61 protein-coding genes and 3 pseudogenes (1 of these 64 only partly in view) are annotated in these 57671 nt (G+C 47.5%); 4 read left to right on the top strand and 60 right to left on the bottom strand.

Features of this window, described 5'->3' with window-relative positions:
* Positions 1-139 precede the first annotated feature (139 nt).
* The gene (locus tag NNL38_RS08600) at positions 140-1666 is read left to right on the top strand and encodes a multiheme c-type cytochrome (RefSeq protein ID WP_255387649.1); all 1527 of its coding nucleotides are present in this window, start codon (positions 140-142) and stop codon (positions 1664-1666) included.
* Between the two features lie 79 nt (positions 1667-1745).
* Here the strand turns inward: NNL38_RS08600 and NNL38_RS08605 are convergent, their stop codons facing one another.
* The 12 genes from NNL38_RS08605 to NNL38_RS08660 all read right to left on the bottom strand — a co-directional run bounded on the left by NNL38_RS08605 (position 1746) and on the right by NNL38_RS08660 (position 10649).
* Positions 1746-2498 carry an MBL fold metallo-hydrolase gene (locus NNL38_RS08605; RefSeq protein ID WP_255387650.1) on the bottom strand — a complete coding sequence of 251 codons (753 nt, stop codon included), beginning with the start codon at positions 2496-2498 and terminating at the stop codon, positions 1746-1748.
* 141 nt (positions 2499-2639) lie between these two features.
* On the bottom strand, positions 2640-3560 hold the full coding sequence (locus tag NNL38_RS08610; protein WP_255387651.1) for a zinc dependent phospholipase C family protein: 921 nt from the start codon (positions 3558-3560) through the stop codon (positions 2640-2642).
* 156 nt (positions 3561-3716) lie between these two features.
* Positions 3717-4364 carry a glutathione S-transferase family protein gene (locus NNL38_RS08615; protein ID WP_255387652.1) on the bottom strand — a complete coding sequence of 216 codons (648 nt, stop codon included), beginning with the start codon at positions 4362-4364 and terminating at the stop codon, positions 3717-3719.
* Between the two features lie 31 nt (positions 4365-4395).
* Positions 4396-4869, bottom strand: coding sequence for an NUDIX hydrolase (locus tag NNL38_RS08620; protein ID WP_255387653.1), 474 nt, complete (start codon positions 4867-4869; stop codon positions 4396-4398).
* Between the two features lie 59 nt (positions 4870-4928).
* The gene (locus NNL38_RS08625; RefSeq protein WP_255387654.1) at positions 4929-5447 is read right to left on the bottom strand and encodes a GNAT family N-acetyltransferase; all 519 of its coding nucleotides are present in this window, start codon (positions 5445-5447) and stop codon (positions 4929-4931) included.
* Positions 5448-5527: 80 nt separating this feature from the next.
* Positions 5528-6427 carry an EamA family transporter gene (locus NNL38_RS08630; RefSeq protein WP_255387655.1) on the bottom strand — a complete coding sequence of 300 codons (900 nt, stop codon included), beginning with the start codon at positions 6425-6427 and terminating at the stop codon, positions 5528-5530.
* 154 nt (positions 6428-6581) lie between these two features.
* Positions 6582-7019 carry a hypothetical protein gene (locus NNL38_RS08635; protein WP_439651350.1) on the bottom strand — a complete coding sequence of 146 codons (438 nt, stop codon included), beginning with the start codon at positions 7017-7019 and terminating at the stop codon, positions 6582-6584.
* A 117-nt stretch (positions 7020-7136) separates the two neighbouring features.
* A complete protein-coding gene (locus NNL38_RS08640; RefSeq protein ID WP_255390603.1) occupies positions 7137-7697 on the bottom strand; it encodes a GNAT family N-acetyltransferase in 561 nt (186 codons plus the stop codon).
* 47 nt (positions 7698-7744) lie between these two features.
* A complete protein-coding gene (locus NNL38_RS08645; protein WP_255387657.1) occupies positions 7745-8353 on the bottom strand; it encodes a pyridoxamine 5'-phosphate oxidase family protein in 609 nt (202 codons plus the stop codon).
* A gap of 229 nt (positions 8354-8582) precedes the next feature.
* Entirely contained in the window at positions 8583-9353 is a 771-nt protein-coding gene (locus tag NNL38_RS08650; RefSeq protein WP_255387658.1) for an alpha/beta hydrolase family protein, read from the bottom strand.
* A 233-nt stretch (positions 9354-9586) separates the two neighbouring features.
* Entirely contained in the window at positions 9587-10198 is a 612-nt protein-coding gene (locus tag NNL38_RS08655; RefSeq protein WP_255387659.1) for an SGNH/GDSL hydrolase family protein, read from the bottom strand.
* A 43-nt stretch (positions 10199-10241) separates the two neighbouring features.
* Positions 10242-10649, bottom strand: coding sequence for a GFA family protein (locus NNL38_RS08660; RefSeq protein WP_255387660.1), 408 nt, complete (start codon positions 10647-10649; stop codon positions 10242-10244).
* A 114-nt stretch (positions 10650-10763) separates the two neighbouring features.
* Between NNL38_RS08660 and NNL38_RS08665 the strand changes: the two genes are divergently transcribed.
* Positions 10764-11237 (top strand): peroxiredoxin, encoded by a 474-nt coding sequence (locus NNL38_RS08665; protein WP_255387661.1) that lies wholly within the window; start codon positions 10764-10766, stop codon positions 11235-11237.
* 51 nt (positions 11238-11288) lie between these two features.
* On the opposite strand, the gene NNL38_RS08670 is transcribed toward NNL38_RS08665, so the two are convergent.
* From NNL38_RS08670 to yghU, 13 genes are all read right to left on the bottom strand, one after another.
* Positions 11289-11831, bottom strand: coding sequence for a GNAT family N-acetyltransferase (locus NNL38_RS08670; protein WP_255387662.1), 543 nt, complete (start codon positions 11829-11831; stop codon positions 11289-11291).
* 46 nt (positions 11832-11877) lie between these two features.
* Entirely contained in the window at positions 11878-12831 is a 954-nt protein-coding gene (locus tag NNL38_RS08675; RefSeq protein ID WP_255387663.1) for a D-2-hydroxyacid dehydrogenase family protein, read from the bottom strand.
* A 54-nt stretch (positions 12832-12885) separates the two neighbouring features.
* The gene (locus NNL38_RS08680; RefSeq protein WP_255387664.1) at positions 12886-13164 is read right to left on the bottom strand and encodes a hypothetical protein; all 279 of its coding nucleotides are present in this window, start codon (positions 13162-13164) and stop codon (positions 12886-12888) included.
* A 40-nt stretch (positions 13165-13204) separates the two neighbouring features.
* Positions 13205-13609, bottom strand: coding sequence for an MAPEG family protein (locus tag NNL38_RS08685; protein WP_255387665.1), 405 nt, complete (start codon positions 13607-13609; stop codon positions 13205-13207).
* A gap of 343 nt (positions 13610-13952) precedes the next feature.
* Positions 13953-14534 (bottom strand): nucleoside deaminase, encoded by a 582-nt coding sequence (locus tag NNL38_RS08690; RefSeq protein ID WP_255387666.1) that lies wholly within the window; start codon positions 14532-14534, stop codon positions 13953-13955.
* A gap of 87 nt (positions 14535-14621) precedes the next feature.
* Positions 14622-15002 carry a DUF1801 domain-containing protein gene (locus NNL38_RS08695; RefSeq protein ID WP_255387667.1) on the bottom strand — a complete coding sequence of 127 codons (381 nt, stop codon included), beginning with the start codon at positions 15000-15002 and terminating at the stop codon, positions 14622-14624.
* A gap of 415 nt (positions 15003-15417) precedes the next feature.
* Positions 15418-15861 carry a nuclear transport factor 2 family protein gene (locus tag NNL38_RS08700; RefSeq protein WP_255387668.1) on the bottom strand — a complete coding sequence of 148 codons (444 nt, stop codon included), beginning with the start codon at positions 15859-15861 and terminating at the stop codon, positions 15418-15420.
* A gap of 54 nt (positions 15862-15915) precedes the next feature.
* A complete protein-coding gene (locus tag NNL38_RS08705) occupies positions 15916-16497 on the bottom strand; it encodes a GNAT family N-acetyltransferase (RefSeq protein WP_255387669.1) in 582 nt (193 codons plus the stop codon).
* A 38-nt stretch (positions 16498-16535) separates the two neighbouring features.
* Positions 16536-16943, bottom strand: coding sequence for a GFA family protein (locus tag NNL38_RS08710; protein ID WP_255387670.1), 408 nt, complete (start codon positions 16941-16943; stop codon positions 16536-16538).
* On the bottom strand, positions 16943-17779 hold the full coding sequence (locus tag NNL38_RS08715) for a class I SAM-dependent methyltransferase (RefSeq protein ID WP_255387671.1): 837 nt from the start codon (positions 17777-17779) through the stop codon (positions 16943-16945). The genes NNL38_RS08710 and NNL38_RS08715 overlap by 1 nt, the downstream gene beginning before the upstream one ends.
* Before the next feature lie 32 nt (positions 17780-17811).
* Positions 17812-18846, bottom strand: coding sequence for an alpha/beta hydrolase family protein (locus NNL38_RS08720; protein ID WP_255387672.1), 1035 nt, complete (start codon positions 18844-18846; stop codon positions 17812-17814).
* A gap of 65 nt (positions 18847-18911) precedes the next feature.
* Positions 18912-19382, bottom strand: a complete 471-nt coding sequence (locus tag NNL38_RS08725; RefSeq protein WP_255387673.1) for a cupin domain-containing protein — start codon at positions 19380-19382, stop codon at positions 18912-18914.
* 536 nt (positions 19383-19918) lie between these two features.
* On the bottom strand, positions 19919-20776 hold the full coding sequence (yghU, locus tag NNL38_RS08730) for a glutathione-dependent disulfide-bond oxidoreductase (protein WP_255387674.1): 858 nt from the start codon (positions 20774-20776) through the stop codon (positions 19919-19921).
* Positions 20777-21148: 372 nt separating this feature from the next.
* Here yghU and NNL38_RS08735 point away from each other — a divergent pair, with 372 nt between their 5' ends.
* Entirely contained in the window at positions 21149-22732 is a 1584-nt protein-coding gene (locus tag NNL38_RS08735; RefSeq protein WP_255387675.1) for a sensor domain-containing diguanylate cyclase, read from the top strand.
* Between the two features lie 412 nt (positions 22733-23144).
* Positions 23145-23618: a cell division inhibitor SulA gene (locus tag NNL38_RS08740; RefSeq protein WP_255387676.1), complete on the top strand. Its 474-nt coding sequence runs from the start codon at positions 23145-23147 to the stop codon at positions 23616-23618.
* Between the two features lie 61 nt (positions 23619-23679).
* Here NNL38_RS08740 and NNL38_RS08745 read toward each other — a convergent pair whose 3' ends face one another.
* The 35 genes and pseudogenes from NNL38_RS08745 to tssA all read right to left on the bottom strand — a co-directional run.
* Positions 23680-24009 (bottom strand): hypothetical protein, encoded by a 330-nt coding sequence (locus NNL38_RS08745; protein ID WP_255387677.1) that lies wholly within the window; start codon positions 24007-24009, stop codon positions 23680-23682.
* Positions 24010-24129: 120 nt separating this feature from the next.
* Positions 24130-24585: pseudogene (locus tag NNL38_RS08750) on the bottom strand (PoNe immunity protein domain-containing protein).
* Between the two features lie 97 nt (positions 24586-24682).
* Positions 24683-25120, bottom strand: a pseudogene (locus NNL38_RS08755) (SMI1/KNR4 family protein).
* A 136-nt stretch (positions 25121-25256) separates the two neighbouring features.
* Positions 25257-25493 (bottom strand): HNH/ENDO VII family nuclease, encoded by a 237-nt coding sequence (locus NNL38_RS08760; protein WP_255387678.1) that lies wholly within the window; start codon positions 25491-25493, stop codon positions 25257-25259.
* Between the two features lie 405 nt (positions 25494-25898).
* Positions 25899-26585 (bottom strand): hypothetical protein, encoded by a 687-nt coding sequence (locus NNL38_RS08765; RefSeq protein ID WP_255387679.1) that lies wholly within the window; start codon positions 26583-26585, stop codon positions 25899-25901.
* Positions 26586-26597: 12 nt separating this feature from the next.
* On the bottom strand, positions 26598-28481 hold the full coding sequence (locus NNL38_RS08770; protein WP_255387680.1) for an RHS repeat domain-containing protein: 1884 nt from the start codon (positions 28479-28481) through the stop codon (positions 26598-26600).
* Positions 28482-28637: 156 nt separating this feature from the next.
* A complete protein-coding gene (locus NNL38_RS08775) occupies positions 28638-29438 on the bottom strand; it encodes a PoNe immunity protein domain-containing protein (protein ID WP_255387681.1) in 801 nt (266 codons plus the stop codon).
* Positions 29438-30184, bottom strand: a complete 747-nt coding sequence (locus NNL38_RS24740; protein WP_304414180.1) for a PoNe immunity protein domain-containing protein — start codon at positions 30182-30184, stop codon at positions 29438-29440. The genes NNL38_RS08775 and NNL38_RS24740 overlap by 1 nt, the downstream gene beginning before the upstream one ends.
* 2 nt (positions 30185-30186) lie before the next feature.
* Entirely contained in the window at positions 30187-30765 is a 579-nt protein-coding gene (locus tag NNL38_RS08790; RefSeq protein WP_255387682.1) for a hypothetical protein, read from the bottom strand.
* Between the two features lie 500 nt (positions 30766-31265).
* Positions 31266-31646: a hypothetical protein gene (locus NNL38_RS08795; protein WP_255387683.1), complete on the bottom strand. Its 381-nt coding sequence runs from the start codon at positions 31644-31646 to the stop codon at positions 31266-31268.
* A 382-nt stretch (positions 31647-32028) separates the two neighbouring features.
* Positions 32029-32379 carry a hypothetical protein gene (locus NNL38_RS08800; RefSeq protein ID WP_255387684.1) on the bottom strand — a complete coding sequence of 117 codons (351 nt, stop codon included), beginning with the start codon at positions 32377-32379 and terminating at the stop codon, positions 32029-32031.
* A 26-nt stretch (positions 32380-32405) separates the two neighbouring features.
* Positions 32406-32750 carry a hypothetical protein gene (locus NNL38_RS08805; RefSeq protein ID WP_255387685.1) on the bottom strand — a complete coding sequence of 115 codons (345 nt, stop codon included), beginning with the start codon at positions 32748-32750 and terminating at the stop codon, positions 32406-32408.
* Positions 32751-32801: 51 nt separating this feature from the next.
* Entirely contained in the window at positions 32802-33158 is a 357-nt protein-coding gene (tnpB, locus tag NNL38_RS08810; RefSeq protein ID WP_255387686.1) for an IS66 family insertion sequence element accessory protein TnpB, read from the bottom strand.
* Positions 33155-33448 carry an IS66 family insertion sequence element accessory protein TnpA gene (gene tnpA, locus NNL38_RS08815; RefSeq protein WP_255387687.1) on the bottom strand — a complete coding sequence of 98 codons (294 nt, stop codon included), beginning with the start codon at positions 33446-33448 and terminating at the stop codon, positions 33155-33157. Before tnpA ends, tnpB begins: the two co-directional genes overlap by 4 nt.
* An 81-nt stretch (positions 33449-33529) precedes the next feature.
* Positions 33530-33912, bottom strand: a pseudogene (locus NNL38_RS08820) (transposase); the annotation flags it as partial.
* A gap of 231 nt (positions 33913-34143) precedes the next feature.
* Positions 34144-34752, bottom strand: coding sequence for a DUF4303 domain-containing protein (locus NNL38_RS08825; protein ID WP_255387688.1), 609 nt, complete (start codon positions 34750-34752; stop codon positions 34144-34146).
* A gap of 29 nt (positions 34753-34781) precedes the next feature.
* A complete protein-coding gene (locus tag NNL38_RS08830; protein WP_255387689.1) occupies positions 34782-35825 on the bottom strand; it encodes a hypothetical protein in 1044 nt (347 codons plus the stop codon).
* A 24-nt stretch (positions 35826-35849) separates the two neighbouring features.
* Positions 35850-36080, bottom strand: a complete 231-nt coding sequence (locus NNL38_RS08835; RefSeq protein ID WP_255387690.1) for an RHS repeat-associated core domain-containing protein — start codon at positions 36078-36080, stop codon at positions 35850-35852.
* Positions 36081-36140: 60 nt separating this feature from the next.
* Positions 36141-36638, bottom strand: coding sequence for a hypothetical protein (locus NNL38_RS08840; RefSeq protein WP_255387691.1), 498 nt, complete (start codon positions 36636-36638; stop codon positions 36141-36143).
* Between the two features lie 156 nt (positions 36639-36794).
* Positions 36795-37595: a PoNe immunity protein domain-containing protein gene (locus NNL38_RS08845; protein WP_255387692.1), complete on the bottom strand. Its 801-nt coding sequence runs from the start codon at positions 37593-37595 to the stop codon at positions 36795-36797.
* The gene (locus NNL38_RS08850) at positions 37595-38347 is read right to left on the bottom strand and encodes a PoNe immunity protein domain-containing protein (protein ID WP_255387693.1); all 753 of its coding nucleotides are present in this window, start codon (positions 38345-38347) and stop codon (positions 37595-37597) included. The genes NNL38_RS08845 and NNL38_RS08850 overlap by 1 nt, the downstream gene beginning before the upstream one ends.
* Entirely contained in the window at positions 38347-42726 is a 4380-nt protein-coding gene (locus NNL38_RS08855) for an RHS repeat-associated core domain-containing protein (protein WP_255387694.1), read from the bottom strand. Before NNL38_RS08855 ends, NNL38_RS08850 begins: the two co-directional genes overlap by 1 nt.
* A 13-nt stretch (positions 42727-42739) precedes the next feature.
* Positions 42740-43675 carry a hypothetical protein gene (locus NNL38_RS08860; protein WP_255387695.1) on the bottom strand — a complete coding sequence of 312 codons (936 nt, stop codon included), beginning with the start codon at positions 43673-43675 and terminating at the stop codon, positions 42740-42742.
* A gap of 10 nt (positions 43676-43685) precedes the next feature.
* On the bottom strand, positions 43686-43973 hold the full coding sequence (locus NNL38_RS08865) for a PAAR domain-containing protein (protein WP_255387696.1): 288 nt from the start codon (positions 43971-43973) through the stop codon (positions 43686-43688).
* A 32-nt stretch (positions 43974-44005) separates the two neighbouring features.
* Positions 44006-45892 (bottom strand): type VI secretion system tip protein TssI/VgrG, encoded by a 1887-nt coding sequence (gene tssI / locus NNL38_RS08870; protein ID WP_255387697.1) that lies wholly within the window; start codon positions 45890-45892, stop codon positions 44006-44008.
* A gap of 62 nt (positions 45893-45954) precedes the next feature.
* Positions 45955-46434 carry an Hcp family type VI secretion system effector gene (locus tag NNL38_RS08875; RefSeq protein ID WP_255387698.1) on the bottom strand — a complete coding sequence of 160 codons (480 nt, stop codon included), beginning with the start codon at positions 46432-46434 and terminating at the stop codon, positions 45955-45957.
* 208 nt (positions 46435-46642) lie between these two features.
* Positions 46643-49240, bottom strand: coding sequence for a type VI secretion system ATPase TssH (gene tssH / locus NNL38_RS08880; protein WP_255387699.1), 2598 nt, complete (start codon positions 49238-49240; stop codon positions 46643-46645).
* Positions 49241-49275: 35 nt separating this feature from the next.
* Positions 49276-50256 (bottom strand): type VI secretion system baseplate subunit TssG, encoded by a 981-nt coding sequence (tssG, locus tag NNL38_RS08885; protein ID WP_255387700.1) that lies wholly within the window; start codon positions 50254-50256, stop codon positions 49276-49278.
* Complete coding sequence (gene tssF / locus NNL38_RS08890; protein ID WP_255387701.1) at positions 50253-52082, bottom strand: type VI secretion system baseplate subunit TssF; 1830 nt, start codon at positions 52080-52082, stop codon at positions 50253-50255. The genes tssG and tssF overlap by 4 nt, the downstream gene beginning before the upstream one ends.
* Before the next feature lie 2 nt (positions 52083-52084).
* A complete protein-coding gene (gene tssE, locus NNL38_RS08895) occupies positions 52085-52558 on the bottom strand; it encodes a type VI secretion system baseplate subunit TssE (protein ID WP_255387702.1) in 474 nt (157 codons plus the stop codon).
* An 18-nt stretch (positions 52559-52576) separates the two neighbouring features.
* Complete coding sequence (locus NNL38_RS08900; RefSeq protein WP_255387703.1) at positions 52577-53368, bottom strand: type VI secretion system accessory protein TagJ; 792 nt, start codon at positions 53366-53368, stop codon at positions 52577-52579.
* Between the two features lie 3 nt (positions 53369-53371).
* Positions 53372-54763 carry a type VI secretion system contractile sheath large subunit gene (tssC, locus tag NNL38_RS08905; protein ID WP_255387704.1) on the bottom strand — a complete coding sequence of 464 codons (1392 nt, stop codon included), beginning with the start codon at positions 54761-54763 and terminating at the stop codon, positions 53372-53374.
* A 202-nt stretch (positions 54764-54965) separates the two neighbouring features.
* On the bottom strand, positions 54966-56456 hold the full coding sequence (gene tssC / locus NNL38_RS08910) for a type VI secretion system contractile sheath large subunit (RefSeq protein ID WP_255387705.1): 1491 nt from the start codon (positions 56454-56456) through the stop codon (positions 54966-54968).
* A complete protein-coding gene (tssB, locus tag NNL38_RS08915; RefSeq protein ID WP_255387706.1) occupies positions 56453-56965 on the bottom strand; it encodes a type VI secretion system contractile sheath small subunit in 513 nt (170 codons plus the stop codon). Before tssB ends, tssC (NNL38_RS08910) begins: the two co-directional genes overlap by 4 nt.
* Before the next feature lie 115 nt (positions 56966-57080).
* Positions 57081-57671: the 3' portion of a type VI secretion system protein TssA gene (gene tssA, locus NNL38_RS08920; RefSeq protein ID WP_255387707.1), read on the bottom strand. The gene runs 435 nt beyond the window's last position; the window shows 591 of its 1026 coding nt (coding positions 436-1026); its start codon lies beyond the right edge, outside the window; its stop codon occupies positions 57081-57083.

The raw sequence follows: 57671 nt of genomic DNA on the forward strand, positions 1-57671 counted from the left end.
ATGTTTAACACTGTAGCACCCAGGATACTTTTCAACTTCGCGACATCTTTAGTCACTGATCCTGCCTACACTAAGCCTGTTTTACGAGACGCCCATTCAATATGACACATGAATAACAACAAGTTCATAGGAATCGTTTATGAACAATTACGAAACAACTTCAAGTTGGCACTTGTTACAACCGTATCATGTCTTCACCCCAAATCACCTCCGACGCAGCCACAAGCGAATCGGGTTCACCACAGTGATATTCGCCTTCATCATCACTTTGTTACCAGCTATCGCCAAGGCCGAGCCCGGTATGCAAAAGTGGCTCAAACCCCACAAACCCGAATCTGCCGAAGCTATCCACCAACAATTGCCCTACTACCCTTCCCGCGCCAGCACCGACCGGCCACTGAAGCCGGAAATGTTTGAAAATCCGGAAATCTGTCAAGGCTGCCACGGCGAGATTTACCAGCAGTGGCAACGCTCGGTAATGGCACATTCCTGGAAAGATCCCATTTATCGGGCCCTGTTCAAACGGGCCAGCAAAGCCACAGACGGACAAGTCGATAACTTCTGTATTGCCTGCCACAGCCCCATCGGTATGACTAGTATGAATGCCTCTGCCGCAACGTTAGAGGATCCCGACGATAACCTACCCGGCGTCAATTGCGAGGTCTGCCATAATATTCGCGGGATTAGCGGCAGTGATAACGGTGCGTATATTCTGGCGCCGAACCGGGACAAGCATATCAAGCTCGGACCGCGTCATGACGCTGACTCACCCTATCATCAAACAGAGTATTCCGATCTGCACACCAAATCCGAATTCTGCTCTGTCTGCCATAACGTCTCTCATCCGTTCAACAGCACGCCGATTGAACGCACCTACGACGAATGGCAAGAAAGTGCCTATAACGAACAGGGAATCCAATGCCAGGACTGCCATATGACGCCTGGTCCCGGCCAGAAAACTAACCCAGGAAAATCAGCCATTATGGGCAAAGAGCGCGAGCACATCTATTCGCATGAATTTTCAGGGGGGAACTCGACCCTGCATCAATATTTTGACGATCCCATTGGTGCCGAGCTGGCCCGTGAAATGCTGCGCTCCGCGGCAACCATGGAATTTATCGACCTGCCGGCGTCATTGGTTGCCGGGGAGCTCGCCACAATTCGGGTCAAAGTGTCAAACGTTGGCGCCGGGCACAAACTCCCGACCGGGTTCCCGGAAGGACGGGAAGTATGGGTTGATTTCGCGGTGAACAGCGGTGAACAAGCACCAATTTATCGCTCCGGAGCTGTAGTTGACGGGCATACTGAGCCGGGAACCCGAAACTTTAAAGTTACCCTGGGGGATAAAAACGGCGACGTGGTCGATCTCAACGTATGGGAAGTCGATCGGATCTTGTCGGATACCCGGATCCTGCCCCATGGATATGCTATTGTCGAATATACCTTCCTGGTTCCGGCAAGCATTCAAGGGCCCGTCACCCTCGACGCCAAGCTAAACTATTGGCCCTTCCCTCAGAAATTAGTCGATGAATTACTGGGCGAAGGTAAGCTCACGGTTGATATCGTGACGATGACAACAACCAGCACCGAGCTCAGGGTCAGCACCACGAAATCCGACACCTCACTGGCAAAGCGCTCAGCGGGAACTACAACCAGAAAACACTGAGGCCAATGTCAGAAATTGCATAGTCGCAGTAAGAAAACTAACGAGTTCGGCCAACGCAGCCAGGACGGCTGCTTGCCGATCAGGCTGCTCGTCGCAATGCCTTGCGCAACTTGGACTTCACCGAACGCCAATGGGTCATGGGGACGCTTGGTGCCCGCGCCAGCAAATACTGGTAGTCCTCCGCATCCGGATAGACTTCACCGCCGTGCGCCAGGATCAGCGATGTCGGCTCCATCGCCATGATTTTTTTCAGCGAGTGGCGATAGCGGTTGGGATAGAACACGGGAAATGGCGGAATGTAGCGTCCTTTGACTTTCACCATCAGATCAGCGACATACACCGCATGGCTGGGCACATGGTACAACGACAGATCCCGATCGGTATGTCCCTGGGTAAAGAGCGTCTGCCATTCCGGAAATCCCGGTAAAGCATCCCCATCATTAAGCTTGATATCCGGCGTTAAGGTGCGGGCATACCAAAGGTTACGCCGCGGTTTTTTCATCCGCTTGGCCACCCATTTTGCCAGCATTATATCCGTCAAATGCATGAGCTTGCCATCCACCCCGCTGTACCACTGACCCGGCACATTGGCAGCCGCGACATCACATCCGCTCAAGCGTCGCAACTTCGCCGCCGCGCCGGCATGATCGGGATGCATATGGGTCACGACCACCAGCTTCAGATCGCTAAACGGGCGGTGGAGCTGCCCGACAATGAAATGCTTGAGCATACTGATATCCGCCCGGCTACAGCCATCGAGCAGTAACAGCCCATGCTCATATTCCACCAGGTAAATCGACTGAATATAGCCTTCCAGCTTATGGAGTTTCATCGCTTCGGGCACCTGAGGTTGTAAACAAGTTGTTAACCATTATGTTTCAACTCATCCGACCATTCAAGAAAGTTGTCCCGAACCGCGATGAATTCAGCTGAAAATCACAAATTTCATGGCTATCACCCCCAGATTTCAGGTTCAAGTCTCCTTCCAGGCGGTCAGTTGTCCCTTTTCACACCGCCCCGTGTCCAGGTTCCAGTTTAAGAATGCGCCTGCCGCCTCTGCTTCAAAAACTGCCTTGGCCGTCACTTCCCAATAACGGATGATCTGCGCCACCGCCCGATCGAACACTTGATCATAATGCTGCACACCCAAGGGCGTATCCAGTTCCCGAATATAAGAGTCATCCACCTGTTCGGGATAAACCAGACCCAGTTGCGCACCAACATGACGGGCAAAGGGCAACAATTTATGGCCTTCTTCAATACCTTTCAACACCGCCAGATAACCGGTATACCAGTCATGGATCAACGGTGGTTCAATTTCCGGCTCGCGGCCAAATGTCGCCATCAGACATTGTTCCCACAAGTTTGAGATCACCGGGTCCAGATGACGATTATCCTCTGCGTGGGTACAGGTGCCGATATAGTTCGCCAGCCGCTCAATCCGGTGTTCTTCACTCAGGCCAAAGCGCCGACAAATATGCACATCCTGATGCATTTCGCAGATCCGGTGCTCGGTCTGGTTCGTCTCATAGGGTCCGACACGTCGTTCAATAACCGGATGAATGGTGATATCGGTCGCCACATGTGCAACATAACCACACAACCAGGCAAATGCTTTCTCTTGGGATGGCCCAGACAGGTTTGCCACTTCGGCGATACAGCGGCGAATGAAAACCCCGACCTGCTCATAGTGCATCCGATCAGCCCAGCGGTTTTGGGCCAGGTCGCCAATTTTAAGATAGGGAAAATCCGGGCTGACACTCCCCAGTTCAATAAATTTCTGCTGGTTGGTCAAGATGTTCCGGGCCTGCTTGGGCACCGACTGGAAAACTGATTGATGAGCCTTTTCGGCAGCCAGGTATGCTGCCGAAATATGGGCATAAGCTCCGGGCATAACAGCTCCTTATCAACACACCACGTATCAACCTCGCGGTGTCAAAAAGAAAAAAGCGCCTGCATAAGTGTAGTGCAAACGCTTTTGCCGCCATGCCGAGCTTACTCGCGCACCGTACGGTTCACGTGATTCTATGGCTGATCCCGTGCCGAAGACCTACTCCACAGATTCGAAAGGGCTGAGATCCATCCCTTCAATTTCGCACACCGCCCGAATTGTCGGCAGTGCAGTCATTCGCTTCAGGTAGCCCACCAGATGCGGGAATTCCAGCGGCGACTTCTTGGCCGGCAAACACCACCCAGCCAACATAAACAGGAAATAATCACAGGCGGAGATTTGCTCGCCGAGCAAATACGGCTTGTCTACCAACTGATCATTAATCACCGCCAGAGCATCAGCGATACGATCATCCTGCGCAGCGACCACATTCGGGATCGTGCTTTCATCATTGGTGTGGCGATGCGGGTAATAGCGCACCATCAGCTCGGCCTGCAAGGTATTATTCAGATAAGCCAGCCACTGGAAAAACAACGGCCGCGCGCTGCTGCCCAGCGGCGGCATCAGTTCATGCTCCGGGTGCTGCTCACACAGATGAATACAAATCGCCGGGCTTTCAAAAATAGGTTGCCCCTGCTCCACCAGGGTCGGGATCCTGCCTGCCGGATTCAGCTTGAGATAGTCCGCCGATTTCTGTGAATTGGACTTTTTATCCACCAGCACCAATTCGTATTCCAGCCCCATGTGATAGAGCAAAAAGTGCGGTGCCAAGCTGGCGTTATTGGGATAATAATAAAGCTGATACATGGTTCACTTCCTTTTGACTCTCGGTTATCAGTTAGTCCAATTCATTCACCCGAATAAACTCGACACCTTCGGGTAAAGAACTCAGTTTTTCTCTCAAAAATTCCGGATAAAGGGGCTCGGCGGCAAGTTCATCTATCGGGAACCACTTGAAGATTAAATCCACATCTGCCTCAACACCTGAAAAAGCTGCTTCGCCGAATGGCAGGTTGCTGTCAACCAGCGCCATCAGGTAATAGGTCGACAGCTCATGAAAGCGCTTACCGTCAAAGCCAAAGAAGTTTTCCGCATGCCACAATGGCCGCACGACAGTCGCCGTTTGCCCCAGCTCTTCCTGAATTTCCCGAACCACGGTTGTTGCCGAATCTTCAAACCACTCGACCCGGCCACCGGGCAACGCCCAAAAATCATCGCCGCGTTGCTGATGGAGCAGTACATACCCTTGGTGGATAATCACGGCGACACTGCGAAAGTTAAACACGCCTTCGGCGGACTTAAAATGAATCATCTTCTGCCTTTCTGCTGGATTAAATTTATTCTTTGAGCGACTTCTCTGTCCTGGCTTGATCAAACCTCAAACCGGAAAAAATGCATCATCAGATCAACGTCCAGATCCATTGAATGCTCATAATGTTGTCCCACTACTTGCCTGACCGCAGATTGCCAGAACGCCAATGCCGGTTCATTTTCAACCAAGACCCGGATTTGCCATTTTCCGGGGAATTGATTGAGTAGGTTCGCCAGCGCTTGCTTGCCAACCCCCTGCCCCTTGAATTTCCGGGCGACAAAGAACTGATCAATATCATAACGGGCTGGGTCTTGCGGATAGCGGCGGATCAGGGCAAAGCCCGCCAGTTCTTGCTCAACGGCTTCAACGCCTGCCGCATCATTTTCGACAACCATGAAAAACGGCTGATGTTCCGGCTGCGTCCAGTACCCGTCCAGCAATGTCGGACGATAGGCGTAGCTCCCCTGCGCATTGAGTGGCAAAGCCAGGCAGGCCGCCATTTCGTATAAGTAAAACTGAAACAAGCGCTCCAGTGTGGGACGCTCATTTTCGGCTATCGGAACAAGTGACACTTTCATACAAGATTTTCCGTTATGCTCTGAGGTGAGCCACTGATGCGGTCGAGTATGACTCCCCCAGGCTCGATTGGTGCGATGGTTTATTGACTGGTTTGCTCAGTTGGCTTTTTCTGCCTGATCAGCGCAAAGATCCGGGCTCCCAGCACTGAGATCAGCAACCCGACCAAGATCAGGCTGGCACCGACCGATTCGATCAAACTGAACGCTTCATCCAGCAGCAAGCTAGACCCCAGCATTCCGACCAAGGGGATCAACAGCGCAAACGGCGTCACCGCCGCAGCTTGATGGTTCTTCAGCAACCAGCCCCAAATCGCAAACGCCAGGAGTGTGGAGATATACCCCACATAAGCGACCGATAGCCATGTTTTCTCGGTCGTTTCTAACAGCAAGGCCAGCGGCGCTTGTGTCTCAAACAGATAGGAAAGCACAAAGAGCGGCAGTGGCGGCACGATACTGACCCAGACCATGAAATGCAGCAGATTGACCGATGACATTTGCTTCATGATCAAATTGGAGACCGCCCAGAACAGGGCCGCCAGAATAATCATGGAAACGCCCTGCAACGTGGCATTGCCGTTCGAAGTGATAAAAAACAGACTAAAACCAACCACAGCGATCACGATACCCAGAATTTGGGATCGGGAGATACTTTCCTTAAGCCACAGCACGCTGAGCAGAATGGTAAAAATCACCTGGGCCTGGAGCAGCAGCGAGGAAATCCCGGCCGACGCATCTTCCTGCATCGCGATGAACAGCAAGCCGAATTTCATCACCCCGAGAAACAGGCCGACGCCCAGCACATTCCAGACCGATGTTTTCGGAAATGGCACGATCAATATCGCAGGGACGGCAACGATTAAAAAACGCAGTCCGGAAAACAGTAATGGGGGGAGTTCATCCAGCCCGAACTTAATCACAGAAAAGTTCAGCCCCCAAATCACCACAACCAGCAATGCCAACGCGATACTTCTGATGTCCATTTCATTTCTCTCCAGCTGAAACTGTCCGCAGATCCCATGCTTTCTGATTAATATTCAGATAATCCATATCCACATCATCCTGAATCAGCCGGTCCGGGTATCCCCGAACCTGCTTATAAATGAAAAGCTCACCAGAATCTGGTGAGCTTTGTGTTTAGTTCGACAATTTGATTACGAGCGCCGCATGAAGCAATTTCAGCTGTTCGTATTCTTCTTCGGTACGGCAACGTACCAATGGCACCCATTGATCGCCCGAGTCATCCGAGCTGCGAAACTCAGCACGCAGCTCATACTTTTTGGCGGTCATCAAAGCCAATGGCAAACAACCCAGGAACACGAAAATCCCGAACACCGGGACAAACGCCCAAGTGGCAGCAGAAAGCACCAAGGCCAAGCAAAACGCTCTGATCGCATGATCCTTGTAACCCAGCTGCTTCAGCGCCACCTGCTTCATTTTTCTCAGCGGATACGCCTCTTTCCGGACCAGCAGCTCTGAAGCTGTAATTTGAAAATCTTCAGCGCTGTAAGGTCGGCGAAAACGGATCGCCTGCAACCCTTGTTTATTATCCTGATCGCTCACGTCATTCTCCATGGTTGTAAAGGAAGTAAAAACTACTTAAATCATGGATATACGGAGCAAACCTCATTGTTATAAACAATTTCAATCAAAATATCCAATATCATAGCGATTGGATATGAATTTCCGTGGCTACGGCTGCTCTCGCCACTGAGTGTTAGTAATTTTATATAAGCAGTGACGAACCAACGGATGATCCGACGGCAATTTCGGATGATCAAAGTCCTGATTGACATTTTCCATCCCGATTTTGCGCATCACACGCTGGGAAGGCTCATTAGTGAGCGTCGTAAACGCATAGACCGCCGGGGCATCCAGCGTCTCAAACGCATATTTCAACGCAGCCTGGGCAGCTTCCGGAGCATAGCCTTTGCCCCAGAACTCAGCGGCCAGTCGCCAGCCGATCTCAACAAACGGAGCTTCCGGGATCCCGCTGTCTTCATCCTGACGATGCAGCCCGACAAATCCCATAAACTCACCGGTTTCTTTGAGCTCTGCTGCCCAGAATCCCCAGCCTCTGTCGGTGATTAACGTTCTGATAATGTCCGCTTGATGATCACTTTCCTCCCGGCTTAAAGGGGCCGGAAAATATCGCATCACATGTGAATCTGCGCAAAGCCGGGCATATTCATCTAAATCACTATCCCGCCATTGACGCAGTCTGATCCGTTCACTTTCCAAACTATTTTCCATAAACATGTACTTTCCTTCTGCCACAAATGCCCGAACTTACCTACCCGTTACAGGGTCTTGTTATAATAAGCCACCATGTCTTCCTGACTCATAGCCGCTTCTTCCAGATTCTGCTGTTGTTTCAAAATCTGCCCCAGCGAAGGCAAGATGGAGCGCTCGACCCGATATTCGCCGTCCCATAACTTGGCCCGCATAATCGCTTTGGCGCAGTGGAAGAACATGGATTCCGCTTTCACCTGGATGACCAGTTTGGCTGGCTTATTCCCGTCCGGGCACAGTGCTAGCCGCTGTTCATCGGTATGCAAACTCGCCGTCCCCTTGATTCTCACCACTTCATCAATGCCGGGGACCATGATCATCATCCCCACCTGCGGGCGTTCCAGGATATTCTTGAAGCTGTCGAGGCGATTATTGCCTGAGCTATCCGGGATCAGGAGTGTGTTCGAATCCACCACCTTCACAAACCCCGGTACGCCACCGCGAGGAGAAACGTCGGTAAAGCCGTCTTCATCAACCGTCGAGATAACGATAAAGGGACTATGCTCAATCAGGCGTTGGACATATTCATCAATCCGATAAATCGTCTTGTTGCCTGCGCGATTACTTGGCTGACGATAAAGCTGCATCAGTTGTTCAAGGGTTTCAATTTGTTCCATCTCGACTTCCACTCCAATCTTAATCTGCCTAGCGCGCCAGTTTCTTCAGCACTTGCGTTGAAAACGCCGAACCCAGATAAAGTATTGATCGGCTTTACAACACAAGAACATCATTATGCAAACTGAAGCACGAATAGTATCAACTCGTTGCACATGATTACAGAATAATTTTGAACAAAGACGCACAGATAGCATGATTTTTGGCTATAACAGTGCACCATGATGATTTTTAATGGTGTTTCGCTAGCCACTGTTCGATATCCCGGACAACTTGATCCACCTCACTGGTGCCGTCCGCTTGCTTGAATGCGTGATCCAATCCAGCATAGGACTGATACGTGATATTCGACTTAGCTTTCATTAATTCCCTGGCCTGCTCCTGCGCGAGCTGCGGTGAGACACTGAGATCTTGTTCGGACTGAACCAGCATGACCGGGACATCGACCGCTGCAATCACAGCGGTTTGATCGAGTTTCAGCATCTCCCGCCACCACTGATAGCCATGACCACTGACGTTCATTTCAAACGGTTCGCTGGTCGCGACATGGCGGGTGAACCCCATAAACCCTTCGGCACTCTCCTGATAAGCTGCCTCAGACGGGATCGACGCCTTCATGCTATGGAGAACATCTTCCACAAACCAACGTCCGCCGCCGTTCAACGCCACGCTCTGCGACACAACGTCACTTTCGGATGCCAGCAAATTCGCCACAACAGCACCTTCACTCCCACCCAACAGAACCACTCTGTCATAGGCGGTTTGCGCCGTCAGGTGATCCAGCACCTGCTGATAATCCTCAACCCGCTGGCTGGGCGAATCATTCTGGATATAACTCGCCGGGCAATCTTCCCGTTCAGATTTCTCAACCCAGGCCAGATTGGCATCGATGCCGTACTTTTCCACCGTCAGAACATCGGCCCCCGGAAGGACGGCAGGAAAGGTGTCGTTTATCAGGGTGTTATGATAAACACTATTACAGTCAGACCCTTGGATCAGCACTAGCAGCGATTTGCTTTCAAGTGCCGACGCCGAGCGTGTAACATAATAGGTGATTGTTGATTGGTCGGAGCGTGCTAATGTTTGCGAGGTTTTCGCGGGTATCGTGCTTGCCTGCAAACCGGCAGAAATACTGCTGAATGAAAAGAAGATCGTTGCTCTAACTATGTGGCGCATGTTCATCAAGGGTCCCTGCCTGTCCTATTTCAAAGTTCCAACACGATGCAGTATCCGGCTTATAAGGCTTTCAGTTGATTCAACACGGCTTCCGCCAGCGCCCGGTGATTCACCGCATCCATATGAATGCCATCGTCAATACTTGATATGCAGTGAGCTGCAGCATCGATAAAGTGACACCCGAACTGCGCAGCAAGTTCAGCATAAATTGGCGATAGCTGCTGACTTGCCTCTAATGCCCCCTGAAATGAGAGATTGATCTCATGGTTATGGGACACTCTGATATGTGGCGGGGCAATCAAAATGATCTCCGGCTGCGGTTGTAACTGTGTCCGAGTCATCTCCAGTAAATCGCTCACACTCTGAGCGATCGCTTCCGGCGTCCGGTTCAAACGACATTTCAGATCATTCGTCCCAAGCATGATAATCACCACATCAAGCGGTTCATGGGTTTCCAGAACAATCGGTAGGTATTTGCCACCGTCTCTGCCGAAAAAAAGCGGATCTTCAACGCCGGTAGTTCTGCCATTCAGGCCTTCCTCAAACACACGAAAGGAATCCCCCAGCAATGTCGATAAATGCCCGGGCCATCGGGTTTCCCAGGAATATCGACCACCACCGGGGATATAACCCCAAACATTCGAATCGCCGTAACAAAGCACTGTTTTCATGAATTTTTACTCTCGTGTTCTTATCAGGTTTTCATCCGCCGCCTTAAAACGGTAGTGCCTCATACTGCTTCACACTATCCAGGCGCTCATCCCATTCAGCCTTGCTCGACATAAACAAATGCGCATCAGGCCGATTGACTAGCGGACTATCCAGGCTTCCTGCCGGGACGACGAGTAGTGTCCCGTCCATCTGCACATTCGGTAAGGCTGAACCGCATTCAGCGCAGAACGACTTGCAGTGCCGGGTAGACGGTAACTGAAACGTTTTCACGAAGGCCTGCCCCTGTAGCCAGGTTAACTGCGCTGTCGCAGAAAACAGATTCGCACCGTGGGCTGAACCCGTATCCTTTTGGCACCGACTACAATGGCAGAGATAGAAGCTGTCGAAGCTCCCCTGAACCTCAAACTTGACGGCTCCGCACAGGCATGAGCCCGAGTGTTTGCTTGTCATCACGTACCTCCTTGCTTGTTATGCATCGGTAGAAAAACCCCAAAGGTTATGCCTTTTTATCACCCTGTTTTGAGACTAGACTGTGTGTATGTTCATCCAACTGAAGGACACACAATGATCGAACAAGGACAAAAGCTGCCGGCAGTCACGCTCAGCGAACTCACGAAAGATGGCATGGTCACCCATGAAGTCGCCGAATTATTTGCCAATAAAAAAGCGGTGCTGTTTGCCGTGCCTGGCGCATTTACCCCGACTTGCTCTGAGCAACATCTGCCGGGCTATGTCGTCAATGCCGATAAGCTGAAAGCCAAAGGTGTGGATCTGATTGCTTGTGTTGCGGTCAACGACGCCTTCGTCATGAAAGCCTGGGGGGATGATCAAAATGCCTCTGAGATCATGATGCTGGCTGACGGTGATGGAAGCTTCACCAAAGCACTGGGCCTTGAGATGGATACAGCCGGGTTCGGCGGCCTCCGTTCTCAGCGCTATGCCATGATTATCGACAATGGCGTGGTCACCCAGCTTAATGTCGAAGAGCCACAAAGCTTTGAAGTCAGCAACGCTGAAACCATTCTCGACAGCCTGTAATCACATATCGATTGGCAAGAACATTCAAAACGGAAGCCTGGCTTCCGTTTTTTATCCACGCCACTTTGCCCGGCTCAATCCATAGACCGCGTGGTCAACGGTCCGTCCATTGAGGTTTTCCGCTCGGGTAATCACGCCTTCCAGCTCAAACCCCAAACGCTCACACACCCTGCGGCTCGGTCGATTCTCGACCGCGGCTGAGATCTGGACTTTTTCCATCGCCAATTGTTCAAAAGCAATCTCGATCATTTTCTCCACCGACTGACTGACGATGCCCTGTCCCTGATATTGCTTGCTCAACCAGTAGCCGATTTCGACTTTCTTCAGCTCGGTGTTAATCGTATTAAAACTGATGTTACCGGCCACTTGTCCCTCAACGATCATCGCGCAGGTCAGCGACTTTCCGGCCGCATAGCCTTGTAGCGCATTCTGAATGAAGGTCAGAAAAAACGCTTCCGAATCTGCATGCGCAGGCCAAACCAACCATTGTCCGAGATAGTCTCGCTCTTGCGAGACAATTTTCAGATATTGCTTTGCAAATGAAGGCTGAACTAATGCCAGCGCCAACCCTTCTTTCACTTCCTGTGTAAACATAAACGCCCTGTTTCTCATGATTCTTTATGATGATTGCGCTGAATGACTATTGCGCTGACTGTGCTTGCGTGTAAGCCAGTAAATTTTCGAATGCCACTCGAAAATAAAGCGCGTAACTGCTCTGTTCGACGTAGCCCAAATGCGGTGTGGCTAATACATTCGGCAAACTCAGCAACGGCTCGTTGTCTGTCGTCACAGGTTCACTCTCGAAAACATCCAGTGCCGCCTGTTTGATGGGGTGGCGAGAGAGTTCATCATATAAGGCGTGGGGCTCGACCAGCTCCGCCCGGCTCGTGTTAACAAATAATGTATCCGGTTTCATTAATGCCAGGTCAGCCTTGGTGACACAACCTCTCGTCACATCATTTAAGCGCAGGTGTAACGAGACGATATCGGCAGAACGGAAAAAGTGCTCTTTTGAACTTGCCGCTTCAAAGCCATCGCTTGTGGCTTTACTCCTGGATGCCTCGCTCCCCCAAACCAACACCCGCATACCAAAGGCTTTGGCGTATTGTGCAATACGCTGACCTATCTTCCCATAACCCCAAATGCCTACAATCAGCCCGTTTAAAGTGCGGCCCAAACCCAATTCACCGGACTGCTGCCAATGACCCTGTTGAAGATTGGAAACATAAGCCGGAATATGCCGAGATGCAGACATGATTAATGCCCAGCATAATTCCGATGGCGCAACAGGGGATCCAACGCCTTCCAGCACTTTCACCCCGTACTGTTCGCACAACTGCGGATCGATATGATTGCTGACTTTCCCAGTCTGACTGATGACTTTCAAATCAGGTAATTTCGCTAATAAAGATTCGGTGATTTGAGTTCTTTCACGAATGAGCACCAAGGCTTCGATGCCCGCTAACTGTTCTGCGAGTCGATCTTCATCATGGAATGTCTCCGTCAGCACCGTCACCTCATGATGACGCAATAACTCAAAACATTTGAGGTCTTTTACGACATTCTGATAATCGTCCAATATTGCAATTTTCACTAACAACTCCTTGGCCTCTATCGACGATTAGTCCTAAACCTACCCATAAAAAATTCAGAACCGCTTCATCGGCTTTACACACGCGCCATCAATTTCAGGATGGACAATAAGGCGACCATGAAAAGCTATCAAGCCCATATTTTTTCTGACCCGCTCAGCCCAGAACGCGCCTATCACGAAGCCAATACCACCCATGGTAGCCACCAGGGGAAGGCTGACCTGATCACGTGCAATACAAATAAGACCGGCCAGGAAAATACCGCCACACATCGGTGAACCGGCGACTTTCAACCACAACAACACATGTATGAGTACGGCATAAAATTTAATCATAGAACTCCATTTTCATTGTTATTTGAGAGGGTAAAACTCGTTATAGCCACCGCATGATACCGGCCATAAACACCGCGACCAGACTAAACAAACTCAAGCCAAATGCGATGCTGCGCGCCAGTTTGATATCTAAATAATAAAAAGTCATGTGCGCAATTCGAGACACCAGGTAGACCAAAGCACTCATATTGACCACGTTCGGTGACGCCTGCGACAATAAAGCGAATATCACAAACGTAATAAATATCGCCACACTTTCATTCATATTCAAATGCGCCCGTGTGGCACGAAACAGCAAATGGTCATGATTGTGTTCAACAGGATAACCCGGCACATGCTTCTGTTTTAAAGCAATCACATCTGCCATGAGCAGTTGAATAAACATCAACAGCCCAACGAAACCAACAACCATAACTGTGATTTGGTAGTCAACCAGATACGCCATCTTACACTCTCCCTATGTATAGAAGTCCGGAATGATTTGGGATTCGCGTTTTCGTATGCTTCATCTCACCCGAATCAACTTGAAATCTATCACAGGCATCCCCTATCCCGGTGTGTACCTTCTGTGTGCGACAGCTTTTTTCGATGTACTTCTCAATAACGACAATGAGTGTTAAAAGAGCATTCTTAAAATAGTATCCTCCGCGAAACGTGCAACAGAAAGCCTCGCGCATTCAGCCATATTCAAAGCTGAATACACGAGGTTGGATGTTCAATATTTCAGTCGAATTTTTAGGGTAATACGACTTTATACTTCGTCTAACTTACATTTTATTGCGAAACTTTTAACCGCACTGATTCTTTACCGCACTGAGCCCTTGCCAGTCTTCTAAGTCCTGGTCTGGTTTTTCAGCTCGGAATTTTGCATACTGCTCGATACCCAGTTTATCTTCCAGAATATCAACTTGAATACCCTTTTCCCGAAGTAAGGCTTCATTCCCACCAGCATTGGTGACATCGCCGACAACCACCCGGCTAAAGCCGCGCATATACAGTAAGGTCGCACAGACATCGCACGGGCTCAGGCTGGTAAACAAGGTTGTTTGGCTAAAGTCGATGCGTCCCGCATCCCGAATGGCGGAGGTTTCCCCATGATTATAAGGGTGATCTTCCTGAATCAGGGTGTTATGTCCTTTGCCAACAATCTGCCCTGTTGTATTGTCAACAATCACTGCGCCAATCGGGCACCCCCCTTCTTCGTCACTCTTTTGTGCGAGGTAAACGGCAATTCGCATATAATCAGCATCCGTTAATCCTTGAACAAAGTCTTGGCCAATCAACACTGGTAAACTTTGCGTCGGCATATGGGCAATGGCTCTTAAGACTGCTTCATTGTTCTCGGAATAAGATTTGAACAAGGCTTCCATCTAATTTTCTCCAATAATTCACTAAGGCCATTGGCATCATAAAACACCACCGACGAAATCTACACCGGCATTGAGCCTGAAGACAAATTAAGTCTTTTGCTTCAATGTTTGATTGTGATGCACTGCGGCATGAATTAATGCCTTCAACGCTTCCGTGTCTATGGTATCGTCCTGGTAAATATCGATTGCACGCCTGACTTTCCCTTCAAGGCCGGCGTTGAATAACTGAGCCGGATCCGGCAGTGCAGCACCATAAGCAAACGTCAGCTTGACTTTGGATTTGTAGGTTTCTCCCGTACAAACAATTCCGGAATGAGACCAGACCGGCACCCCCGCGGGGTTACTGGGCTTACACCACTTACGCTCTTCAACCATTTCCGGCACCGCATTCAGAATCAGCTCGCGGACCTGACTCAACACATTAGCGCGCCAATCGCTCCGCTCTGTCTCCTTTTCGTGTTCAAGCATGGACATCCTCCCATTGCGCTCTTGTCATTCCCAGAAATGTAGCGCAGCAGTGAAATCACCACTGCACTAACACCGACTCAGCATAGTCAACATTGGGATAAGGGCCAGCGGGATGAAATAGGTTGGTATCCGGATCACTATATATCCGAAACAAATCTCCGGCATCAGTGGCCGCCCGTCCAATCCGGGCGATTTCCGGTGAATCGGGCCAGATAGATTAGGTCCATTCCAGTTGTTGTATGCTCACCACGTCGTTTCAGACTTTGGTCATATGCCGGATCAACCCGCCTTCAAAAGGCATAATATCAACATAGACAGCCGCAACGACTTTCCCCGTCGGATCCAACCGGACCACCCGGCCCGGTGCACCAATCACAACCGGATCGTTCTGTTGAAATAAATGCCCCTGAATAGTTTATGATGCAACTTGCGTCGAATGCACGGCATGGACTTGCAAACGCCCGCCCTGAGGTGCCCAGACGCGGGAAAACATAAAGTCACCACTGGCATCCATACCATCGTAGGTTCCGTGAATTTTCGCGCGCACTTGTACCACACCAACTGACGCAATCAACTGAACGGTCATCTCGGAGAGTTCAATCGCCTCTAACTGCAACTGACCCGACTGATGCAAGGCTAAATCTTGCGCTTTGGTGACAACTTGACCAAAGTGATTCACAAACACCAAATCGTCAGACAGTAGTTCAGAAAGCATCTGGGTATCTGAAATTAACATTGCAGACTTCAAGGCTTCTTCTGCTGCGACAATTGTCTCTCTTGATAACGAATTCATACTCTCTCCAAATATCATATTGATAGTGTCACACCATTTGACTGTCACACCAATCACGCGGTCCATCGCGGCTGGCTTATCCCCGAACCACCCGCTTCAGGGATCATACACTCAGCCCTTTTATTTACAGAGCTTACTTAGCAAGTTGTTTTTTACGGCAGGCCACTCGCTGGCGATAATCGAGTAAACGACCGTATCTCGATACGAGCCATCTTTCATGATCTGGTGATTTCGTAAGATACCATCCTGCCTAGCGCCTAAACGCTCGATTGCTGCCCGGGAAGCCTGATTAAAAAAGTGGGTTCTAAACTCTACAGCGATTCCGGCGCAGGACTCGAAAAGATTGTTCAGCAGCAGGAACTTGGCTTCTGTGTTAATCGGCGTTCTCCGAACGGATGCTGCATACCAGGTGTAACCAATCATCGCTCGTCGATGGGCACTTTCAACATTGTAATAGCGTGTGGTCCCAACAATTTCATCGCTCAGTTTTGCACGAACGGCGTATGCGATATCCCCTGTTTCTGCTTGCCGAATGGCTTGCGCCACATATTGAGGAATTTCATCTTCACGCGGTACATTGGCATACCACAATTTCCAGGATTCGCCATCCTGCACGGCGTGCTGCAGCGGCACAATATGCGCGTCGTTCAGCGGCTCCAGTGTGACGTATTGACCTTCTAAGACTTTATTTTCTATCCACATGACTTCTTTTCCTGAAAAATCAACAAAAACTCGGAAACTTATGGCTGCTCATCATACACAGCCACACCCTCAGGCAAGGTATACCACTCCTGTTTCTGGCTGACCCAGACATGAGCGGTCGGCTGGATCAAACTCGTATCTGATAAATTGGAAGGCTTCAGTTTAATCTTGTCGGGTTCATCCGGGTTGAAATGATAGATACGATTACCACAAGTCGGGCAGAATTTTGCGCCATTGATATTGCCGCTGTCCGCGGTTCGGCTCCACTCTGCAAGTGCTCCCTGAAATTCAATATCCGCCGTATTTACGACCGCAGTAATACTAAACGCACTGGTTGAGAGCTTTTGGCACGCTTTGCAATGACAGGCAACCACCATCAAGGGCGCTGCGTGAAGCTGATAGGTCACACCGCCGCACTGGCATGAACCTTCTACCGGGTATTTCATTATTTCTCCTTATCGAATCGATGTTCGTTGTGCCCCTCATTACCGGCAAACGTCGCAATGACTAAGCCGTGATTGCTGGCGCCGAGCAATGTGGGTTCTGTACATGTTTTTAAATGATGGGCAAGCCAGGCATCATATTGCGCTGGCGTAAATTGATTCACGCCTTCGGCGATGTAGCGACCAATACTATCCGTCGCCAGGTGACTTGAGACATGAAATCCGTTGGATGTCAGTAGCTGCTCCATTTCCTGGGGTGTCGAGAAATACCCGACCCGGAAAAAAGAATCCGCCCTGGGATCGGTTACGAGGCCGTTCTCCAGCAATTGACTCAGCACCTCCGGGCAGATCAACTCAGGAAACTTTTGCGCGAACAACCCGGCCACAAAGAACCTCGAAATATAAGCAATGGCCACGACGCCATCCGGCTTGAGGATTCGTTTGGCCTCTCCAATCACCTGCGCCCTCTCGGCTGGTGATTGCAGATGATAGAGCGGCCCCAGGATCACGCAAAGATCCTGCGACGTATCCGGGATCATCGGCACATCACAAGCATTGCCTTCAAACAATTTGAGCGACACGCCCAGAGAGTCGGCCTTTGCCTGCAATATCGCGACTTGCTCCGGAGCCAGCTCTACCGCCGTGACATCACACCCCATTTGCGCAAATGTCAGCGCATACCGACCAGTCGCAGCACCCAACTCGCACACACTTGCCCCCGCCTTAAGGTACGGGGCCAAAGCGTGCATCGTGGTGTCAAACTCCATGCGCGTAATGTACTGACGAACCAAGCGCGCGTCTTCGTCTGCGCCGGTATACTGAGCAATTAATGCGTCCAATCTTGTCGTCTCCCTGTCTGTTCGGTGTGGATTCATTCGGTGTTTTTCAGGGTTTGTGTCAGGTATTCCACAATCATGGCACTCAACTCTTGGTGGAACGCGTGCCGATCAAACCCCGCCGGATCCTGGGCAACCACCCCGAGTTCTGCTTTGATGGATTCAGGGTACGGCGTAATAAATGCGTAATGGCCGGCATTTTGAATCGTCACCTCAGTGAGCTTCGCTTTGCCGGTATTGTGTGTCTTCCCTGTATAGCCTGCCGCAATCACCGCTGAGTGATAGGGCTCCGTTAACTCTTCATCTTTTTCGGCCCGGATGAGCAGCATCGGGATATCAACCTTCGCAAAAGCATCTGCGGCGTGAAAAGCCAACCCGACCGGCGCCATCAGCACCGCGGCTTTGATGCGCGGGTCTTTGGGATTTTCAATCCGTACCGCCGCGAGCTGGTTGCCCTGAACACTCAGGCAAAACGGGTCTTTCAAGTCCGTCTGTGTTGTACACTGCTCGATGATCTGGCCGGTATCCGCGACAGCCCCGGCAGCCGCTAACGCTGTATAGCCGCCCATGGAATGCCCAATCACCGCAATACTCCCGACATCCAGACTCTTGGACAGCTGCGGGTGCGCCACTAATGCATCAATGGCTGCGCGAAGATGCTTCGGCCGGTTCTGCCAGTTGCGCGTCGTCCCTTCGGCCTGATTATTCTGAAAGTTGTTTCCCGGATGGAGCGGCATGCCGACCACAAACCCTTTTCGGGCCAGGGCAAAGGCGATACTCCGATGCGCCAAATTGCTGCCGCCCGAACCGTGAGAGATAATGACGAACGGAAAATGGCCGGAAGAGATCTCACTTCCGATAGCAAGATCCATGGCAAATGGTCCGAATTGAACCCGGGTTTCGGGCATCTGCGTCGGATACACCACCGGCATCGGGGATTTCTCGCCGGTGTCCCGGGATTCAACCATCACTTTGCGAAATCCGACGTGATAGTCAGCCGCCGCCGCATTCGCGGATAACGACCCCAGAAAGCAAAAAACAAGCAAGACCATCAGCCGCGAATTCATCATATGTCCCTACATTCAAAGCAAAACGTTCATCTAAAAAATCATTCAAAGCGCTATTTCATCAAGTGCTATTTCTGATAAGGCGTGCCATCTTTTCGCGATGCGATCCATTCTCCGTCATCGGTGACGACCCATTTAAAATCATCATCCGGATACACGGCTTCATCGCCGTTCACCCGGCTGCCAACCACGATGAAGGTAGCAATTTCAGAGCTTCGGTTGATCAAGTGATGCCCGTTCTTCTCTCCCGCAGGAAAGCCGACGCACATCCCCGACTGTAATGCCTGCTCACCTTCATCGGTCACCAGCACCAAGGCGCCGGATAGCACATATAAGAACTCATCTGACTCGGTGTGCCAGTGCCGCAAAGCCGACTGGGCACCAGGCTGTAAAATCTCAAGGTTCACCCCAAACTGCGACAGTCCAAACGAATCCCCCAGATTTTTACACTCGGCGCTACCCAGCCGGGTTTTAAAAGGCTCCGGAAACGGATTGTACGTATCGCCTTTAATTTCCAAGGCAATTTTCGCTTTAGGCATGCTTGTTCCTGCTCCATTGAATTGGATGTTGCTGAGGGCAAGTCAATCTGTGCCAGTACAAATGCCCTACAACAGGGATAAGAAAAGAGCCACACGGGCTGAAGGTTAATCTAATGCAGAATTGGTGAAGTTGAGGGGCGGCTCAGCCATGATAAATCCATCCGGCATGGTCATGTCCCACGCTACCGCCCCTGGGTCACGCTCCCACAAACGATGAATGATGCGCACGAAGCACCACATCAATCGATTGAATATCATTTCGTATCATTTTTCAATGAGTTATGCGAAAAACATTAACACTTGGGAAATAAAATCGTCATCAATGGGTTACAGCTGGGTGGCCGGAAAAATACAGTAGACGCGATTATGCGGGTTACAGACGCCGCCCGGTAGCCGGGCAATCTCTGAAACCGGCAGGGCTACGGACGTTCACTGGTATTCCTACAATGCAATCTGAAGCACATTTCTAAAAAAAGCGCTGTGACTGAGGCAGTCACAGCGCATCACAACCTGAATCACAAAGACATACGTCTCGGTTATGGCCGATTTTTCAGCACGGCATCAATGTCTGCAGCAGTATGGCGCTCAGCAAGCATTTCCCAGTCCTCACCCCAGGTCCGATTAACAATTCTCCCCCGCTGAACCGCCGGGCGTTGCTCAATGGCTTTCGCCCAGCGCATCACATTTTGGTAACGTTCAACATCAAGAAACTCAGCGGCATCGTATGCCTTACCCAGCACCAGGTTGCCATACCATGGCCAAATCGCGATGTCCGCAATCGTGTATTCCTCGCCGGCAATGAACGAATGACGGGCCAATTGCTTATCCAGAACATCCAGTTGACGCTTCGCTTCCATCGCGAAACGATTAATCGGGTATTCAAACTTTTCCGGAGCATAGGCATAAAAATGTCCAAATCCACCGCCCAGGTACGGTGCAGAGCCCTGAAGCCAGAACAACCAGTTCATCACCTCGGTCCGGGCCGCCAGCTCTTTCGGCAGAAAACGGTCGAATTTTTCCGCCAGGTACAAAAGAATGGCGCCGGACTCAAACACATTCACAGGTGCAGTGCCGGATTGATCAACCAGTGCAGGGATTTTCGAGTTCGGGTTGACCGCAACAAAACCGGACGAGAATTGCTCTCCTTCACCAATCTGAATCAAGTGGGCATCATATTCAGCCTCAGCGACGCCATCAGCCAAAAGCTCTTCAAGCATGATCGTGACTTTCTGCCCGTTCGGTGTCGCCAGAGAATACAACTGCAACGGATGCGAGCCGACAGGCAACGCCTGATCGTATCGAGCACCGGCTTCAGGCCGGTTTATACTTGCCCACTCCCCGCCGTTTTCTGTATCCATCGTCCACACTTTGGGTACTACATATTCATTTGACATATTCTCTCCTAGCCGAACAGGCCCCATCAGTCCATGTAAATCTTGTCACCACTATAGACATACTTGAACGATCGCTCAAGTAATATTGGATACCAGTTCAAGTCCAGCACAACTATTTTGACCACGTTGCATATGCCGCATGATAGCTGTGTCACACCATATCGTCATAAAGTTGACGCATTTACGTCAACAACCCCGCATAAACCACAAACTATGCAACACCCTTTGCCTTAAGCTCCTGTTAACCCTATTATTCTCCCCCAACCGAGAAGAGCCAGAGATCGAGTTGAAGATCGAAGGCTCACCTCAGAAATAACAACAATAAATGAATCATGCCGAAAATTGCCCTTCATGCCCCTGGAGATGCTTCCCTTGAGCACAAAAAGAACAAGACCACCTTACTTCCTGCAACGACTAAACTTGCGCCTGCTGATCCTTTCGCTGGCAATGCTCAGCGTCATCATCACACTGGGTAACAGTTTCAATGCCACCTACCAGGTGCAGCGCGATTTATTGATCAGCAATACCTTGGAAGCTAACCGGGCTTATTCCGCCAAACTGGCCAAAGATACCGACAACTTTTTTGCCGTCGCCCAAAGCCAGCTTCAATATAGTGCTGAGTTGATCGCTTCGCGTATGGATGATGAAACATTTCTGCAAACAGAAGCGACACGACTACATAAACAAAATGCGCTTTTCGACTCCGTATTTATTGTAAACGTCAATGCTAACATTGTTGCAGCATCGCCCAGCGTTCTGAATTTGAAAGGAAGACAACTCTCGGTCCCCGACGCAATCGCTGCATTCCATGCCAAAAAGCCTGTCATCTCGAACCCATTTACCTCACCGGCGGGCAACTACCTCGTCAGTATTTCCCACCCAATTTTTACGCCCGATGGTCACTATCAGGGCTACGTCGCCGGCACTATTTACCTTCAGGAAAACGGCATTCTTGGTAACTTACTGGGACAGCACTACTACCAGGACGGCACCTATGTCTATGTGGTCGATCCAAGCGGCACACTGCTCTACCACCAGGATCCCAGCCGAATTGGAGAAAAGGTCATCATCAGTGGTTTCCTTGAGGCCGTTATCAAGCAGCAAAGCGGACAGGCTGAATTAACCAACTCCCGTGGCATCGACATGCTGGCCGGATATGCCCCAATCGCCCGCACCGGCTGGGGCGTGGTGGCGCAAAGACCCAAAGCCGTCACCCTGACCAAACTTGAGGAACAAATTCAGGTCTTCTCAGTCAAGACCCTCCCCTTAACCCTAATCACGTTAGTTTTCATCTGGATATCAGCCTTTTTGATTGCCAGACCACTCAAGGAACTTGCGAACAACGCCCGAATTTTGGATCAAAAACAGGCACAGGAGCGAATTCAGTCTATTCGTTCCTGGTATTTTGAATCAGCTCTGCTCAAGAGCGCCATTCTCAAGGGCATGAGCCTACTCAACGAAAAGATCTCACGGCTGCAAACGGACAGCCATACCGATCCGATGACTGGCTTATATAACCGAAGAGGCATGCAAAAGGTTCTGGATTACTATCAAAATTCACAGCAAAATTTTGCCGTGATCTCTCTCGATATCGATCACTTCAAGCAGATCAATGACCATTACGGTCATGATGTCGGTGATCAAGTGATCAAATCCCTGGCGGCATTAATGCGCAACAGTTCCCGAAAAGATGATGCGCTATGTCGCTGCGGCGGGGAGGAATTCCTCATTTTCCTGCCAGATACGGAACTGGATATCGCCGAACGCATTGCCGAACGCTTACGCCAAAAAGTGGCTCAATATAAAATGACGAATCTTTTCTATATCACGATTTCATTGGGGGTCGTTCAGTGCCAAATCGACACCATATCGCCGAAAGATGCCCTGAAGATGGCGGATAATGCTCTCTATCAAGCCAAACGAAACGGGAGAAACCAAGTGGTGAAAGCTGCTTGATTGCCGCTATATCTTACAGAACGAAGCAGCGTCTCGGGCTGCTTCATTCAGTCAAATGCCGTCTAAGTTTCCCCTGAAGCCAGTCACCCATTCTCATCACACAGCGGTTCACCACTGTTCAGTACTGTATATCCCCGTATAAACCCACCCACCCGCAACGTGAATTTCGTCAAAGTTTGAGTGTTCAAAGCAAAAAATTTCAGCGCCATCCCGAGATAGAAACATGAACAGAAAATCACATGAAAATATTTAAGATCAAAAACTTAAATTCATTTCGAACTGATCCCAACCCAACTTAAACGCTTCAAGTTTCAGGAGACTTCATCACAAAAAAGCTTGCAACCCTGCCTGAATAAAACTACTGTATACACATACAGCATGTACATATAACCACTGGTAAGGATGACAAACAATGACAACGCATTTCGATAACTCGCAATCAGTCACTGCATCTCAGCTCTACAAATCGACTTGTGCAGCTTATAGTCACTCGCCGTCAGCCGTCCAACCAGTAAACTGCCCGATTGAAGTCTGTTTTTCAGACGAAGCACAAGCCCAGCTGGCCTACTTTTTACGACTACTCAAGCAAGCCAGCCAACAAAGCCGCTGGATCATGTTTATTGGCGAGGAAGCAATGATCGACAAGCAATTACTAAAAGGGGCCGGGATTGATATCAACAAAGTACTACTGCTCAAGAACAAGAAAGGGCTTTCCGACGAAGTCTTAATGGAGAAAGCACTGAGTTGTGGGAACTGTAGTGCCGTGATTGCCACTGGTAATATCGCAACCTTCCAGCGCGATGATATACGCTACGCCGCGGAAACAGGGGCAAGCTATGCCTTTGTAATTAATCGAGAATTTAAAAACAAAGTTACCCTGCACTGACATGATAAGGAGAGTACATGCTGGGTTGAGCGGACATTCTATTTTGGCGATTTACGGTAATTTAGCACTGGTGCTGACATTTACCGCCCGTCTTGACATTCACCAGCTGGTTTAGACCGTTGAACTGACGCTGCTCGTACCCTGCGTCACTCTGTACGCGATCCTGGTTTCCGTATTTGTCATACCGGTAAAGGTGGGTCTCCGTGCGCAGCAGACGGTCATCTTCAACCTCCACGCTATCATCCGCCGGGTTCCCAAACCCGTCAAAACGCGGGGACTGCTCACCTGCCGGGGTTTTGGCAAAAACCAGTTTGTTGGCGTGCTTTAAACGCCCCAGCTCGTCATAAGTAAAGTAGTTGCTGAAGGTCAATTGGCCGCACGAGCTCCACATCTCAGCCCGCTTCCGTCGGGTTAGGTGACCAACTTTTTATATTTGCGCAAAACGATAAGTACCGAAAAAGGCAAGATGGCGCTGCCTTTTCCGGTTGATAGACTGATATGACTGAGACGGCTAACCGGCGTTTAAAGCCAAGTCTTTTGGGTAGTGAGGATGAGTCTTCAATAACTTGTCATCTACATTCAGCAGGTTCGCCACCAACAGGGCCTCAAAGCACCAGTAACCTGTGTAATAGTCGGTGTAGACAAATTAGCAGTCACACAGATGACTTTCATACCAGTCGGTATCCGCATTATTGGCATACCAGCTTTCTAAAAATGTCCGAACAAGCGCCGGTCGTTGCTCCGGCGCTGCATCAAAGGCATCGTAGAGGGGCTGGTAACGCTCAGGATACAACAACCCTGCCCCGGATTCACGGCGACTATCGCCCAGGGATATCGCGACCCGGTCAAGTAAGGCGTCTCGGCCTAAGTTATTGATGAGGTCCAGTGCCGCTTCGATGTGGGAGCTGTCCACCTGGTACGCGACTAGGAGCGCTAACCACCATAGCGCATAAATGTAACGGTTCACATTGTCTAAGCCGTCAGCCTTCGCCTGCAGACCAAATTGTTCATCCTCGAAAAGTGGACCTCCTCATGCATCTTACTATTTATAAACACACGTTAAACTAGTTCATAATATCAATATACTCTTCAACATCGTCGATTATAAACTCAATAAATCCAATATTTAAACTCTGACCAATAGATCTGTCGATATTATTCCACGATACTACATTGCATTCACCGTCAGCCAAAGAGTCAGTATCCAAGCAATAATATACTTCATCATTATCATTTTGAAACACAACAAGATTATTAGGCAATCCGACTTATTCTCTTTTCCTTAGAGTAAACCAAACAAAATTAGGAATCCCCGCATGGTTAAAATCTGAAGTATTAGTCAGACCATAATATTCAATTGAACCAAAGGATAAATTACCCCATTTTCCCAAAAAATATTTAAAACTTTCAGGCAACCTTAAATTTAATGTCCTTTCTGCAAAAAATATTTCATCATCACCATGATGTGTCCCAGTGGTTAGATCTTCAACACCATGTAACATTTCCTCAACATATTTCAAAGAGTATTTTTTCTCATAATTAAAAATCCTTTGCTCTTTCCTTCCAGTAGTTTGAACTCCACTTAACAACGTTCTTTTCTGCTGGTGTTTTCAGGGCCTTACCAGATTTAGTTAGAGGCTATGTCGACTTCTTTCCATCATGAGCTCTGAAACTATAATTATTTCGTCGTTCCCATTTACCATCAACTTTTTCAAATTGTGGTATATGAAGAGTTTTCGTCTGCTTTGAATGAAAATAACCTCCAACTTCAGCTATTGTACCAGGCTCTTTTTGAATTAAGTGGTGCAAATTAACAGGCTCATCGCCATGCCCGATTGGCGCCCTTCCTTTTTCCATTCGTTCAATATTAGTCATACCATTCCCATCAACTCTGAAAGGATCGAATAAACCATCTCTCTAATGCACTCTCCGACCTTCAAACTGGATATTTCTTGACCATATATTTGCAGTAGTTCTACTACCTTCGGAACGTACCACATTCTTAGCTTGTGTAGAAAGAACATTAGTAGTGATGTAATGGACGCCCCTCCTCGGCGTCAATGCGCCAGAATTAAGTTGCTAACGCTTAGTTCAACGTAAAGAAGCATCCGTCATGGATATTAAATCTGTAAGTATCGATTTAGCCAAGAATATTTTTCAGGTTTGTGTCTGGAAACAAGACGGCACTGTTGCCTGATGATGTAGCTCCGATAGTGAAGGAGCTATATCAGGTCATCGTGGTTATCCGAATGTGGGGGAAAATAGCTGCTTACATTTAATTTAAAGGTTACTGGCCAACCAACAAGTAATTAAATCTTTGAATGCATCCTTTTCAGGCACATGATGGGATAATAATTCTAGTATATCCACAACATCAGGTTTACTAATTACAGCACTGTTTAATTGACACCAAGCGTCCTCGTACTGCTCAGTAGATATTAACCTCTTAATTTCATTAACCCCTGATGTTTTCATTAACCACTCTGGCACACCGAATTCATCCCCTTTTTCAATAATTGGGGGTAAATCATCTTCAAAAACATTCAACGCAGCCAAGTCCGATACATCCTCACAGTCAGCAAAAATACTTTCCACTTCATCAGCATCGCAAAAACCAATTGACTCAGCAAAACGACCAACTTCATCAGGGTTTGGAACATTACATAAAAAATCAAAAACCATCCACGCTTTTAACTGATCAAAATTTCGTGCTATTTCAACAAAAGAAAACTCATCTGCATAAAATTGAACAAAAGTATCTTGCCGATTACCAAACCAATTTTTAGTAATACCAATATAACCAGGCCAACTCGCATTACTCCACAACGGTATCAATACAGGAGGAAACCCAAAGCTTAAGTCTGATGGTGCCTGTACCGTATAACTCGGTACATCAACCAATCCTTTTGCAATGTTTACCAATTCCTGTGAATATCCATATTTAGATAGAAACTGTATATAATCCATGTGCACTCCTTATTAATCAAAAAATCCAGGCGGCAATGGGAAAAAGCTTGAATCAAATTTCAATTCGCTTGAGGTGAGAATTGGGCCATTGTAATCAATCCCATTGCTTGGCCCTAAGTTCAAGTGCATGCTGTTGTGCTGAATTTTACTATTAGTAGGGAACAGATTTCGGGGATCAAAAACCTGATCCGAAAACGTCGATTTGTTGAAATTCCAGTGATGGATATCACCCGTCGGAATTTCAATCCCTTCTTTATCAGCTCCACGACGAAAGTAACCCTGAACAGTACTAAATGCATTACTCAACTCTTTTCCAGTTGGAGTTCCTCCTTGCTCAATTATCTTCAAGTACTTCTGATAAGCATTTTGCCTACCACCCCATGAAGACGCATTCTGCAAAGATTCTGTCCATAAAGAGTGGAGTTTTGGATCACTAGCTATGGAGCTAACGCCAAAGTCATCAGGTATAAACCGTCCTTCAGACATTCGCGAAATTGCAGCTGCTTCACTGTTCAGCCCCCTACCGCTAGCTACTCCATCGGCGAACTCTACCACATTCCCCGACTCAGTCAAAACATCATCAACGCCTTTCGTAACATCAGAGAGCTCGGGTTTAGCATCAACAACTCTTTCAATCTTAAACGGAAGCCCATTCGAATGAAACTGCCCCGGCGGTGCCTTATTGGGGACGACTTTCAACCCTTTGGCTGATTTCAGCACTGAACTACCACCGACCAATGTTGCGGCGATCTCTACCGATTTATGCGTCAACGTTGCGGCTAATGGCGACCCTGTCGCATCAAGCACACTATCCCCTGCCGCACTCATCGTTTGCTCATATGCATTAACGTATTCAGCTAAATCCTCGGTAATCATTTGAGCACCAGTAGAGCCCGGTATATAGCTATAGTTGGCTTGAATTTTCTCAATTAATGCAGCAGAACTCGAAAGGTCGCCCCCAAGGGCTAAATCAACAATACCGGCTAGGCCAGCAAAAGAGCTGACAGCCGTATTTACAGCACCAGCCAAAAGCACTTCTGCAGTTCCCACTGCATAATTTCCAGTCACTTCTGGCAAGGACATTGACTTACCGAGAGTTTCCCCCTCCTTACAACTCAGCCCCAGCGGATCAACATACTGGATGGGGTTCGGGGCGTACTGGTACGGATTGATGCCGCCCAGCAGGCCGATGGGGTCCTGGTGGATGAAGCGCCCTGCATCCGGGTCGTAGTAGCGAAAACGGTTGTAGTGCAGCCCGGTTTCCGGATCATGATACTGGCCCTGGAAGCGGTGGGGATTCGGAATGTCATCAATGATGACATTTGCATCACCGTTCACCTGATATTCCGCCTGCCACACCACCCGACCTTGCGGGTCGGTTAAGCTCAGCGGGGTACCCAAATGATCCAGGTGGTAGCTGTACACCTGCCCTTGGCGGCACATCGCAATCAGATTGAACGTCCCCGGCTCATAGAGGTACCAGGTAAAATCGCCATTGCGGTACTCTCCGATCAGTTGATTGCCATCCCACAGAAAGTCGGTTCGGCCCTCCTCGCTGATCTTGGCGCTGCGGCGTCCCAGCGCGTCATACAGAAACTGGCAGTATTTACCACCTGTCTTGACACTCACCAGCTGGTTTAGACCGTTGAACTGACGCTGCTCGTAGCCTGCATCACTCTGTACGCGATCCTGGTTCCCGTATTTGTCATACCGGTAAAGGTGGGTCTCCGTGCGCAGCAGACGGTCATCTTCAACCTCCACGCTATCATCTGCCGGGTTCCCAAACCCGTCAAAACGCGGGAACAGCTCACCTGCCGGGGTTTTGGCAAAAACCAGTTTGTTGGCGTGCTTTAAACGCCCCAGCTCGTCATAAGTAAAGTAGTTGCTGAAGGTCAATTGGCCGCACGAGCTCCACGTCTCAGCCCGCTTCTGGCGGATTGGATGGTCGGCTTTTTATGACAATATCCGATTCATTTGTGCAAAACGATAAGTACCGAAAAAGGCAAGATGACGCTGCCTTTTCCGGTTGATAGACTGATATGACTGAGACGGCTAACCGGCGCTTAAAGCCAAATCTTTTGGATAGTGAGGATGAGTCTTCAACAACTTGTCATCTATATTCAGCAGGTTCGCCACCAACAGGGCCTCAAAGCACCAGTAACCTGTGTAATAGTCGGTGTAGACAAATTCGCAGTCACACAAATGACTTTCATACCAGTCGGTATCCGCATTATTGGCATACCAGCTTTCTAAAAATGTCCGAACAAGCGCCGGTCGTTGCTCCGGCGCTGCATCAAAGGCATCGTAGAGGGGCTGGTAACGCTCAGGATACAACAACCCTGCCCCGGATTCACGGCGACTATCGCCCAGGGATATCGCGACCCGATCAAGTAAGGCGTCCCGGCCTGAGTTATTGATGAGGTCCAGCGCCGCTGCGATGTGGGAGCTGTCTACCTGACACGCGACTAAGAGCGACAGCCACCATAGCGCATAAATGTAACGGTTCACATTGTCTGAGCCGTCAGCCTTCGCCTGCAGACCAAATTGTTCAAACGGACGGCGGTAAACCTGATGTTCATCCGGCAATGCGTCGGCTTTATCCTTTAACTGACGGCGCAGTAGCAAGATGCTTTCGACGACAGGCTTTAACTGTGCTCTGGTAGCCCCGGCTGAGTAATGAGCGACTGCACGCATGATGGCCAGCTGGTATAGCTGCTGCGCTGCATCCACCTGCTCCGCCGGCAAGGGAAATTCATCCTCGTCCAACGCCTGCTGCGTTTCCTCAATGGCTTCGTCCAGATCCGTTAATAATTCAGAAAAATAGTCATGTGGACGTCTTGTATCGCGCAACATTACGACTCCTTGTAATGCACTAAATCGACAGGATAGTATGGGTGATCACTGAAACTGCTGTCGTCAATGTCATAGAGTTTCACCACTAATGCCGCTTCCCAGCACCAATAGCCATCGTAAGCATCAGTATCCATCAAATGGTAGTCCGGACGACCAATCAGATCATACCAGGCATCGAGGTAGGCCTTCATCAGCTCTGGTCGCTGTGCCGGCTCAGCATCAATCACTTGGTACAATGGCTTGAAACGCTTAGGATATAGCAGTTTGCTGCCTATCGGGCGCTCTGTATCGCCAAGCTTGACCGCAATGCTGTCAAACAAGATATCCAGTCCCTTGTTCCCTGTTAGGTCCAGCATTTTCCGATAGTAGGTATCCCCCATTCCCACACAATAAGCAAACGCGAACCACTTAAAAAAACGGCCCATATAATCTTGACGCAATTCTTCCCAACCTACTCGGTCTGACTGTTCACTTTCCGGCAGGGTATCAGCATAATTTTTCTGCCACTCACGATATTCTAAAGCCCGAGGTAGATGCTGCTCAAGCGTTTGAATCGCGTCACCGCGGGAATAACGAATGTGCATCATATCAAGCAAGTATGTGACCATCCTAAACGCAACCGCTAGACGATTATATGGCTTTAACTTAGTGTTTGATTGCAAAGTGGCGATATCTTCCTCGACACATTCCATCGTAAACTCAAAAATCTCATCAAAGTACTCCTTCGTCTTTAACGCTACTCTCATTGTCATAATCCTAGTTCACTCTCTAAATCTAACGCTTTACTGGCAATATTCGCACGTTTATCTAACCGTTTCACAACCAACGCACCATCCGGTTTGTTGCGAATCAGGTATTTTTCGACACTCCCATCTGCGAAATCTAACCCATCCCTAATTTTACGGATTTCTTTTCGACTCAAACCAGCCTCCTGTAATCTCTCATGTGTTAACCAGTCATTGCTCATCTGCTTGCCATCTTTGGTTTTACCCAAACGCGCTTTATTATATTTCGCCTCAGTGATGACAAAATCCGGCGGCGGATTCGGGTGACGGTAAATCCCGTCAATACCATTAGACCCGGGCTTATAAACACCATCAGTCTTACCTAGTGGTGTAAACCCATTCTCCATCATCAATGCATGGGCATTATATTCGCCGACAGCGGCTTTTTTATGGTTCAACGCATTGAACTCAGGAAAGTCATCCAGCGTCTTACGGTCAGCAACATCTGTTCTTCTAATAGCATCCGTAACATCAGGTTTTAAATCAACATTTGAGAAAGCTTTCTTACCCGGAGCCAGGGATGAAACGTATCCCCCAACCAAATACCCAGCCTGCTTAAAGTTATCATCATTCCAATACTGAGAAAACTGGTTATAGTCGCTCTCTAAGCTGTTGAAAAGTCGGTTTGTTTTATCACTTATCCTTGCTCGGGAGCCTGTACTGAAGGAGGTGCCCAGCCAGTAGTCTGCGGGCTCAAGTAGCCCATAGTCAACCGGGTAAAATATCGTATCCGCAGCCAGATAGAGTGTGTCGTAATGACCTGGTGTCGACTAACCGTTGCCGCTGACAAATCGAGTAACTGTTCAAAATGCTGGGGTCTGAAATGAACCCGAGGCGATTTGTATATGATACCCGGCGGCCAGAACTGAATAGACACAGAACTATGAACACCCTCATATCAGGTTATCTGATTGATCATTATAACAAGATCAGGCTGAACCATTACAATGATGGATTGACTCCGAATAATCCAGCGAAGATTCTGGCTTACTTATCAAATTATTATGTCTTCAGAAATAGCATCATTTGGAACAGCTGAACATTAGTCAGATTTTAACAACAAAGTTCTAACTTCATTTTCAAAATCATACTCAACGTATTCTTCTACTAGAAACTCCACCAAATCAGCAACACTTTTACCCACTACTTTGTACTCGTCGATATCTTCAACATAATAATGAATAAATACCGGTTCTGATTTTTCATCAAGATAAAAACCAGTGATTGACGTGTCCGATTCCCACAACGGGACCACATCAAGTTCCACTGGATAAAAATTCTCCGGCTCCAAGGAATATTTGAGTTTTAAACATCTAAAATCAAGCTCATCATGCACTGATTCTCCCGCAGCGAGCTTCTTTAAAGATTCATTAAAATTCAAATTATCAATCAACTTTTTCCTTTTATCGCCTAAAATGATCATAATTTAGTCACTCTTAAAATAATTATCCGGCAACACACTTTGCGGAGATTCTTCCATAATATTTATCGGATTTATTGGACTTTTTGTAGGATGCGGCCCAACAGTCGCAGCTCTATGTGTCTCCATATGCCAGGGCGACCGCATGAGTTGATTTTTTGTTTCAATAATGACTGTTAAATGTTGCGCCCATACGGATAACGGTATGTTTCAATTAGTCATTGTTGGTAGGAGTGTTCAATAATTGAACGATCAGTTGATTGATGACAAACACGACAAGTTATCACTATGTTGCTATTAACAATATACTAACTCATGCGTTCGCCCTGTATCACTATCTCCTGTGGGAAGAGCACGGCCATATAAAAGTGTAGCACTATTATATTCAACTATTTAGCTGACGTTCAAACTCATCATCTGAAGCAACTAGAATATTTTCAAGTGTTTTTAGGTTAATTCGTGACTCATTAAGCAAACTAGAAGTTTCGAAGTTTTGACCTGATGGTAGCTCATAGATATCTATAGAAACTCCCCCCCTTTTAAACAGAGCAATTAGATTCCGCAATAAATCAGCTTTCTCATCATATTTTCCATCGAACAACTCCATTTCAATTACTGGTTTACCTTTCTTAATTACCTCTAAGGTTTGGGACAAAGAACCCCCTATTAATTTGTGCAGATCTCGAAGCACTCCTACATCACATTTTTCCCTGAAGACTATAACTATACTAGACATCTAAAACTCCTCTAATTGCGCAGGACTTACTGGCTCACCAAATGAATCGTTTCTCCAGCTACCTCCATGTCAACGCTTAAAGTGTTCATGGGCTTGAGGCCCCGCTTGCGGGTGTAGGTGACGGTTTCCATTTCCGGCTCGTCATCGAATGGTCCGGTGTCGGCCAGGGTTTCCGCTTCGTTGAACAGGCAGCCCTGGGCCGGGAACTTCTCGCTTTGCGGCAGGTAGCGCTTGGCCTGGGCCAGCCGGAACTGCTCCCACATTTCGGCAATGCGGGATTCGTATTGTTGGCTGACATTTTGAACCAGGTCACCGATGTAGGCCTGGATTTCCGGGGTGATGCCCGAGGGCTTTTCAAGTTCCTTTTGCATAATAAAAGTGTAGTAAAAACAGCAGCTTTTACCACGTTTTCTTGCACTTTCTTATGACATTTTCAGTCCATTCACGGACTGGTTCGCCACGGCATTTTGCCAGTTCAGCCCATCCAGCAGCCACCGCAGTTGCCTGGCCGTAATTTCCATCGCGACCGTATCTCCCGAGTGCATCGGCCATTGGAACTTGCCGCTTTCCAGGCGGCGATAATGAAGCCAGAAGCCGTTAGTGTCCCACTGCAGGATTTTCAGCTTGTCCCGGCGGCAGTTGCAGAACACGAACCAGTGCGGCCCGACCGGGTCGAGCGCCAGCACATCTTCGACCAGCAGGCCTAAGGTGTTGATGGACTTGCGCATGTCGGTGCTCCCGGTGGCCAGGCAGACATGGCCGGTCGGTGCGGGGATCATGGCAGGTACTTCATGACTTGCGGCAGCAGTGCCATAGCAGAGGCGTCATGGACGGAGATCCGGTAGCCGCCGGGCGTTTCAACCACCAAAGCCATCGGCGATGAGGGCACCGAAACAGGCACAATGACACTGTCGGGTTCGGATGATATTGCCGTGAGCTTTTTCTGCCAGTAATAGAACTGTGATTGGGCAATTTGGTGAAGATCGCACCAGGCGGCAATGGTGAGTTCGCTGTCTTTCTGGTGCTGCAGGCGCTCCTGCCAGAGTTGCATCTTGTCTTCGCGGGTCATGATATCGCTCCGATAGTGAAGGAGCTATATCAATATCAGGTCATCGTGGTGATCTGAATGTGGGGAGAAATGGCCGCTTACATACATTTCTTTGAAAGTGGCGACAATTTCGCGTGTCGTCATCCCCTTGGCGTACAGGCTTAAAATCTTGTCATCCATTGACTGAAAGCGGGTTTGATGCTTTTTAACGAGCTTGGGTTCAAAGCTGGCGTGACGGTCACGTGGCGTATCGATTGAGACCTGGCCGTCATCAGTAATGAGCGTTTTGCTGGAGTAGCCATTACGACAGTTTGCCGACGTGTGTTCAGCGTTTTTTCATAACCAAGGTGCTCGTCTAATTCAGCATTGAGCGCAGTTTCAACGGTCACCTTGGTTAGCATTTGGCGAAAGTCGTTGAGGTCACTTTCCGTCTTGATGGACTTCGCTGCTTCACGAGCAAGCGCTTCGAGTTGTTTTTTATCCATGAGCCTATCCTTAGCCATTACTGGCTTTAATAATAGGCAATTACACGAAGTTATTTACAGTCTCAGCCATTACAATGATGGGTTGACTCCGAATAAGCCAACGAAGATTCTGGCTTGCCTGTTAAATTATGGTCAACTTTTGTTGGCCACTACAACTTATACTGATACAGAACTACGAACACCCTCGCAATATCCTGGCACTAAGCCGAGCTTAAGATACATTCCTTCTGACTAAAGATTACTTCGTATCAGATTACAGCTTTGCAGTACTTTTCTATGCCATTCATCCGAATTTAATTTTCGAGAGGATTGCTCAATCAATTCAACTGAGTGTTGATCGGGATCACCAAACTGGATTCCAGTCAATATATCACCTTCAAAAACTTCACTATCAAAACACCCAGACTCCTTTAAGACAGAGAAGCTTTTAACTACCGCATCTAAAAAAAAGTTGCTTATGAATGTCCAAAGGCCAGCGTCATCCAAATCATCTAAATCAACGTCGTCCAGTTCCTCATCATAAAAGATTTCATACAACCTATTAATGAAGTTGTCCACTTCATAAAAAAATTCATAGTGCTCGTTGATATGGTCCCACTCTGCTGAATTCACTTCTCCGTACCAAGCTGGTTCGCTTGGATTAGATACTCGCGAGTTTCGCAATTGAAGCCAGTTTCTCGTACATAATGCAGCTCCCATATTACGACACCCAGAACTGCAATAAATCACATACGAAAAAACAACCTGATCAGCTAATTCGATCTTCGTCTGTTCAATATGCTTTTTGCATGCATCGACGATCTTATTAACTAATTCATTTTTTAGAACTGAACTATTCATTATTTTCTTGCCTTTGCAATCTCTGCCCATTATTGTAAGACATTAATAATTTCATCTCTATCACCACGAACTGGAGCTAACAATTCCAAAAGCTGACCTTGGGGTATAGCGCCATGCTGGCCGGTAATATTAGGTGCCCAAGTTAAATTTTCACGATTTAGCAATGGGTTAATTCCAACCTCTTCCAAAATACTTCTATTCTCTATTGCCGCGGGACTACTACTCCCTTTCTCCACCAAATGGTGGGCGTGACTAGGCTGACCAGGATATTGCGTGCCAGAGATCTCCTCATAATACCTCTTCCAATCGCCTTTCCATAAATTTTCACCACGCTTTAATGAGCCTTGATAAACTGCCTCCTGGATTTGAGCTTGTGTCAATCCTTCATCGACTAAGCTTTGTTTCCACTTATTAAATCCCCTAGCAGATCTGAATCCTGCAAATTCATCAACTAACCCTTCGAATCGCGCAACGTTAATACCATCAGGAATATGAATTTTATTTGAAACACCAGCAATTGTAGCCTTAGTGTTAGAACTTACCACATTCCCCGACTCAGTCAAAACATCATCAACGCCTTTCGTAACATCAGAGAGCTCGGGTTTAGCATCAACAACTCTTTCAATCTTAATCGGAAGCCCATTCGAATGAAACTGCCCCGGCGGTGCCTTATTGGGGACGACTTTCAACCCTTTGGCTGATTTCAGCACTGAACTACCACCGACCAATGTTGCGGCGATCTCTACCGATTTATGCGTCAACGTTGCGGCTAATGGCGACCCTGTCGCATCAAGCACACTATCCCCTGCCGCACTCATCGTTTGCTCATATGCATTAACGTATTCAGCTAAATCCTCGGTAATCATTTGAGCACCAGTAGAGCCCGGTATATAGCTATAGTTGGCTTGAATTTTCTCAATTAATGCAGCAGAACTCGAAAGGTCGCCCCCAAGGGCTAAATCAACAATACCGGCTAGGCCAGCAAAAGAGCTGACAGCCGTATTTACAGCACCAGCCAAAAGCACTTCTGCAGTTCCCACTGCATAATTTCCAGTCACTTCTGGCAAGGACATTGACTTACCGAGAGTTTCCCCCTCCTAACAACTTAACCCCAGCGGATCAACATACTGGATGGGGTTCGGGGCGTACTGGTACGGATTGATGCCGCCCAGCAGGCCGATGGGGTCCTGGTGGATGAAGCGCCCTGCATCCGGGCCGTAGTCGCGAAAACGGTTGTAGTTCAGCCCGGTTTCCGGATCATGATACTGGCCCTGGAAGCGGTGGGGATTCGGAATGTCATCAATGATGACATTTGCATCACCGTTCACCTGATATTCCACCTGCCACACCACCCGACCTTGCGGGTCGGTTAAGCTCAGCGGGGTACCCTAATGATCCAGGTGGTAGCTGTACACCTGCCCTTGGCGGCACATCGCAATCAGATTGAACGTCCCCGGCTCATAGAGGTACCAGGTAAAATCGCCATTGCGGTACTCTCCGATCAGTTGATTGCCATCCCACAGAAAGTCGGTTCGGCCCTCCTCGCTGATCTTGGCGGTGCGGCGTCCCAGCGCGTCATACAGAAACTGGCAGTATTTACCGCCCGTCTTGACACTCACCAGCTGGTTTAGACCGTTGAACTGACGCTGCTCGTACCCTGCGTCACTCTGTACGCGATCCTGGTTCCCGTATTTGTCATACCGGTAAAGGTGGGTCTCCGTGCGCAGCAGACGGTCATCTTCAACCTCCACGCTATCATCCGCCGGGTTCCCAAACCCGTCAAAACACGGGGACTGCTCACCTGCCGGGGTTTTGGCAAAAACCAGTTTGTTGGCGTGCTTTAAACGCCCCAGCTCGTCATAAGTAAAGTAGTTGCTGATGGTCAATTGGCCGCACGAGCTCCACGTCTCAGCCCGCTTCTGGCGGATTGGATGGTCGGCTTTTTATGACAATATCCGATTCATTTGCGCAAAACGATAAGTACCGAAAAAGGCAAGATGACGCTGCCTTTTCCGGTTGATAGACTGATATGACTGAGACGGCTAACCGGCGCTTAAAGCCAAATCTTTTGGATAGTGAGGATGAGTCTTCAACAACTTGTCATCTATATTCAGCAGGTTCGCCACCAACAGGGCCTCAAAGCACCAGTAACCCGTGTAATAGTCGGTGTAGACAAATTCGCAGTCACACAGATGACTTTCATACCAGTCGGTATCCGCATTATTGGCATACCAGCTTTCTAAAAATGTCCGAACAAGCGCCGGTCGTTGCTCCGGCGCTGCATCAAAGGCATCGTAGAGGGGCTGGTAACGCTCAGGATACAACAGCCCTGCCCCGGAGTCACGGCGGCTATCGCCCAGGGATATAGCGACCCGGTCAAGTAAGGCGTCTCGGCCAGAGTTATTGATGAGGTCCAGCGCCGCTGCGATGTGGGAGCTGTCCACCTGACACGCGACTAAGAGCGATAGCCACCATAGCGCATAAATGTAACGGTTCACATTGTCTGAGCCGTCAGCCTTCGCCTGCAGACCAAATTGTTCAAACGGACGGCGGTAAACCTGATGTTCATCCGGCAATGCGTCGGCTTTATCCTTTAACTGACGGCGCAGTGGCAAGATGCTTTCGACGACAGGCTTTAACTGTGCTCTGGTAGCCCCGGCAGAGTAATGAGCGACTGCACGCATGATGGCCAGCTGGTATAGCTGCTGCGCAGCATCCACCTGCTCCGCCGGCAAGGGAAATTCATCCTCGTCCAACGCCTGCTGCGTTTCCTCAATGGCTTCGTCCAGATCCGTTAATAATTCAGAAAAATAGTCATGTGGACGTCTTGTATCGCGCAACATTACGACTCCTTGTAATGTACTAAGTCAACAGGATAGTATGGGTGATCACTGAAACTGCTGTCGTCAATGTCATAGAGTTTCACCACTAATGCCGCTTCCCAGCACCAATAGCCATCGTAAGCATCAGTATCCATCAAATGGTAGTCCGGACGACCAATCAAATCATACCAAGCATCGAGGTAGGCCTTCATCAGCTCTGGTCGCTGTGCCGGCTCAGCATCAATCACTTGGTACAACGGCTTGAAACGCTTAGGATATAGCAGTTTGCCGCCTATCGGGCGCTCTGTATCGCCAAGCTTGACCGCAATGCTGTCAAACAAGATATCCAGTCCCTTGTTCCCTGTTAGGTCCAGCATTTTCCGATAGTAGGAGTCCCCCATTCCCACACAATAAGCAAACGCAAACCATTTCAAAAATTGCTCCATGTAATCTTCTCGAAGCTCTTCTCTACCAACCCGCTTTGACTGCTCATCTTCTGACAATGCATCAGCATAGTGTTTCTGCCATTCACGATATTCTAAGGTTAAACATAAATCCTCCCGCATTGCCGCAATATCATCACCACGTGAATAGCGTGCATGCATTAGCTCAAGTAAATTATTTACTATTCTAAAAGCATGTAGCATTTTTCGATAAGGCGGCAATTTTTCCTTACTTTTTAGCCCATTTCTACGATCATCAATCCACTCAAGTCGAAACTCTACACTTTCATCAAAGTAGGCTTTATCTTTTAACGTATCTCTTATCACCACTAGTTCACCTCCACATCCAAATCCAACACATTACTTGATACATGCGCGTCCGAATTTAACCGCTTGACCACCATAGTGCCATCAGGCTTATTACGAATTAAATATTTATCAACACTACCATCATCATCTTCAATCCCGTCAAGTATCTGTTGAATATCTTTCCGGCTCATACCTACTTTCTTTAATCTAGATTCAGTAACCCAATCATCACTCATCTGCTTGCCATCTTTGGTTTTACCCAAACGCGCTTTATTATATTTCGCTTCAGTGATGACAAAATCCGGCGGCGGATTCGGGTGACGGTAAATCCCGTCAATACCATTAGACCCGGGCTTATAAACACCATCAGTCTTACCTAGTGGTGTAAACCCATTCTCCATCATCAATGCATGGGCATTATATTCGCCGACAGCTGCTTTTTTATGGTTCAACGCATTGAACTCTGGGAAGTCATCCAGCGTCTTACGGTCAGCAACATCTGTTCTTCTAATAGCATCCGTAACATCAGGTTTTAAATCAACATTTGAGAAAGCTTTCTTACCCGGAGCCAGGGATGAAACGTATCCCCCAACCAAATACCCAGCCTGCTTAAAGTTATCATCATTCCAATACTGAGAAAACTGGTTATAGTCGCTCTCTAAGCTGTTGAAAAGTCGGTTTGTTTTATCACTTATCCTTGCTCGGGAGCCTGTACTGAAGGAGGTGCCCAGCCAATAGTCTGCGGGCTCAAGTAGCCCATAGTCAACCGGGTAAAATATCGTATCCGCAGCCAGATAGAGTGTGTCGTAAGCACCTGACAAGAGTGCATCGACTGCTTTGCCTGGGTTTTGTAACGCAAACTCCGTAGTTTCCTGAAGAGGTTTGAAAATGCCTTGTAAGGCACCTCCGATAAAATAGGCGCCACTTAAAAGAGCCCCCTCTTCCTTACAACTCAGCCCCAGCGGATCAACATACTGGATGGGGTTCGGGGCGTACTGGTACGGATTGATGCCGCCTAGCAGGCCGATGGGATCCTGGTGGATAAAGCGCCCTGCATCCGGGTCGTAGTAGCGAAAACGGTTGTAGTGCAGCCCGGTTTCCGGATCATGATACTGGCCCTGAAAGCGGTGGGGGTTCGGAATGTCATCAATGATGACATTTGCATCACCGTTCACCTGATATTCCGCCTGCCACACCACCCGACCTTGCGGGTCGGTTAAGCTCAGCGGGGTACCCAAATGATCCAGGTGGTAGCAGTACACCTGCCCTTGGCGGCACATCGCAATCAGATTGAACGTCCCCGGCTCATAGAGGTACCAGGTAAAATCGCCATTGCGGTGCTCACCGATCAGTTGATTGCCATCCCACAGAAAGTCGGTTCGACCCTCCTCGCTGATCTTGGCGCTGCGGCGTCCCAGCGCGTCGTACAGAAACTGGCAGTATTTACCGCCCGTCTTGACACTCACCAGCTGGTTTAGACCGTTGAACTGACGCTGCTCGTACCCTGCGTCACTCTGTACGCGATCCTGGTTCCCGTATTTGTCATATCGGTAAAGGTGGGTCTCCGTGCGCAGCAGACGGTCATCTTCAACCTCCACGCTATCATCTGCCGGGTTCCCAAACCCGTCAAAACGCGGGGACTGCTCACCTGCCGGGGTTTTGGCAAAAACCAGTTGATTCAGGTCATCATATTCAAAGTGTGCGTCGCCGCGCTCATCATCTTTTATCCCGACCAGTTGTTGCCCCGAATTATAGACATAATGCCGTGTCACCACATCCCGATCGGCACGATGCAGGGAGTGCCGGACTAGCTTGCCTTGCGCATCAAACGCTTGCTGGACATCAACCCCGTTGGCGTACTGGCGAGCGACCTCTCTGTCGCACACGTCAAATTGCCGGGCAACGATGGTTTCCCCTTGCCACACGACAGCTGACAACTGGCCCGACTCAGCATAACGGTAACTCACCTGACTGCCGTCAGGAAGCCGGGTGCCGGCTCGCCTGCCGGTTGCATCAAAGGAGTGCGTGATCTGCCAGTGATCCTGCCAGACGGCACTAACCTGATCATTATCGTGGTACTCGAACGTGACTTTTCTGTGGGCGTTGTTGGCATGCTTTAAACGCCCCAGTTCGTCATAAGTAAAGTAGTTGCTGAAGGTCGATTGGCCGCACGTGCTGCGTTGCTCCACCACCCGGCCGGCGTCATCTCGCCTGAAGCAGACAAATCGTTCGGCCTGCTCGGCGACCGACACCAGTTGACCGTCGCCGTTATAGGTATAGTCCTGAACACGACCATCAAATCCGACAGTCTGTATGACGCATTCTTCACTATCGTACACAAACCGGTAAACCGCCCCGTCACTGCGCTGTATGGCCGTGAGGTTGCGCTCTTTGTCATATTCCAGTTTCAGCCCGCTTCCGTCGGGTTGAATCACTTCACACGGCTGGGACAACCCCTGATAGACAAAGTGTGTTTTTCTTCCCAGCGGGTCTTGCATGCTTTGCAAGCGGCCGGCCCAGTCATAGTCAAATTGGTGGGTGAATACGCTTTCTGGCTCGGCCTGATGATATTCACTCACTTGGGTGACAACACCCGCACGCGAGTAAACATACGCTTTCACCCAGCCATCTTGATTGATAACACCGTTCAACTCGCCCAATGAGTTATAGCTGTAACGTGTCAGGGCGCTATTGCGCTGCTGGGCAACTAGTTTTCCCTGCTGATCCCACCAGTTTTTAATCACCACTCCCCGGGAGCTGGCCATTTCAACAACTCTGCCTTTTCTGTCGTATTGATAATGAATAGACAGCCCGCCCGGGTGACACTCCGAACGAAGTCGGCCAAGGCTATTGAAATCGTAAAATGACGAACGCCCGGCGCGATCCGTGATACGATCCACCAATCCCAAGGCGTTATATGAGTATGAGATTACACCTTTATCGGGTGAGACCAGCTGTATTAACTGTCCCAGATGATTATATCGGTACTCAGTTTTAGCGCCGGTCGGGGTAATTTCAGCCACTTTACGTTGCTGTGCGTCATAGAAAATCTGCCACGTATGGCCAAGTGGGGACACCTTTTTTACCAGACGACCATACTCATTATGGAAAAATTGCCATTGGTTCCCGAGGCTGTCTGTACTGATGGAGAGATTTTGTTCACTGTCATATTCAAACCGATAGTGGTAGTAACCATCATCGCCCCACTGCTCTTTACACCGAGCGTTTGAACCAACCCTTTCCCAGGAGAAATAGTGACTAAACCCGGACGGGCGGATACGCTGGATCAGTAAATGATCCTGATAACGATAGGTTTCGACTTCTTGTTGCCGGTTGCTGGCTTCACATAAATTCCCCTGCTCATCATAATGGTAGTGAGCTAAGGTAGTTGACAAGCCATCAGCATGGGCAGGGATCTGAACCTGTGTAAGAAGCCCTGCGGCATCATAAAACAATTCAAGTTGAAGTCCGCTGCTGGCCGAAATGAAAGCAAGCTGACCCTTACCGGAATAGCGCAAGTCATAGCTGCTGAAGGAATCAAAACTGAGCCTGGACAGCATCCACCCGCTGTCGGCCAGGATAAACCTAAGTTGACGCCCATCGCTTAGCGTGAGTGAAATGAGGTCGGCACGCTCGTACCATAGGCATGCCCCCGCGGAAATGTGATAGCTGACGGCACCGGGCATAACCTTTTCAAAATCGAGTACCTGGCCCATATCGTCAGTGAAGCGCCAGCCGTTTATTTCGGGAGCGGCTTCAGTTAATTCATAATGAAAATTACTGCGCCAGCCATAACCCAACCCAACATTGGTCTGGCTCAATGACGAACGGTATGTACGCTGCCAGACTAACGGAGAGGACCCGGCCAGAGAAATGTCCTCCAGCGTAAGTATTTCTTCGCCGGTCGACATCGAGACCGGATCACCACTGTACTCCATCTCATCAACCGAAGCAGAGGCCGGCGTATGATTCAGCTGACTAACCGGCTCCGGCTTATTTTGATCACGGCTGACTTTGGGTTTTGGTGCCGGTGCAGGTGGACGAGGAGGCTGAGATGGCTCACCCTGGTGTACAATCACCGGTAAGACTTCAGGCAGTTCATAGACGAACAACTGTTTTGCGATAATAGCCTGAGCCAAACTTTCAAGTACACCACTTAAACTCGCTCCGCCGAGGCTTCTGGCTCGTACTTCTGCACCGAAATCTATCATCCCAAGCACAGCAAAAAGATCTGCGCCTGGTTTAGGCTTCATACGGGAAAATTTATTCAGATGAACACGAACGAGCTGAATCGTCGCAAAAGAGAGCGGTAACGACTTCGCATCATCAAGCTTCGCCGACGTAAAAATATACACTTTTCCATCATTGGCCTTTAGTTGCACCTGCATCGAGCCATCCATGTGAAACCTCTACTTATTGATGCCAACTGTACAGAGCCACAGCACGGTATAGTTGTTCAGATGACTCGAGCTGCAAGGTAAATCCGTCATGTATCTCACGCTGGTAACTCTCATAAATACGGAAAAGGTTATAAAGGCCGGAGCAAGCGCCCAGCTCCCCCACAGTCGCCCCAGACATCACCACCTGAGTATTGGCATCAACATGCGGATGGAGCGAGCTGTATACATTCGCCCACTCGGCTGCGCCTGATTCGTGATCGGTATAGGGTACATAGAGTTGCCGGACCGTTTCGCCACTTTGCCGTTTAAAGCGATGAAACAGGGACTCCACAGCTACAGAAGGCTGCTTGTCACGGGTTTGTGCTTCAACACTGTGCCATTGGCAATTTAATCCTGTTTCAGAGCGATACAGTTTCGTCAATAAAACACTTTCATTCGCAATGAGAGCGTTACTCGAGCCACCTGGGCTATCCAATCCCCTGAAACGAGGATCGCTATCAACGGCTAAAACCCAGATAGACCCGTGCTCTCTGAGTAGCGCAATGATTTTATTCCACGCAAGAATGAGAGCACTGCGGCCATAGGGAAATAAGAAGCATTGCGAGTGAGTTTTAAGATCGACAATCACCTCACAAAGCTGAGAAAATAATTCTCGATATAAATCATCATGATTATATATCGTCTGGTGACTTTCCGGCTGTGGCAGAAGCAAGATAACAGGGGCCGACTTCCATGGAATATCAGCGCCAGAAAGTGCTTGCGATAAAATAAATTTAATTCTTAGCGGTAGCGCCTCACCTTGATGCGACTCAAAGCTGTTCGCTAAGATCTGTGTGTTATCGTGTGTATCGATGAAGTTCGGAGTGGCCCTTTCTTTATCAGACAACCCCAGTATCGTCTCGTAATTTCGGTTCTCTCCTAAGCAGGCCAAAACAGGTTCAACTTTCACGAACAAAACCTTAACCTATTAACACGGTAGGGTTACCATTAACCACTTTGCCACCATGGCGGGTTGATTCACCTTGCCGTGCAGCAGGCTTACCATTGATCAATACACTACCGGAGCCAGCAGAAATTGAGTCTGGCGGCCCGATACAAATCACCATATCGCCTTCTCTGGCTGCCGGAACACCGCCAATCAGGACGTTTCCTGAGCCGGCAGCAATTGGACCACCAACATGAGGAACTTTTGCGGTTGTTTTGGGGCAAACATGAAAACATCCAATTGTTGCAGCAGGTAAACCCATAACTATCATTCCAATCGACTTGTAAAAAAGCATTAATTAAGGTTTATCATCCCAGCTTTAAGCGCAATTTTGCTGCCATTTACTTTGATGTTAGTACCTTTAATATCAATACTACCATCACTGGACAGTTTGATAGATGCACCACCACATTTGATGACCATCTCACCCCCCACATCAATTTCAAGTTTATTACTCACTTTCTCAGACTTATTGTTACCGACCTTTTCAGTTTTATTATTTCCAACCTCTTCATTTCTATCGTTATCAACCTTACTCGAATAATTATTTTTAACCTGAGATAAACGGTCGTTCTCAACAAGAACACTCTGATTGTTTTTTATAGTCTCTGATGCATCATTTTCAACAAAGACTTGATAGTTCTTCTCGGCATGAAGATAGAAAAGTTCATTATCTTTTTTATCATCAAACCGGATCTCATTGAAGTTGCTCCCGCCGCCCTCTTTCGTGGAGCGTGTTTTGATTCCGCTGACTGATTTCTCCGCTGGAAGAGAGTACGGCGGAAGATTATTCCCGTTATAAAGGGCACCAGTAATGATCGGCTGATCAGGATCGCCATCTAAAAACTCCACAAGAACCTCTTGACCGACTCTCGGGAAAAATGAGGCCCCCCAACCGTTTCCAGCCCACGACTGCGCCACTCTTATCCAACAAGAACTGGTATTATCTGCAACACCTTCACGATCCCAATGAAAGAGAACTTTTACACGGCCATACTTATCGATATGAATCTCATCCTGCTTTTCACCAGTGACACAGGCAGTTTGAACCCCGTAAACTCGCGGTTTTGAGGTAATAGGCTTTGGCCGGTATAAAGTTTCTTTCGGTACACAGGAAAACTGGTTATGTACACTTTGGTGGGAAGCTTTTGATGAACCTGTCTGACTGGCAATTGCGATTTCCAGGTAAACATGTGTAATAAGAAAACTCTTACCTTCAAGGCGCTTATCTTCGTGCGATTTAAAAGTAAAATATTGCCCGGCACTAAATGTTCGACAATTACTGGCACCGGAAGACAGTTCCGTATCTCTTTGCAGTGCTTCAAGCATCAGCGCGCTCTGATCCTGGATTCTGTCATTCAATTCAGAGCCCGCTTGATAATGGAAAACCTCAGTCGCAGATTGCTGCTTAGACAATGACGTCTCGGCTTGGGAGCCTGATGGCTTAGCCCCTGGCTTAATGAAGTCATAGCCCTTCTTGGCAACTTTACCTGGTGAGACCTCAAGGCCCCCGATCCAACGGTGAATATGTGCTTCAGTCAGGCTCCCTGTACTGAAAGCAACGGATGATTCAACACAGGGCTTATAGCAGGTTACATCATCACAAAGAACCATGGTATGGCTGGATAAAGAATGCGTGAAATAATAGAAAATACCTTCTTCTTCAAGTAATCGGTGCACAAAATCAAAGTCAGTTTCATGATATTGAACTTTGTATTCATACTTAGCGTAGCTTCTCTTCAAGTCCACTTTGATATTAACATTGTGTACTGACAATACGCTCTTTACGATATCTTCAACATTTAAATTCTGATAGATTTTACAATTTGTACGCTGATAGGAAAAATCCAGAGAGGGACAGACATCAATGACATAGTCTTGATATTTATCACCTTCCGCACTGGCCGCGACACGGCTGCCATTTGATCGTAAAGAAGAAACATAACCGTGAAGGTACTTTTCTGATACGCTATCACCACTATGATAAAGAACAGTGAAAGAAACCGGCTTACCAATTAAGTCCTTAGAATTAATTAACACACCATTTGTGTATACATACGCATGAATAGAAAATGGAACTGATATCCCTTCATGAAGCTCCATCTTTGTCAGGTGAAGTACATCTTTACCCAACGGAGTATCAATACGGATAATATTATTTTCTTGTGTCGATGTCTTCATTTCTATCCAAACCTAAAAACGATAAATACGGGATAGTTTCTATCCCGTATTTAAACACTCAATTACATTTGCTGCCCTTTAACGCCACTGTAACCATAAACAAGCGGCGCTTGAACGTTGTTCAGGTCATCTGTTGGCGTTACAGTCATCATCATTTCAGTATAAGAAATCGTGATCGTTTCTACTGGACGATCATCTTGAATCGAAACACTATAGTGAGAAATCATGGCATCTGTTAATTCGATCTTCATGATTTCTTCAACCTTCTCACCCTGTTTAGTGATGTGGAAGGTTGCTGGCTTGCCTTTACCAATCGTTGCTTCTTTAAATAAATCCGGTGACGCCTTGTCTTGAAGCTTAGTAATTGTCATGTCGTAAAGACGTGTTGAGCTAGCTTCACGGTCCTGAGCTGTACCTGTATATGACGTAATTTCACGGCCTACACTCCAGTCAACAGAAAGCAAAGTGATCAGATCTTTGTACTGCTCTGCTGTAGCTTCACCTTTAATATCGGCATATTTCAGATAAGTATTAGATTGCATGCTAATCTCCTATAGCATTACTTGGTTAATCCCTATTGGGTCACGATGAATTATTTATATGATTATCTATAGTTAACAAAAACACCAGATAAACTTAATGTGTTATTAATCAATTAAAGCAATTCCTAATTGATGGCGATTATTGCACACCTATTTTACTTAATTAAGAACAGGGATTTTGTACTATGATCTTGCTCGCAAATTATCATTAGCCACCAATATTAATGACAATATCATTATTAACATAATCAACCATGATATCTTCAATGGATTCTTTCGCTGACACTTTATATAAAATTTCAGATGAAATCACTGGTAATAAATCACTTTGGATGAAATTAATCACATTTCTTGCACCAGCATTATTATCCATGCATCTATCAATTAGCAGATCATTAATCGAATCAGAAAAAGTCAGGGTTGCCTGATAATTTTTACTTATCCGTTCAGAAACTTTTTCGAGTTGCAGTCGAATGATTTCCTTCAACATGACTTGATTTAGGGGTAAATATGGTACGACATTGGCTCTTCCCAAAAAGGCCGGCTTAAAGACGGTCAACAGATCGTCATTTAACGCTTCTTTCAAGCCCTGAATTGTAGGTGCTGTTTCTTCATCTTCAAATAGTGTCAGAGTTGTTTCCGTTCCGACATTAGACGTCATAATGATGATTGTATTTTTAAAGTCTATCTCTCGCCCTTCCCCGTCCTTGATAGTACCTTTATCAAATACCTGATAAAAAATATCCTGAACACCAGGATGCGCTTTTTCCATCTCATCCAACAGAATAACGCTGTAAGGGTTACGGCGGACAGCCTCTGTCAGCACGCCGCCCTCTCCGTAGCCGACATATCCAGGTGGTGAGCCCAACAATAGGGAAACTTTATGCTCTTCCTTGAACTCGGACATGTTGATAACAATAACATTATCTTCGCTACCATAGACCTGCTCCGCCAACGCCAGTGCTGATTCCGTCTTACCAACACCACTAGGGCCAGTCAGCAAGAACACACCATTTGGCTTTTGTTCATCGCTTAAACCTGCCCGAGCTGTTTGAACAACTTTACTCATCAACGCCAAGGCGTGATCCTGGCCGATAACACGCGCCTTCAATTGCTCATCTAATGTCAAAATCGTTTCTATTTCGTCACTCTGCATCCGACCAAGCGGAATGCCCGTCCAGTCAGAAATGACTTCGGCAACCAGTGCTTCATCAACCTGAAAAAACACCATGGGTTTTTCAGATGCATCCAACCGCGCTTTAATTTGTAGCAGTGTCTGTAGATCAGCCTCGCTGTCTTCTGCCGTCTGATCGATCAATTTATGCGACAGTCGCCTTGCTTCCGTGACAAGCTCTTTTTCAGCTTGCCAACTGCTTCTTTTCAGCTCGAGCGCCGTAGCAACACTGTCCAGCTGAGCTTTCAATTCAGCGATCCTGCCCGCCGCAGTGGCCCCCGTAACAAGCTCTTTTTCCAGAATAGCGAGCTCAGCTTCAATCTGTTGTTGCTGACGAATTAATAATTCAACATCACTGGGTACGCTAACCTGGCTCATAGCAACACGTGCGCAAGCAGTATCGAGTAGTGAAACCGCCTTGTCCGGCAACTGCTTCCCACTGATGTAGCGATTAGACAGCTTCACAGCAGCTTGAAGTGCTTTATCTGTGATCATGACGTTATGGTGTGATTCCATCACGGGGAGCAAACCACGCAACATGACAACAGCGGTTTCTTCATCAGGCTCCTCAACTTTAACAACCTGAAATCTGCGAGTCAGTGCTGCGTCCTTCTCGAAAAACTTTTTGTACTCGGCCCAGGTTGTTGCAGCAATCGTACGCAACTCGCCCCTTGCCAGTGCAGGCTTTAACAGATTAGCTGCATCATTTTGGCCTGCCTGCCCACCGCTGCCAATCAGGGTATGTGCCTCATCAATAAATAGAACAATTGGCTTAGATGACTGCTTCACTTCTTTTATCAGGCTCTTCAGACGGCTTTCAAACTCGCCTTTCATGCCGGCACCAGCCTGTAGCAGAGCTAAATCCAGTACTTTGATGCTGATATCCCGCAGCGATTCCGGAACATCGCCTTGTACAATTCGCTGTGCCAGCCCCTCGACGACCGCGGTCTTACCAACCCCCGCCTCACCGGTCAAAATAGGGTTGTTCTGACGACGCCGGGTTAGAATATCGATCATCTGGCGGATCTCGTGATCGCGCCCCAAGATGGGATCTAACTTCTGCTCACGAGCTTGCTCTGTTAAATCAATGGTAAACTGCTCAAGCGCCTGCTGACTGATTCCTAGCGACTTTTCCGAACCGTCCAATTCGGCTTGGCCTGCCGCTTTTGGCGCTATTTCCGGCCAGGCTACCATCAGCCGTTGCGGTTCTACTTTTGCCAGTTGCGGTATGTCACGGAAAATCATTGCGCCAAGGCTATCATCACTGACCAACGCATAAACAATGTGCACAACGGAAATGGTGTCATCTGCAAAGTCAATGGTTGCTGACATCCAGGCTGTTCGGAGCAGAGTCACAATATGGCTTGATAGGCCCGGTGGCTGAGAGCACCCTGTTTCAAACCGATCAAGTTTCTGTTGAAGTTGCTCGTTGAGCTGAAAAGCATCAATATCGAAGTAGTGAACGATGGCATTCAGAGTGTCATCAGGTTGCTCAAGTAATGCAGACAGCCAGTGATGAATCTCTACACTGGTGTGCGTTTTGCTGTTGCATAAGGCAGCAGCTGCTTCCAGCGACTTTTTACAACCTGGCGATAATTTGTCTACGAGAGACTTCAATGTCATTGTTGACATAGTTTGATCCTTATTTTCTATAACAGCGACTGTCTTCACTGAATTGGAATTGTTATTTTTTGCTTCATCCGACTTTTACTCGGGAATAGTACCCCGCCCATCCCCAGCCGAGGCCCAAGGTGGCTCAGGCGGCATATAGGGAGACTCTGAATACCAGCAGATATTTTCCATTTTGCCTGTATTGATGGTGGCAAATAATGACTCGCCAGCCTGAAAAGTGTTTCTTTTAATCCATCATTATTCATCAGTGCGGAAAGGGTAGACTCGTTATCAATAACGACTTCAATCTCGATTGCTGATGAGATGTCCCAGGCACGCTGGCCAATCATCGTACTGACACCCAGCCTCGCATGATTCCCTTCCGGGTTCACTCGCGTAGCAAGCTGAGTCTGCTCTTCGGCATCTAAGCTTATCCACCGACCAACAAACTCGGTAATATGAATCTCACAACCGCTCACCTGCGCTAACATCGATTTGAGGCTTGACGTGTTGCGAATGTCGCCAGAAAAGAAACCACCAAAAAAAACGGAGATATCATCAATAGAGCCCGTGATAGACTTCAGCACATCATCAAATGTCGATTGATGCTGAGTAAGATACCTTTCGTAATCAATATGATACTGATACTTCTCCCATGCCCTGTATTGGAGAGATATTAGCCGGTGATTAAAAATATCGAAGAAATCACGCATTGCTGTGTCTTTATTTTTAACCCGTTCCAAAATGAGTTCTGTATAATGCCTTGGTAAAGCACCATTCGGGCCCGTCAGTCCCATCAAGTTCACATCGACAACGATCTTGCCATCACTTTCATTACCCACACGGATCGAATCAATGACCGAGCCGGTAAACCCCAGGTGCTGAGGAATGGAAAACCTGATCGTTTCATTAACAGGCTGACAATCAGTGCCAAACTCTGTTTCATCAGCGAGGGCATTTGTATATTTTTTCAGTGCATAAATGGTTCCGTAAAAGTCATCCGTATTCAGCGATGAAATCAGCTTTAGATTATTCATAACAAGGCCTTCCCGCCTGCTTGTGCCGGCCAGCGATGATAAACCTGGTTACTGCCTCGTAATTTAGCACTCAAACGGCTAAAACTGTTGATTGCTGTAAACTGCGAGAAAAAGCTCGACAGCACAGTGCCGAAGAAGAATAAATTTATCCCTGATAAATCATTAGTACTAAACTCAATCAAGATCTCTGAGCCATGGCAAAAGCCAACCTTGCCATTTTGAACAACACGCGCATTGCATGGGCTTACTGACAAATCTGTAATGGACTCTATCAGGGCCTTACTTTGAGGTGTTTTCTCAAAATCATATAACCTCAACACTTCTTTAAGGGTGAGTAAGCCGTCCTTCCCCGAGAAATGATTTAGTGTTAAATGTTTTGAGAACTGCCACCTTGAGGATTCTTCAAAATCAGGTCTCACTGGGGGGGTCGGCGCAAAGAGACAATCAACCTTTCCGATCGAGTCTATTTTCTTCACCACAGACATCTTCGGTTGTCCACCACCATAAGGTAAACGAATAGGCAAGTTTCTATTGCTGCACTGCGCAGTGACTGCGACGATCCACTCTTCGTGTTCATCCGGTGAAAATTCTTTGTCGAAGTTGTTGACAACATTCATATAGCATTCACAGCCCGGCTCTGAGTGTCCTCCTGCCCAATCACTGATTTCTCGTCTGATATGCCAGTACATTTCATTTTCGCAAAGGTAGTTACTCACTCCTTTGCCGTAAAACGGATTAACCCGCACTCGATTATCATTTTTATCAAACGCATCAACATTCTTGATATAAACAACTTCATTAATTTCAGCTTCGTCGTACCTGGGTACCAGAAGATGTTCATTGATTGATGGCGCTAACGAAAAAGGCTCTAATTCTTGTTCAAACAAGTTGATAATTGGTGTGCACCCAAGCAGAATATTCTCTTCTGTCACTTGCTTTTGTAAAAAGTCATTAACATCATCGAAATAGAGATATAGATAGATCTCATCAGTGTTGCTGAAATGGCTCTTTTCAAGCTCCGTAACCTCGAAAAACAAGAATTTCTCAGGGAAAATAAAGTTTTCAACGAGCAGGCGATAACCACTAAAACTCTGATTCTGATATGGGACAACTTGATGTTTCTCATCAAACCCGATGGGTTGTATATGTCTTGGTTGCAACAATGCCGTGATTTCACCACCATCTTCCGCTGCGAATGCAAGTCCAAGATTAGATTTAAATATCAGCTGATAAAGGGCAAGGCTCACCTGACTCGGACCGTTCAGATAAAATTTGAGTTTGCTGATATCTAACTCTGAAAGGTGAACATTATCGAACTCAGTTTTCAACTTTAACTTTAAAACAGATTTCGTTGTTTTGGTGAACTTTGGATTAGGCGCTTTAAAAGGTGCATTCTCGAATGTTGCTTCAACAACTTCCACAGGCCACAACTCAGTGTCATAAGCTGTGGTGAACTTACACGGTTTAAATCCGTCCACGCTGGTTACAACTTCACTACCCTTAGGCAGCTCAAGACAACTATCCGTAATATTCTGGGTCGACATTTTTATCATTGCCATAGAAGGAATTGGCGCATAAAAATCGGGAAAAAGTTGCCCAACCAGAGCTTCTGTTAACTGTGGAAAGGCATCATCAAGTGACCGTCGAGTCTGAGCTGTCAACAATGCAAAACTTTCGATAAGCCTGGAGACATGCGGATCCTCCATGTGTTCTTCACTCAACCGGAGACGCGTCGCAACTTTAGGATAACGCTTAGAAAACTCATCTCCCATATGGCGGATGTAAGCTAACTCACGATTGAAATACTTTAAAATCTCATCACTCATAATTATGACTCGCTTATTGTAAACCCTAGTGACACAGGCTCAACCTCAGAGTTAAAGGCAATTTCTTCCGGTTCCGGCCGGGTATGAAGCAAAGCATGAATTCGCAACTTTAATGTCCGCTCAAGAGGCTGTTCCTCCTCAATGATAGAAACGGAAACATCAATAAACCTTGGCTCGAATTTTAAGATCGTTTCTTTTATCGTGGCACAGAGCCGTTCCTTACCGTCCATGCTGCTCAAGGGCATAGAGGAGAAGTCAGGTAAGCCATATGACAGCACTGACCTATCCAGCTCGCTTAAACTTTCAGGCCAAGTCAACCATTGCTTTTTAGCGTTCAAGAGATTTTCCAGATCTCTTCTGACGCTATGCTTCATGTCACGCCAGGTAAAATAACTCAGCGAGTCACGCTCACTTTCCGGTGACTCATCTATTAATTTATCGATAAATGAAGGCTGCAATTGTCGATTTAAATTCATGCCTGATGGCCCGCAAAATTATACAGTGGATTTTTCAAGTCGTTTTATCTGCGATAGGGGCAAATCATCATCCCCAAACAGCATCATTTTTTGCCCTTGCCCCACAAAGACATCACTCGCTAAATGCTCAACCCACTCCGTTTCCCGCGCCAGCTTGTGTTGATCTGTCAGGCTATTGAGGTAAGTCATCGGTATGAAAGCTTCTCCTTGCAAGCCCCCTTCAATATCTACCACAGCTTTACGCCAGACTATTTCGACCAGCGAAGAAACTGGTTGGAACTCAAGGCTTAAAATTGCATCAATTGGTACAAGGTAATAGTTACCATCCGTTCCAAAGAGCTCTAAATAGCCCCCCAGCGAATCATCAATGTCACGAAGTGTCGTGCTCTTCACCCCATCTACCGTTACTGCCGAAGACACACGGCTTTCTTCTAGTGCTCTGATAAATTGTAAGTATTCCTCAGAGTCTTCTTGAATATAGGACAATCTTGACTTGAGTAAATTCTCCGAGCTTTGATCGCCACTGCGTATAATGACAGCACTTGCTTTTCCTTTAGAAAAGTCTTCTCTGGCCACAGCACTGCGAAGTAACTGTCGTAGATTGTTCGCCCCAGTCAAGTAATCTGGGTTTTGCTTAACAATTAAGTTCAGCTGTTGATCAGCGCGCTCATACTGGCCATCAATGCATAGCAATTCAATGAACGTACTTCTCAAGGTCGCGTCACTTGGACTAGATTTTAGAGCTTGAGTGATACAGTCAATTGCTTCAGATAATTGAGACTCCTGAATGAGCTCTTTGATTTTTTTCATGCTTTATCCCGTAGTATAATTATTTGGTGAGAGTTCAGTGATAAGCCGCATACTGGACACCATTTCGTCTAACTGGAAATGCGGGCGAAGGTGAATAATGGAATAAAAATAACCAGTCCTTCCAGCATATTCACGAACTTTAATTTTAGCCTCGTTCAGCGGATATTTAGCCCTCACTTCATCTGAAGCCTCATCTGAAGCAGTGGTATATTGAAACAGCCAACGCTGAAATTCATTCTCAAGTTCTTCGGCTGTATTATAAGAACCAATCTTGTCTCTACCCATCACTTTTATATAGTGCGCAAATCTAGATGCACATAATGTATATTGCAGCATAGACGACAATCTAGAGTTCACATTCGCACTTTCAGACTCATATCTTCTGGGCTTATTAACAGAGGCATTACTATAAAAAGCAAGATACTCGGTCTGATACAACGCAGACAGAGGAATGAAACCACCATCCGACAGCTGTTTTTCCAGATGATCTCCAACCTGTAAGTCAACAGCAGGCTTGAGCATTTCTACATTTCTCGACAATTGGATTCGGCTTTTGGGGAGATTGAACACCAACCCACGCTTAAATTGCCCTGGCACAATGCCTCGAATTTGACTAAACCACCCCGACTCAGAGAATGCTTTCAACGTGACTGCAGCAAAAGCGTAAGCACCATTTCCCCACAAGTAATCTGTCTCGCTATTTTGAATTTTTTCATTGAAATAAAAGCACTCTCGCCGTGAACCATCTCGTTTATAAGGCTCCCGCATCAACATGCTTGGCACAACGATCCCCAGAAAACGAGAGTCTTCAGATTCTCTTAAACTTCTCCATTTAAAATATTCTGCTTGCGAAAACTGTGCGGCGATGTCTTTCACATGAGCTAGATCTGAAAAGCGATCCACACCAAAGAGGGAAGGATCAGCAGCCGTAATAAATGGCGCAAATGCGGCAGCAGAAGCACTTGATATACCTTGTAATGTATCAATGTCATTACTTGACAAGCCAGAATGAGACTTATGAGATATTCGATAGTCTCCAAGCAATAAACCAAATGGCTCACCACCTGGCATAGTGAATTCATTGCTGTAGATTAATCTGAAAAAGTCACTTTGGTCAAAATCTATCGCTCGTCCGATATCACGGCTGAGTTCATGCCAGTTAAGGTTAATTATTTTAACCTTGCATGTCATCTCAGTTTCGCAGCCACTATTTTGCTCCGTCAGATAACGTATTCCTCGCCAGCTTGACTCTAATCTTTTAAAGTCTTCATAGTGTAAGATCTCATTAATTTGTTCGTTCAGCCTTTTATCAATCGACTCAATTGCCCGCCGCAACATAATCTTGATACGTTCAGCGGTTAAGTCAGATATATTTATATCTGGCTCTTTCTCCAACCATATCCTCAGAGACAAGTGATCCTCGGTAGTTTTTAGAAAATTATCTAATAACTCCGATTGCGCGTACCAGATCTCTGCATGGCTCTCGCTATCAGTAAAGCTTGATAAATGATCTGTTTCGATAAATTTGATCGAGGACTGAATCAATTCACACCCATTCATTAAGAAGCTGGTTTTACACCAGCTTCCTAATCAGTAGTTATCCAATATCTGGAATTTTTGCGACTAGACGTAAAGACGTTGTCAGTTCTTCCATCTGTAACCAAGGACGCAGCCAAGCAATCGCATTGTATACACCCGGCTGCCCCGGAATCTCTTTCACTTTTACTTTGGCATCAGCAAGCGGATATTTAGCACGGATTTCCTGCCCGCCACCTTCAGACGCATTCACATACGACAGGATCCAGCGATTCAGCCAAGCCTCAACTTCTTCCGCTTCCATGTAACTGCCAATCTTGTCACGCGCCATCACTTTCAGGTAATGCGCAAACCGGGACGTCGCCATCATATAGGGTAAGCGTGCCGAAATTGCCGCGTTCGCAGTCGCGTCCGGATTATTATGCTGCTCAGGCTTTTGACAAGTTTGGGCACCGAAGAACACTGCATAGTTCGTATTCTTGTAGTGGCAAAGTGGCAGGAAGCCTAGTTTACCCAGTTCAGCTTCACGACGATCCGTAATTCCGATTTCTGTCGGACATTTCAAGTCCGGATCGCCGTCATCACTCAAGAAAATGTGTGAAGGCAAATTGTCAACACGACCACCTCCTTCTGCACCACGAATTGCGGTACAGAATCCGTACTTGGCAAAGGCGTCTGTCAGCTTGGCCCCCATCACATAAGAGGCATTCATCCAGCAGTAATCGTCATGATCTGCTTTTACAGACAGGCCCGACTCTTCATCGACCTGAAATTCTTCATATCGGAACGCTTCAACAGGTGCAGTAGCCTCACCATATGGTAAACGAGCAAGCACACGTGGCATCGTCAGGGTTACAAAGCGGGAGTCTGCACTTTCTCTGAACGAACGCCACTTTGTGTATTCAAGTGATTCGAAGACTTTCTCCAAGTCACGAGGCTTCGCAAGCTCAGTCCATTCATCAAAGCCGAACAAAGCTGGCGAGGCTGCTGATAAAAATGGCGAAAATCCGGCTGCGGCCACATTAGACATTAAACTCAAGGTTTCAATATCTTCAGGGTGGTTGGTAAACTCGTAATCACCGATAAGCGCGCCATAGGGTTCGCCACCCGGAGTACCAAACTCCGCTTCATAGACCTTTTTGAATATCTGGCTTTGATCAAACTCAACTGCCTTACTCAAATCTTTATGAAGCTCTTTTTTGCTCATATTGAGCATACGGATCTTCAGCGTCTGGCTGGTATTCGAGTTCATGACCAGGTAGTTCAGCCCACGCCAACTGCCCTCAAGCTTCTGTAATTGTTCATGGTGCATAATTTCAGCAAGTTGAGAAGAAATCGCTGTGTCAATTGCAGCAATCGCTTCTCTGAACGTGACAGTCAGGTTTTTATTCCAGGTAACAGTCCCCTTCAGCGCTTCTTGGGTAAGCGTACGCAGCAATTCTTCGGCGCGGGAGCTATCTGTTTGTTTCGTTGCAGAAATAGCTTGCTCAAGCAGAGAGATGCTTTCCTCGGATCTATCCGTATCATGCGTAGTTAAAGTGCTAGTACTCATTCTGACGGCTCCTTACTTCCTATGCTTAATTCATCAGACAGCTGTTGCAAATCCTTTGTATTGTTCAGCACTGACTCCAGCAAATTCTCTAACTCTTCAGAGCGATCAACTTTAGTCATCAGATCACGAAGCTTATTGCGGGTCTCCATCAGCTTACGTAATGGATCGACCTGGTTTACAATGGCAGCAGGTTCAAAGTCAGCCATTGATCTGAACTCTAAATCAACTTCAATGTCAGTTCCGTCATTGGCAAGTTTATTCTCTACCTTAAAACTAAGTTTAGGGTTCATCTTACCTAGTACATCGTCAAAGTTATCTCGATCAATTTGTATAAACCGACGATCTTTAATTGGTTTCAGTTCTTTCGTGTTTTGACCTGCAAAATCACCCATCACACCAACAACAAACGCAAGTTCTTTCTTAACCGTAGAGCCTTCCGTTTCCACATCATAGGTGATATGTACTCTCGGCTTACGTACCCTTGATAATTTCCCATGGATACTTTCCATTTTACTCTCCCTTTCTAGTCAACCTGAAAAGATATACGCTATTCATCTGAGTTTGAAACAATACCAACAAGGCGGAAGTAACCTTTCCGAGCGTCCCCATCTGATATTAACTCTTCTAATAAATCCGGTAATGACATCGCACTCCAGCGAATGACTTGCTCAATACCGTAAGCCATCGGTGAATGTGGCTCTGTTTTTTAAAAAATTCGGCAATTAACTTTAAATTATCAATGGCATCGCTACGCGAATTAAGAGCCATGCTCAAGTCACTACGTCCAGCCATATGATCAACAACTTCATCCGACACTTCAGATAGCGGATTTTCATCATTTGGAGTCATAAAAAGTAACTTATCTGCTGCCAGATACTCCACTGTATCTTTGCAAATATTCAACTTTTTCGTAATCTGAGAAGTTGGTACCGGTGTGCCACAAGCTCGGTCCATGACTGCAGATAACGCATCAAACTCTTGTATAGAAAATTCAATGTCTTTATACAAGGCCTGATAAAATTCAACGCTCGATGCCAAGACCGCATCATTAACATCTTTTAATGAAACTCCGCCTGCCGCAATTTTTTGCTGTCGTTTGTCTTGATCAAGGCGTTCAATATCAACAGCTTGTTCATATTCCCACAATGAAAAACATTTATCATTGTGAAGCTCAGTCAACGGTATACAGCTGATTGGCATCAAAAGCGTACCTTC

The sequence above is a fragment of the Photobacterium atrarenae genome (assembly GCF_024380015.1).
GTDB lineage: Bacteria > Pseudomonadota > Gammaproteobacteria > Enterobacterales > Vibrionaceae > Photobacterium > Photobacterium atrarenae.

What these genes read in the sequence shown, in the direction of transcription:
- NNL38_RS08600 (WP_255387649.1), top strand. Translation starts at nt 140, where the DNA reads ATGAACAATTACGAAACAACTTCAAGTTGGCACTTGTTACAACCGTAT.
- NNL38_RS08605 (WP_255387650.1), bottom strand. Translation starts at nt 2,498, where the DNA reads ATGAAACTCCATAAGCTGGAAGGCTATATTCAGTCGATTTACCTGGTG.
- NNL38_RS08610 (WP_255387651.1), bottom strand. Translation starts at nt 3,560, where the DNA reads ATGCCCGGAGCTTATGCCCATATTTCGGCAGCATACCTGGCTGCCGAA.
- NNL38_RS08615 (WP_255387652.1), bottom strand. Translation starts at nt 4,364, where the DNA reads ATGTATCAGCTTTATTATTATCCCAATAACGCCAGCTTGGCACCGCAC.
- NNL38_RS08620 (WP_255387653.1), bottom strand. Translation starts at nt 4,869, where the DNA reads ATGATTCATTTTAAGTCCGCCGAAGGCGTGTTTAACTTTCGCAGTGTC.
- NNL38_RS08625 (WP_255387654.1), bottom strand. Translation starts at nt 5,447, where the DNA reads ATGAAAGTGTCACTTGTTCCGATAGCCGAAAATGAGCGTCCCACACTG.
- NNL38_RS08630 (WP_255387655.1), bottom strand. Translation starts at nt 6,427, where the DNA reads ATGGACATCAGAAGTATCGCGTTGGCATTGCTGGTTGTGGTGATTTGG.
- NNL38_RS08635 (WP_439651350.1), bottom strand. Translation starts at nt 7,019, where the DNA reads ATGGAGAATGACGTGAGCGATCAGGATAATAAACAAGGGTTGCAGGCG.
- NNL38_RS08640 (WP_255390603.1), bottom strand. Translation starts at nt 7,697, where the DNA reads ATGGAAAATAGTTTGGAAAGTGAACGGATCAGACTGCGTCAATGGCGG.
- NNL38_RS08645 (WP_255387657.1), bottom strand. Translation starts at nt 8,353, where the DNA reads ATGGAACAAATTGAAACCCTTGAACAACTGATGCAGCTTTATCGTCAG.
- NNL38_RS08655 (WP_255387659.1), bottom strand. Translation starts at nt 10,198, where the DNA reads ATGAAAACAGTGCTTTGTTACGGCGATTCGAATGTTTGGGGTTATATC.
- NNL38_RS08660 (WP_255387660.1), bottom strand. Translation starts at nt 10,649, where the DNA reads ATGACAAGCAAACACTCGGGCTCATGCCTGTGCGGAGCCGTCAAGTTT.
- NNL38_RS08665 (WP_255387661.1), top strand. Translation starts at nt 10,764, where the DNA reads ATGATCGAACAAGGACAAAAGCTGCCGGCAGTCACGCTCAGCGAACTC.
- NNL38_RS08670 (WP_255387662.1), bottom strand. Translation starts at nt 11,831, where the DNA reads ATGTTTACACAGGAAGTGAAAGAAGGGTTGGCGCTGGCATTAGTTCAG.
- NNL38_RS08680 (WP_255387664.1), bottom strand. Translation starts at nt 13,164, where the DNA reads ATGATTAAATTTTATGCCGTACTCATACATGTGTTGTTGTGGTTGAAA.
- NNL38_RS08685 (WP_255387665.1), bottom strand. Translation starts at nt 13,609, where the DNA reads ATGGCGTATCTGGTTGACTACCAAATCACAGTTATGGTTGTTGGTTTC.
- NNL38_RS08690 (WP_255387666.1), bottom strand. Translation starts at nt 14,534, where the DNA reads ATGGAAGCCTTGTTCAAATCTTATTCCGAGAACAATGAAGCAGTCTTA.
- NNL38_RS08695 (WP_255387667.1), bottom strand. Translation starts at nt 15,002, where the DNA reads ATGCTTGAACACGAAAAGGAGACAGAGCGGAGCGATTGGCGCGCTAAT.
- NNL38_RS08700 (WP_255387668.1), bottom strand. Translation starts at nt 15,861, where the DNA reads ATGGACCGCGTGATTGGTGTGACAGTCAAATGGTGTGACACTATCAAT.
- NNL38_RS08705 (WP_255387669.1), bottom strand. Translation starts at nt 16,497, where the DNA reads ATGTGGATAGAAAATAAAGTCTTAGAAGGTCAATACGTCACACTGGAG.
- NNL38_RS08710 (WP_255387670.1), bottom strand. Translation starts at nt 16,943, where the DNA reads ATGAAATACCCGGTAGAAGGTTCATGCCAGTGCGGCGGTGTGACCTAT.
- NNL38_RS08720 (WP_255387672.1), bottom strand. Translation starts at nt 18,846, where the DNA reads ATGATGAATTCGCGGCTGATGGTCTTGCTTGTTTTTTGCTTTCTGGGG.
- NNL38_RS08725 (WP_255387673.1), bottom strand. Translation starts at nt 19,382, where the DNA reads ATGCCTAAAGCGAAAATTGCCTTGGAAATTAAAGGCGATACGTACAAT.
- yghU (WP_255387674.1), bottom strand. Translation starts at nt 20,776, where the DNA reads ATGTCAAATGAATATGTAGTACCCAAAGTGTGGACGATGGATACAGAA.
- NNL38_RS08740 (WP_255387676.1), top strand. Translation starts at nt 23,145, where the DNA reads ATGACAACGCATTTCGATAACTCGCAATCAGTCACTGCATCTCAGCTC.
- NNL38_RS08745 (WP_255387677.1), bottom strand. Translation starts at nt 24,009, where the DNA reads ATGTGGAGCTCGTGCGGCCAATTGACCTTCAGCAACTACTTTACTTAT.
- NNL38_RS08760 (WP_255387678.1), bottom strand. Translation starts at nt 25,493, where the DNA reads ATGACTAATATTGAACGAATGGAAAAAGGAAGGGCGCCAATCGGGCAT.
- NNL38_RS08765 (WP_255387679.1), bottom strand. Translation starts at nt 26,585, where the DNA reads ATGGATTATATACAGTTTCTATCTAAATATGGATATTCACAGGAATTG.
- NNL38_RS08775 (WP_255387681.1), bottom strand. Translation starts at nt 29,438, where the DNA reads ATGTTGCGCGATACAAGACGTCCACATGACTATTTTTCTGAATTATTA.
- NNL38_RS24740 (WP_304414180.1), bottom strand. Translation starts at nt 30,184, where the DNA reads ATGAGAGTAGCGTTAAAGACGAAGGAGTACTTTGATGAGATTTTTGAG.
- NNL38_RS08795 (WP_255387683.1), bottom strand. Translation starts at nt 31,646, where the DNA reads ATGATCATTTTAGGCGATAAAAGGAAAAAGTTGATTGATAATTTGAAT.
- NNL38_RS08800 (WP_255387684.1), bottom strand. Translation starts at nt 32,379, where the DNA reads ATGTCTAGTATAGTTATAGTCTTCAGGGAAAAATGTGATGTAGGAGTG.
- NNL38_RS08805 (WP_255387685.1), bottom strand. Translation starts at nt 32,750, where the DNA reads ATGCAAAAGGAACTTGAAAAGCCCTCGGGCATCACCCCGGAAATCCAG.
- tnpB (WP_255387686.1), bottom strand. Translation starts at nt 33,158, where the DNA reads ATGATCCCCGCACCGACCGGCCATGTCTGCCTGGCCACCGGGAGCACC.
- tnpA (WP_255387687.1), bottom strand. Translation starts at nt 33,448, where the DNA reads ATGACCCGCGAAGACAAGATGCAACTCTGGCAGGAGCGCCTGCAGCAC.
- NNL38_RS08825 (WP_255387688.1), bottom strand. Translation starts at nt 34,752, where the DNA reads ATGAATAGTTCAGTTCTAAAAAATGAATTAGTTAATAAGATCGTCGAT.
- NNL38_RS08830 (WP_255387689.1), bottom strand. Translation starts at nt 35,825, where the DNA reads ATGTCCTTGCCAGAAGTGACTGGAAATTATGCAGTGGGAACTGCAGAA.
- NNL38_RS08845 (WP_255387692.1), bottom strand. Translation starts at nt 37,595, where the DNA reads ATGTTGCGCGATACAAGACGTCCACATGACTATTTTTCTGAATTATTA.
- NNL38_RS08855 (WP_255387694.1), bottom strand. Translation starts at nt 42,726, where the DNA reads ATGGATGGCTCGATGCAGGTGCAACTAAAGGCCAATGATGGAAAAGTG.
- NNL38_RS08865 (WP_255387696.1), bottom strand. Translation starts at nt 43,973, where the DNA reads ATGGGTTTACCTGCTGCAACAATTGGATGTTTTCATGTTTGCCCCAAA.
- tssI (WP_255387697.1), bottom strand. Translation starts at nt 45,892, where the DNA reads ATGAAGACATCGACACAAGAAAATAATATTATCCGTATTGATACTCCG.
- NNL38_RS08875 (WP_255387698.1), bottom strand. Translation starts at nt 46,434, where the DNA reads ATGCAATCTAATACTTATCTGAAATATGCCGATATTAAAGGTGAAGCT.
- tssH (WP_255387699.1), bottom strand. Translation starts at nt 49,240, where the DNA reads ATGTCAACAATGACATTGAAGTCTCTCGTAGACAAATTATCGCCAGGT.
- tssG (WP_255387700.1), bottom strand. Translation starts at nt 50,256, where the DNA reads ATGAATAATCTAAAGCTGATTTCATCGCTGAATACGGATGACTTTTAC.
- tssF (WP_255387701.1), bottom strand. Translation starts at nt 52,082, where the DNA reads ATGAGTGATGAGATTTTAAAGTATTTCAATCGTGAGTTAGCTTACATC.
- tssE (WP_255387702.1), bottom strand. Translation starts at nt 52,558, where the DNA reads ATGAATTTAAATCGACAATTGCAGCCTTCATTTATCGATAAATTAATA.
- NNL38_RS08900 (WP_255387703.1), bottom strand. Translation starts at nt 53,368, where the DNA reads ATGAAAAAAATCAAAGAGCTCATTCAGGAGTCTCAATTATCTGAAGCA.
- tssC (WP_255387705.1), bottom strand. Translation starts at nt 56,456, where the DNA reads ATGAGTACTAGCACTTTAACTACGCATGATACGGATAGATCCGAGGAA.
- tssB (WP_255387706.1), bottom strand. Translation starts at nt 56,965, where the DNA reads ATGGAAAGTATCCATGGGAAATTATCAAGGGTACGTAAGCCGAGAGTA.